At 44.5% G+C, this 57,671-nt stretch carries 51 protein-coding genes and 11 pseudogenes; 36 read left to right on the top strand and 26 right to left on the bottom strand.

Annotation, left to right across the window (positions count from 1 at the left end; all coding sequences use genetic code 11):
- Nucleotides 1-54: 54 nt before the first annotated feature.
- Both UA76_RS15260 and UA76_RS15255 read right to left on the bottom strand, forming a co-directional pair.
- Nucleotides 55-536, bottom strand: a pseudogene (locus UA76_RS15260) (DUF1097 domain-containing protein).
- Between the two features lie 166 nt (nucleotides 537-702).
- A pseudogene (locus tag UA76_RS15255) lies at nucleotides 703-1,598 on the bottom strand (LysR substrate-binding domain-containing protein).
- 206 nt (nucleotides 1,599-1,804) lie between these two features.
- On the opposite strand from UA76_RS15255, the pseudogene focA reads away from it, so the two are divergent.
- Nucleotides 1,805-3,245 (top strand): annotated as a pseudogene (focA, locus tag UA76_RS15250) (formate transporter FocA).
- A 47-nt stretch (nucleotides 3,246-3,292) separates the two neighbouring features.
- Here focA and UA76_RS15245 read toward each other — a convergent pair.
- The 3 genes from UA76_RS15245 to UA76_RS15235 form a co-directional block, all read right to left on the bottom strand.
- Nucleotides 3,293-3,862, bottom strand: a complete 570-nt coding sequence (locus UA76_RS15245; RefSeq protein ID WP_047047864.1) for a YceI family protein — start codon at nucleotides 3,860-3,862, stop codon at nucleotides 3,293-3,295.
- Nucleotides 3,859-4,398 (bottom strand): cytochrome b, encoded by a 540-nt coding sequence (locus UA76_RS15240; protein WP_047047861.1) that lies wholly within the window; start codon nucleotides 4,396-4,398, stop codon nucleotides 3,859-3,861. Before UA76_RS15240 ends, UA76_RS15245 begins: the two co-directional genes overlap by 4 nt.
- A gap of 156 nt (nucleotides 4,399-4,554) precedes the next feature.
- Nucleotides 4,555-4,803 (bottom strand): DUF2164 domain-containing protein, encoded by a 249-nt coding sequence (locus tag UA76_RS15235; protein WP_047047859.1) that lies wholly within the window; start codon nucleotides 4,801-4,803, stop codon nucleotides 4,555-4,557.
- Between the two features lie 177 nt (nucleotides 4,804-4,980).
- On the opposite strand from UA76_RS15235, the gene UA76_RS15230 reads away from it, so the two are divergent.
- Together UA76_RS15230 and UA76_RS15225 are read left to right on the top strand one after the other, a co-directional pair.
- On the top strand, nucleotides 4,981-5,616 hold the full coding sequence (locus tag UA76_RS15230; RefSeq protein WP_047047857.1) for a hypothetical protein: 636 nt from the start codon (nucleotides 4,981-4,983) through the stop codon (nucleotides 5,614-5,616).
- A gap of 287 nt (nucleotides 5,617-5,903) precedes the next feature.
- Entirely contained in the window at nucleotides 5,904-6,695 is a 792-nt protein-coding gene (locus tag UA76_RS15225) for an EAL domain-containing protein (RefSeq protein WP_047047853.1), read from the top strand.
- A 102-nt stretch (nucleotides 6,696-6,797) separates the two neighbouring features.
- Here the strand turns inward: UA76_RS15225 and UA76_RS15220 are convergent, their stop codons facing one another.
- Together UA76_RS15220 and narQ are read right to left on the bottom strand one after the other, a co-directional pair.
- Nucleotides 6,798-7,430, bottom strand: coding sequence for a response regulator (locus UA76_RS15220; RefSeq protein WP_047047850.1), 633 nt, complete (start codon nucleotides 7,428-7,430; stop codon nucleotides 6,798-6,800).
- Nucleotide 7,431: 1 nt separating this feature from the next.
- The gene (gene narQ / locus UA76_RS15215) at nucleotides 7,432-9,138 is read right to left on the bottom strand and encodes a nitrate/nitrite two-component system sensor histidine kinase NarQ (RefSeq protein ID WP_075202587.1); all 1,707 of its coding nucleotides are present in this window, start codon (nucleotides 9,136-9,138) and stop codon (nucleotides 7,432-7,434) included.
- 242 nt (nucleotides 9,139-9,380) lie between these two features.
- Here narQ and napF point away from each other — a divergent pair, with 242 nt between their 5' ends.
- The 6 genes and pseudogenes from napF (at nucleotide 9,381) to UA76_RS23120 (ending at nucleotide 13,961) form a co-directional block, all read left to right on the top strand.
- The gene (napF, locus tag UA76_RS15210; protein ID WP_047047844.1) at nucleotides 9,381-9,860 is read left to right on the top strand and encodes a ferredoxin-type protein NapF; all 480 of its coding nucleotides are present in this window, start codon (nucleotides 9,381-9,383) and stop codon (nucleotides 9,858-9,860) included.
- Nucleotides 9,861-9,879: 19 nt separating this feature from the next.
- Nucleotides 9,880-10,184, top strand: a pseudogene (locus UA76_RS15205) (chaperone NapD).
- Nucleotides 10,181-12,670, top strand: coding sequence for a periplasmic nitrate reductase subunit alpha (gene napA / locus UA76_RS15200; RefSeq protein WP_047047841.1), 2,490 nt, complete (start codon nucleotides 10,181-10,183; stop codon nucleotides 12,668-12,670). The pseudogene UA76_RS15205 and the gene napA overlap by 4 nt, the downstream one beginning before the upstream one ends.
- Before the next feature lie 78 nt (nucleotides 12,671-12,748).
- Entirely contained in the window at nucleotides 12,749-13,204 is a 456-nt protein-coding gene (locus tag UA76_RS15195; RefSeq protein WP_047047838.1) for a nitrate reductase cytochrome c-type subunit, read from the top strand.
- Nucleotides 13,205-13,234: 30 nt separating this feature from the next.
- Nucleotides 13,235-13,807: a NapC/NirT family cytochrome c gene (locus tag UA76_RS15190; RefSeq protein WP_047047834.1), complete on the top strand. Its 573-nt coding sequence runs from the start codon at nucleotides 13,235-13,237 to the stop codon at nucleotides 13,805-13,807.
- Between the two features lie 13 nt (nucleotides 13,808-13,820).
- Nucleotides 13,821-13,961: a TIGR02808 family protein gene (locus tag UA76_RS23120; protein ID WP_075202586.1), complete on the top strand. Its 141-nt coding sequence runs from the start codon at nucleotides 13,821-13,823 to the stop codon at nucleotides 13,959-13,961.
- A gap of 224 nt (nucleotides 13,962-14,185) precedes the next feature.
- Here UA76_RS23120 and UA76_RS25690 read toward each other — a convergent pair.
- From UA76_RS25690 to UA76_RS23475, 5 genes and pseudogenes are all read right to left on the bottom strand, one after another.
- Nucleotides 14,186-14,343 (bottom strand): annotated as a pseudogene (locus tag UA76_RS25690) (NAD-dependent epimerase/dehydratase family protein); the annotation flags it as partial.
- Nucleotides 14,344-14,392: 49 nt separating this feature from the next.
- The gene (locus UA76_RS15185) at nucleotides 14,393-16,384 is read right to left on the bottom strand and encodes a diguanylate cyclase domain-containing protein (RefSeq protein WP_047047832.1); all 1,992 of its coding nucleotides are present in this window, start codon (nucleotides 16,382-16,384) and stop codon (nucleotides 14,393-14,395) included.
- On the bottom strand, nucleotides 16,381-16,824 hold the full coding sequence (locus tag UA76_RS25685) for a YfiR family protein (RefSeq protein WP_162198955.1): 444 nt from the start codon (nucleotides 16,822-16,824) through the stop codon (nucleotides 16,381-16,383). The genes UA76_RS15185 and UA76_RS25685 overlap by 4 nt, the downstream gene beginning before the upstream one ends.
- A 46-nt stretch (nucleotides 16,825-16,870) precedes the next feature.
- The gene (locus UA76_RS23480; protein WP_052772065.1) at nucleotides 16,871-17,989 is read right to left on the bottom strand and encodes a TonB-dependent receptor plug domain-containing protein; all 1,119 of its coding nucleotides are present in this window, start codon (nucleotides 17,987-17,989) and stop codon (nucleotides 16,871-16,873) included.
- A gap of 71 nt (nucleotides 17,990-18,060) precedes the next feature.
- The gene (locus UA76_RS23475; RefSeq protein WP_052772064.1) at nucleotides 18,061-18,897 is read right to left on the bottom strand and encodes a TonB-dependent receptor plug domain-containing protein; all 837 of its coding nucleotides are present in this window, start codon (nucleotides 18,895-18,897) and stop codon (nucleotides 18,061-18,063) included.
- A 169-nt stretch (nucleotides 18,898-19,066) separates the two neighbouring features.
- Between UA76_RS23475 and UA76_RS15170 the strand changes: the two are divergent.
- The 3 genes and pseudogenes from UA76_RS15170 (at nucleotide 19,067) to UA76_RS15160 (ending at nucleotide 21,452) form a co-directional block, all read left to right on the top strand.
- A pseudogene (locus UA76_RS15170) lies at nucleotides 19,067-19,808 on the top strand (5-oxoprolinase subunit PxpA).
- Complete coding sequence (locus UA76_RS15165) at nucleotides 19,805-20,512, top strand: 5-oxoprolinase subunit B family protein (protein ID WP_047047826.1); 708 nt, start codon at nucleotides 19,805-19,807, stop codon at nucleotides 20,510-20,512. Before UA76_RS15170 ends, UA76_RS15165 begins: the two are co-directional and overlap by 4 nt.
- Nucleotides 20,505-21,452 (top strand): 5-oxoprolinase subunit C family protein, encoded by a 948-nt coding sequence (locus UA76_RS15160; protein ID WP_047047821.1) that lies wholly within the window; start codon nucleotides 20,505-20,507, stop codon nucleotides 21,450-21,452. Before UA76_RS15165 ends, UA76_RS15160 begins: the two co-directional genes overlap by 8 nt.
- Nucleotides 21,453-21,531: 79 nt before the next feature.
- On the opposite strand, the gene UA76_RS15155 is transcribed toward UA76_RS15160, so the two are convergent.
- From UA76_RS15155 to UA76_RS15145, 3 genes and pseudogenes are all read right to left on the bottom strand, one after another.
- Nucleotides 21,532-22,977, bottom strand: a complete 1,446-nt coding sequence (locus UA76_RS15155) for an FAD-dependent oxidoreductase (protein ID WP_047047819.1) — start codon at nucleotides 22,975-22,977, stop codon at nucleotides 21,532-21,534.
- Nucleotides 22,978-23,274: 297 nt separating this feature from the next.
- Nucleotides 23,275-25,703 (bottom strand): annotated as a pseudogene (locus tag UA76_RS15150) (ABC transporter permease).
- Nucleotides 25,700-26,389: an ABC transporter ATP-binding protein gene (locus tag UA76_RS15145; protein WP_047047816.1), complete on the bottom strand. Its 690-nt coding sequence runs from the start codon at nucleotides 26,387-26,389 to the stop codon at nucleotides 25,700-25,702. The pseudogene UA76_RS15150 and the gene UA76_RS15145 overlap by 4 nt, the downstream one beginning before the upstream one ends.
- On the opposite strand from UA76_RS15145, the pseudogene tesA reads away from it, so the two are divergent.
- The 5 genes and pseudogenes from tesA (at nucleotide 26,388) to UA76_RS15125 (ending at nucleotide 32,153) form a co-directional block, all read left to right on the top strand.
- A pseudogene (gene tesA / locus UA76_RS15140) lies at nucleotides 26,388-26,988 on the top strand (multifunctional acyl-CoA thioesterase I/protease I/lysophospholipase L1). The gene UA76_RS15145 and the pseudogene tesA overlap by 2 nt on opposite strands.
- Before the next feature lie 125 nt (nucleotides 26,989-27,113).
- Nucleotides 27,114-28,006 (top strand): annotated as a pseudogene (fabV, locus tag UA76_RS15135) (enoyl-[acyl-carrier-protein] reductase FabV); the annotation flags it as partial.
- On the top strand, nucleotides 27,980-28,318 hold the full coding sequence (locus tag UA76_RS25680; protein WP_420340923.1) for a hypothetical protein: 339 nt from the start codon (nucleotides 27,980-27,982) through the stop codon (nucleotides 28,316-28,318). The pseudogene fabV and the gene UA76_RS25680, both read left to right, overlap by 27 nt.
- Before the next feature lie 174 nt (nucleotides 28,319-28,492).
- Nucleotides 28,493-30,409 carry a sensor domain-containing phosphodiesterase gene (locus UA76_RS15130; protein WP_047047814.1) on the top strand — a complete coding sequence of 639 codons (1,917 nt, stop codon included), beginning with the start codon at nucleotides 28,493-28,495 and terminating at the stop codon, nucleotides 30,407-30,409.
- Nucleotides 30,410-30,497: 88 nt separating this feature from the next.
- Nucleotides 30,498-32,153, top strand: a complete 1,656-nt coding sequence (locus UA76_RS15125) for an ABC-ATPase domain-containing protein (RefSeq protein ID WP_047047811.1) — start codon at nucleotides 30,498-30,500, stop codon at nucleotides 32,151-32,153.
- A 99-nt stretch (nucleotides 32,154-32,252) separates the two neighbouring features.
- Here the strand turns inward: UA76_RS15125 and UA76_RS15120 are convergent, their stop codons facing one another.
- From UA76_RS15120 to UA76_RS15105, 5 genes are all read right to left on the bottom strand, one after another.
- On the bottom strand, nucleotides 32,253-32,876 hold the full coding sequence (locus tag UA76_RS15120) for a DNA-J related domain-containing protein (protein WP_047047809.1): 624 nt from the start codon (nucleotides 32,874-32,876) through the stop codon (nucleotides 32,253-32,255).
- Between the two features lie 158 nt (nucleotides 32,877-33,034).
- The gene (gene cutA, locus UA76_RS15115) at nucleotides 33,035-33,352 is read right to left on the bottom strand and encodes a divalent-cation tolerance protein CutA (RefSeq protein WP_047047806.1); all 318 of its coding nucleotides are present in this window, start codon (nucleotides 33,350-33,352) and stop codon (nucleotides 33,035-33,037) included.
- A gap of 434 nt (nucleotides 33,353-33,786) precedes the next feature.
- Nucleotides 33,787-34,236, bottom strand: a complete 450-nt coding sequence (locus UA76_RS15110) for an HAD-IA family hydrolase (protein WP_337588545.1) — start codon at nucleotides 34,234-34,236, stop codon at nucleotides 33,787-33,789.
- Nucleotides 34,218-34,460, bottom strand: a complete 243-nt coding sequence (locus UA76_RS25460; protein ID WP_337588544.1) for an HAD hydrolase-like protein — start codon at nucleotides 34,458-34,460, stop codon at nucleotides 34,218-34,220. The genes UA76_RS15110 and UA76_RS25460 overlap by 19 nt, the downstream gene beginning before the upstream one ends.
- Nucleotides 34,461-34,642: 182 nt before the next feature.
- Nucleotides 34,643-35,140: a hypothetical protein gene (locus tag UA76_RS15105; protein ID WP_047047803.1), complete on the bottom strand. Its 498-nt coding sequence runs from the start codon at nucleotides 35,138-35,140 to the stop codon at nucleotides 34,643-34,645.
- A 135-nt stretch (nucleotides 35,141-35,275) separates the two neighbouring features.
- On the opposite strand from UA76_RS15105, the gene UA76_RS15100 reads away from it, so the two are divergent.
- From UA76_RS15100 to UA76_RS15020, 17 genes and pseudogenes are all read left to right on the top strand, one after another.
- Nucleotides 35,276-35,746 carry a CreA family protein gene (locus UA76_RS15100; protein WP_047047800.1) on the top strand — a complete coding sequence of 157 codons (471 nt, stop codon included), beginning with the start codon at nucleotides 35,276-35,278 and terminating at the stop codon, nucleotides 35,744-35,746.
- A 143-nt stretch (nucleotides 35,747-35,889) separates the two neighbouring features.
- On the top strand, nucleotides 35,890-36,498 hold the full coding sequence (locus tag UA76_RS15095) for an LON peptidase substrate-binding domain-containing protein (RefSeq protein ID WP_047047798.1): 609 nt from the start codon (nucleotides 35,890-35,892) through the stop codon (nucleotides 36,496-36,498).
- 63 nt (nucleotides 36,499-36,561) lie between these two features.
- Nucleotides 36,562-37,190: pseudogene (locus tag UA76_RS15090) on the top strand (sigma-70 family RNA polymerase sigma factor).
- Nucleotides 37,183-37,881 carry a ChrR family anti-sigma-E factor gene (locus tag UA76_RS15085; protein WP_047047795.1) on the top strand — a complete coding sequence of 233 codons (699 nt, stop codon included), beginning with the start codon at nucleotides 37,183-37,185 and terminating at the stop codon, nucleotides 37,879-37,881. The pseudogene UA76_RS15090 and the gene UA76_RS15085 overlap by 8 nt, the downstream one beginning before the upstream one ends.
- A 54-nt stretch (nucleotides 37,882-37,935) precedes the next feature.
- Nucleotides 37,936-38,883 carry a YbgA family protein gene (locus UA76_RS15080; protein WP_047047792.1) on the top strand — a complete coding sequence of 316 codons (948 nt, stop codon included), beginning with the start codon at nucleotides 37,936-37,938 and terminating at the stop codon, nucleotides 38,881-38,883.
- On the top strand, nucleotides 38,880-40,283 hold the full coding sequence (phrB, locus tag UA76_RS15075) for a deoxyribodipyrimidine photo-lyase (protein WP_047047790.1): 1,404 nt from the start codon (nucleotides 38,880-38,882) through the stop codon (nucleotides 40,281-40,283). The genes UA76_RS15080 and phrB overlap by 4 nt, the downstream gene beginning before the upstream one ends.
- Before the next feature lie 24 nt (nucleotides 40,284-40,307).
- Nucleotides 40,308-40,742 (top strand): nuclear transport factor 2 family protein, encoded by a 435-nt coding sequence (locus UA76_RS15070; protein ID WP_047047787.1) that lies wholly within the window; start codon nucleotides 40,308-40,310, stop codon nucleotides 40,740-40,742.
- Nucleotides 40,739-41,452 carry an SDR family NAD(P)-dependent oxidoreductase gene (locus UA76_RS15065; protein ID WP_047047784.1) on the top strand — a complete coding sequence of 238 codons (714 nt, stop codon included), beginning with the start codon at nucleotides 40,739-40,741 and terminating at the stop codon, nucleotides 41,450-41,452. The genes UA76_RS15070 and UA76_RS15065 overlap by 4 nt, the downstream gene beginning before the upstream one ends.
- Nucleotides 41,453-41,454: 2 nt before the next feature.
- On the top strand, nucleotides 41,455-42,708 hold the full coding sequence (locus UA76_RS15060; RefSeq protein WP_047047781.1) for an NAD(P)/FAD-dependent oxidoreductase: 1,254 nt from the start codon (nucleotides 41,455-41,457) through the stop codon (nucleotides 42,706-42,708).
- Nucleotides 42,705-43,453: pseudogene (locus UA76_RS15055) on the top strand (DUF1365 domain-containing protein). The gene UA76_RS15060 and the pseudogene UA76_RS15055 overlap by 4 nt, the downstream one beginning before the upstream one ends.
- 34 nt (nucleotides 43,454-43,487) lie before the next feature.
- Nucleotides 43,488-44,768, top strand: coding sequence for an SAM-dependent methyltransferase (locus UA76_RS15050; protein ID WP_047047777.1), 1,281 nt, complete (start codon nucleotides 43,488-43,490; stop codon nucleotides 44,766-44,768).
- On the top strand, nucleotides 44,746-45,252 hold the full coding sequence (locus UA76_RS15045) for a DUF2878 domain-containing protein (protein WP_047047776.1): 507 nt from the start codon (nucleotides 44,746-44,748) through the stop codon (nucleotides 45,250-45,252). Before UA76_RS15050 ends, UA76_RS15045 begins: the two co-directional genes overlap by 23 nt.
- 94 nt (nucleotides 45,253-45,346) lie before the next feature.
- The gene (locus tag UA76_RS15040; RefSeq protein ID WP_047047772.1) at nucleotides 45,347-45,850 is read left to right on the top strand and encodes a chalcone isomerase family protein; all 504 of its coding nucleotides are present in this window, start codon (nucleotides 45,347-45,349) and stop codon (nucleotides 45,848-45,850) included.
- The gene (locus UA76_RS15035) at nucleotides 45,847-46,407 is read left to right on the top strand and encodes a DUF3833 domain-containing protein (RefSeq protein WP_047047769.1); all 561 of its coding nucleotides are present in this window, start codon (nucleotides 45,847-45,849) and stop codon (nucleotides 46,405-46,407) included. The genes UA76_RS15040 and UA76_RS15035 overlap by 4 nt, the downstream gene beginning before the upstream one ends.
- A 154-nt stretch (nucleotides 46,408-46,561) precedes the next feature.
- Complete coding sequence (locus UA76_RS15030) at nucleotides 46,562-47,962, top strand: MATE family efflux transporter (protein WP_047047765.1); 1,401 nt, start codon at nucleotides 46,562-46,564, stop codon at nucleotides 47,960-47,962.
- A gap of 182 nt (nucleotides 47,963-48,144) precedes the next feature.
- Entirely contained in the window at nucleotides 48,145-48,954 is an 810-nt protein-coding gene (locus tag UA76_RS15025; protein WP_047047763.1) for a Cof-type HAD-IIB family hydrolase, read from the top strand.
- A gap of 248 nt (nucleotides 48,955-49,202) precedes the next feature.
- Entirely contained in the window at nucleotides 49,203-49,817 is a 615-nt protein-coding gene (locus UA76_RS15020; RefSeq protein ID WP_052772063.1) for an OmpA family protein, read from the top strand.
- Between the two features lie 53 nt (nucleotides 49,818-49,870).
- On the opposite strand, the gene UA76_RS15015 is transcribed toward UA76_RS15020, so the two are convergent.
- The 5 genes from UA76_RS15015 to UA76_RS15000 form a co-directional block, all read right to left on the bottom strand.
- Nucleotides 49,871-51,226 (bottom strand): Na+/H+ antiporter NhaC family protein, encoded by a 1,356-nt coding sequence (locus UA76_RS15015; protein WP_047047760.1) that lies wholly within the window; start codon nucleotides 51,224-51,226, stop codon nucleotides 49,871-49,873.
- Nucleotides 51,227-51,525: 299 nt separating this feature from the next.
- Entirely contained in the window at nucleotides 51,526-52,734 is a 1,209-nt protein-coding gene (locus tag UA76_RS15010; RefSeq protein WP_047047756.1) for a putative manganese transporter, read from the bottom strand.
- Between the two features lie 177 nt (nucleotides 52,735-52,911).
- Nucleotides 52,912-53,067, bottom strand: coding sequence for a FeoB-associated Cys-rich membrane protein (locus UA76_RS23105; RefSeq protein ID WP_084705520.1), 156 nt, complete (start codon nucleotides 53,065-53,067; stop codon nucleotides 52,912-52,914).
- 13 nt (nucleotides 53,068-53,080) lie between these two features.
- Entirely contained in the window at nucleotides 53,081-55,579 is a 2,499-nt protein-coding gene (gene feoB / locus UA76_RS15005) for a ferrous iron transport protein B (protein WP_047047753.1), read from the bottom strand.
- Nucleotides 55,580-55,598: 19 nt separating this feature from the next.
- Nucleotides 55,599-55,832 carry a FeoA family protein gene (locus UA76_RS15000; protein WP_047047751.1) on the bottom strand — a complete coding sequence of 78 codons (234 nt, stop codon included), beginning with the start codon at nucleotides 55,830-55,832 and terminating at the stop codon, nucleotides 55,599-55,601.
- A 256-nt stretch (nucleotides 55,833-56,088) separates the two neighbouring features.
- Here UA76_RS15000 and UA76_RS14995 point away from each other — a divergent pair, with 256 nt between their 5' ends.
- On the top strand, nucleotides 56,089-56,400 hold the full coding sequence (locus tag UA76_RS14995; protein ID WP_047047748.1) for a hypothetical protein: 312 nt from the start codon (nucleotides 56,089-56,091) through the stop codon (nucleotides 56,398-56,400).
- A 55-nt stretch (nucleotides 56,401-56,455) separates the two neighbouring features.
- Entirely contained in the window at nucleotides 56,456-57,241 is a 786-nt protein-coding gene (locus UA76_RS14990) for a DUF4198 domain-containing protein (RefSeq protein WP_047047745.1), read from the top strand.
- 68 nt (nucleotides 57,242-57,309) lie between these two features.
- Here UA76_RS14990 and UA76_RS14985 read toward each other — a convergent pair whose 3' ends face one another.
- Nucleotides 57,310-57,642: a YnfA family protein gene (locus tag UA76_RS14985; protein WP_047047879.1), complete on the bottom strand. Its 333-nt coding sequence runs from the start codon at nucleotides 57,640-57,642 to the stop codon at nucleotides 57,310-57,312.
- Nucleotides 57,643-57,671 lie beyond the last annotated feature (29 nt).

Genomic DNA, 57,671 nt, shown 5'->3' with positions numbered 1-57,671 from the left:
ATTGAACAAACTTTGGAAGTTGATACTGCTTCTTTTTATATTCGCGTCTTATGTTTAGTTAGACTCCGCTAATTCAACACGCTTACTGCCCTTTGATCGGTTGTGTAACCATAGACCGCTAGATTTCATAAGATAACCAAACACACCACCAAGAATCAGCGAAGGGACAACTATCGCCCAATCCCCATTCGCTGCAAAAGTCGCACAAGAGCCAATAAACGTTCCGGGAATATAACCTAGCCAAGATTGTTTTGCTTGGATACACATGAAGAAGGCGATAACAGCCGTTAGCAAATAGCCCACGATATCAATACCAACCCAAGTTGAACCTTGAATAATGACCATCGCCCAGAAGACGCCTGTCATATTAGTAATAAGGCTTTGTGCTAGGCCAGTAAGGCCATCTTTTGGAGAGGCAAAGTAGCTTGTGCAACCGAGGAATCCAGCCCAAGATAAAAGCCCAAGTGATATGGCCAACCAGCCCAAATTCCAGAAAGAAGACCAGTAGTTAGTGAGATTGCTAATAATGTGCTCATTGTGACTATCGCGAGTGCGCCTCTCTACTCAAAAAGAGAGTCTATGTTCTGCATCACTAAAGATCAGTGTTTTTGATCACATATTCAAAGCAATATAAACGGTGAATTACATTGAATTTTTTAAGCAATCGTTTTACCAACATAATTTGTTATTAATTAGGTGAGTTTAATTGTAGCGCCTCATCATTCTTTGGCCTTCTCGCATGATTCGTTGGGATAACGGATTTTCAGACATATCCCTACGCCAAATAAATGAAATTGTTCGCTTCATGCAAAGATCGGGAACATTTAATGCGACTAATTTACCACTTTCGATATCTTGTTTTACGTCTAGATAAGGTAAGCAGGTTAAGTACTGGCCATTAGCACGATACTTTGTAACACTGGGACATGATCATATTCGCGCCAAACATCGAGGTCTGGAATGAGTTTACTGATCGCATGGTCAAAAATCTGCCTTGTTCCAGAACCTGATTCTCTCAACACCCATTTAGCTTGTTCTAATTGAGCGAGACTCACTTCATCATGAAGTGCATAGGGATGATGAGATGACGCTACTACAGACAAATGATCTTCGCATAACACAGCAATATCAGTTCGATTGTCGTCACAGCGCCCCTCAATGATGCCCAAGTCGTATTTGTAATTGAGAACACCTTTAATCACGCTGTGGGTACTTCGCACATTCAGCTCAATCTCTATCTCAGGGAAATCTCTATCTAACTGGCTTATCAGGTTAGGTACAATATGTTCACCCGGTGTTTGACTTGCGGCAAGTTTGATCTTTCCACTTAATAAATGCTGATTATAAAACCCTTTGTCGATGTGCTGTGCGTTTTGCAATAGACGCTTAACCTTCGGGCGCAACAACATTCCCCAATAGGTAAGCGTCATTTGTTTACCTTGACGTTCAAAAAGTGGTTTCCCTACCGACTTTTCTAACTGTATCAATGATGAGCTCGCTGCCGACTGTGTTAGCTCGAGCTGCTTAGCCGCCTGGCTAATACTCGCTAAGTCTGCTGCTGCATCAAAAACGGATAGTTGTTTAAGTGAATAGTGCACTTATCGCCCTTCAAACGTGGTCAAAGAATTAACAAGCCAAACTGGCAATCGGTTGCATTGTAACTTCTAGAATATATTAATCAATATTTTTGATATACTTTTTAAAGACAATCAAATTAACTTGTAGTAATTTGTTTCACACTTCCTTGTGTCGAAAGTTTGAACGGATATAAACCACGAGTAACTCATTGAGCTAAGAGGTAAGCATGAGCAGCAGTGACACTATACATAGACAGCAACTACTCCCTCCCGAAATGATGATCGAAGCGGAGCGTTTTGCTCTAAGCAAGGCTTCTAAAAGCAGTAGCATGACGGTCAGCTTGGCCGTCATGGCTGGTGCTTTTATTGGACTCGCTTTCTTGTTTTACATAACGGTAACGACAGGTAGCGCATCTGCAGGTTGGGGGTTAAGCCGATTTGCTGGTGGCTTGGCATTCAGCTTGGTCTTATTTTAATCGTACTTTGCGGAGGCGAACTGTTTACAAGTTCAGTGCTATCTAGCATTAGCTGGGCAAACAAACAGATCAGCTTTCGAAAGATGATGTCGATTTGGGCAAAAGTCTACGTAGGCAATTTTATCGGCGCGATGTTGCTCCTTGCCCTAGTCTTTGCCGCAGGCTGTATCAGCTTGATCACGGCCAGTGGGGCCTGAATGCGCTAAACATCGCCCTTCACAAGGTTCACCACACCCCAGTACAAGCTGTTGCGCTTGGCGTTCTATGTAATCTATTGGTTTGTTTAGCGATTTGGCTAACTTTTTGTACTTCTAATCCGTTAACTAAGGCGATACTAACCATACTTCCTGTTGCCATGTTTGTGTCGACAGGTTTTGAGCACTGTGTAGCCAACATGTTCATGATTCCTTTGGCCATTGCGATTCAATCATTTGCGCCAGAGTCCTTCTGGCTAGGCATCAATGCCTCGCCTAACGCGTATGCCGATCTCAATATTGTTCAGTTTGTCACAGCTAACTTAATCCCTGTCACGATCGGCAACATCATCGGAGGCTCGGTACTGGTTGGGCTAGCAAACTGGGGGATCTATCGTAGGCCAGAACTCAAAGCGGCCAAAGTTATAACAATGAATCAATCAGTCGAGCTTCCATCTGTCTCTTGCTCAAGGCCCGTAGAAAACCTCACGGCCAAGGACATCATGCAGACACAACCATTCTGCCTAAACACGAAAATGACGATGTTGGAAGCCGTCGAAGAGTTAAACAGACACAAGCTAAGCTGTGCGCCAGTCGTGAACCTGAATGGCGAGCTAGCGGGCGTTTTCTCGCATCATGACGTCATGACTCAAGCTTGGTGCAAAGATTATCAAATAGATAAAAACGTGAAAGTTTCAGAGTTGATGACAACTGAAATAGTATCCATCGATTCAAAAGAAACGATTAAAGCTATTATCGAGTTCATGTGCATCGATAAAGAACAGCTCTACCCTAACAATGGATACGGTATTGCCAGCCAATGGAATGATCTTTCATTGGAACAGAGAGCAAAGGGAGCAATTGTGGCTAGACCACAAATGTTACCGGTTTTGGATCACGGCCACTTTGTTGGCGTAATCACACGTAGTCAGGTCGTGTCTCAACTAACGTCTCAAAGCGAAACCAAACCCTATTTAGTGGTCGGAAAGAAAGCGTAACGAAAAAGCCCCGCAAGTGCGGGGCTTTGTTAATATTGGCGAGGTGATTACTTTTGAATACCTTCTACGTGTAATTCCATATCAACGTAGCTTGAATCACCCATTACTTTGATATTGAAGTCTGCCAACTCTAGACGAGTTGTACCAATGAAACCAGCACGTTGACCGCCCCAAGGGTCTTGACCCGCACCGATAAACTCAGCAGCGATAGTGATAGGCTTAGTCACACCGTGTAGGTTCAGATCGCCATTGATGTCTAGCATACCGTTACCTTTGTCTACCACATCCGTACTTGTAAACGTAGCGGTAGAGAACTTTCCTGCATCAATGAAATCAGAACTACGGATATGCTTGTCACGCTCTGCATGATTTGAGTCAAGGCTTGTAGTATCGATTGTCACTGAAACAGATGAAGCCGCTACATCTTTTTCATCGTAAGAGAATTCGCCAGAGAACGTGTTGAAACGACCTTTGATGAAGCTGTAGCCCAAGTGGCTTACTTTGAAGTTAACAGAAGCGTGTGCGCCTTTAGTATCAATTACATAGTCTGCAGCATTAGCAGTTAAAGGAAGGCCCGCTAGTAGTGCTAATCCTGTAGCTAGAACTGTGTTTTTCATTTTGAAACTCCTATCATTTTGCGTAGCGTGTCGTCTTTATCAATAAAGTGATGTTTGATTGCTGCAAGTGCATGGACACCTGCAAGTAAGATCAAGCTCCAAGCCGCGTAGAAGTGAACTTCTCCGGCGATGTCAGCTTGGGAATTAAATAGTGCTCCGAGGCCAGGGACGCTAAACCAGTTAAATACGTCAATACCTCGGCCATCTTCAGTAGAAATGAGATAACCAGAAACCGCGATCACTAAGATTAGACCATACATAGCAAGATGCGCTAACTTCGCAGCGATCTGTTCAAACGGTTTGCCTTCTACACTCGGCGCTGGTGTCGCCAATTTCCACACTAGGCGAAAGAGTGTTAAACCAGCTAGAAGAATACCGACGGATTTATGCCAGTGTGGAGCGGTACGATACCACTCGCTATAGTAAGACAAGTCAACCATCCACAGTCCAACTCCGAACATCCCTATGATGACTACCGCTGAAACCCAGTGAAAGGCTCGAGCTACAACGTTGTAATTTTTAACCTGCGAAGTCATGGACAATCCTTTTATTTTCCGTCGCCGTGTGATTTGGCGATAACCTCAAAACTTGATTTAAGTATTTACCATTATTTATTCACTAAAAAGCACTCATGTTTGACGAAGTTATTCAAATAATTCGAACAGCCTACAAAATGTGTGGTAGAGGTCTCGCTATCGGGGAATAACTTGTTCAATTTCATAGAGTTCATCAGCGATGTCAGCCATCTTTCGCTCAATAATTTTCTGCGAATCATTCACGCCTTGATTGTAAAAAAGCGGACCAAACCGCTGCAATATGAAATCAAATAAGAACTCTCCATCAAACTGTTCTAACTCAAAATCTAACTCGTTACTCATGTACTTACGCAATGCTTCACAAGCATCTCTTCTTTGATCCTTACTAATCTCTATCTTGCTCATTGTTTAACCCAACTTCTCTATAACGAACTTATACCCAAGTAACCATATCGCAATGGGTCACACTATGCATAAAAAAAACATGAGGTTTAATAAAATAAGAGCATAATGCACAAAGGCTTAGACGCACTGAGCTCAAAGGAAAATGAATGCTAGGTCCATTTTAAACGGAGGTTGTCGTTGTTACTCGATGTCTTAATACAGAGTGTTAATGAATTTCAGGCTGACTGCATGAAGCTGTGTGAAAAGCATTATCCAACGATTCATAATCAAGGTATGAGCGAACACCATCTTGGCGCAGCGTTCTCACGACGCCTTGCTCGTACTCTCAACGAGTTTGGACACAGTTGTGACTTTGGGCCTTTGGAGTCAACTAAGTCAAGTGATCTGCCGCATCACTACCGAGTTAGCTCAGACGTAGGCACGGTGTGGATTCTCACCTCTCATATGGTGAGTGCGGGGAAAGTTTGTCGTCAAAAGCTTTTTAAGCAAGTCGAAGCTTGGCGCAGAGAGTATGGTTACGCGATTCAACCCAATGATCTTCTGTTACTTCTGTCGGATCACTGGATTAGCCGCAGTAAGCAAAGTCGCGAGCTACTGCACTGGTGGACCGGTCAACTTCCAGATGAAATCGATGAGTATAGTGCCCAAGGTATCAGCCTTTATGAAAGTGACTCACAACTTAGTCAATCACTTGAGAGCCTTTTTAACCTAGCACCCTACTACATTAAATTTTCGCACCCACTAAAACGCTCTAACAACCAACAATTAGTCCGAAAATATATCCAGCTCTATGCAGTTGTTCAGTGGGATTAATGACCGGATATACAAAAGTTTGTGTATTCGGTATGTTTGGCTCTAATTCATTGAAACTATGATAATAAACTCACTAATTACTAATTCTTGATTGAACCTACAAATCCTTAGTAAACGTCTTCTTTTGCCGCAAAAATTTGTGGCTTAACATCACTAATGTGTTTCATTAATTTGTACCCGCAGCTACAATTCTTTATGTTGATTACACTATTGATATATTGCGCAGAGTTGTTACTTGTTGTCATTTGGCGAGTAGATACGTCTCTAGAAGGAATTGCTGTCGTATTATGAATCTCACCACTAAAAAACAGTTTGAAGCTTGTTTGTCGTTAAGTAGTGAAAATCATTATCTAGCCTCATATAACGGATTACACTTTAACAGTGTTTTTCAGCCCATTTTTGGCACTTCTCTTGAAATCGTAGGTGTTGAAGCTCTAGTCAGGATTAAAGATAGATGGGGCAACCCGATCCGACCTGACCTCTATTTCAATTCAGATGAAATAGATATCGACGAGAAAATCGATGTAGAGCGACTGACACGCGTTATCCACATCCGTAATTTTTCAGTGTCGCAATACAGAAAGAAAAATCTTTTTCTAAACGTGTTACCTGCCGCTGGCGAATTTTTTGCAGATGACAGCGAAACCTCTCGATTGCTCGCACGGCGTTTACAAGAATTAAGAATAGATCCTGAGCAGATCGTCATGGAACTGGTCGAGATTGAATCTCAAAACACCAAGTTACTCAGCCACGGCTTGACGAAACTTAAAGACGACGGATTTAAAGTCGCCATTGACGACTTTGGCGCGCGAGCTTCCACTGAGGAGAGAGTGAGGTTAATAAATCCATCTATCCTAAAACTCGATCGAGGATTACTTCTTGATTACATGAATGGCAACAAAGCCGCCCTGTCGCACGGTATCTCGTTAGCGAAAGAAGTTGGGGCTCAAACAGTGGTAGAAGGGATTGAAACCAAAGAGCAACTCGATGCAATGCTCGAATTGCCTATAGACATGTTTCAAGGCTACTTCCTTGCAATGCCTGAAGCCATGACGCCAGAGCTCAAAGCAGCAATATGAAGCCGCAATACGAACCACAAAAAAAAGCAGCCTAATTGGCTGCTTTTTTAACCGCACTTTGTTAACGCTGTTTCGTTAACAGTAGGTGCCGCCCAAATATAGCTATTTTACTTCGCCATAGCGTTCGTAATACAAGACGGTAGCCGCAGTTCGTGAGGGTACCTGAAGCTTCTTAAGCAAGCTTTTCATATGTACTTTTACTGTCGATTCAGAGATAAATAGATTATCGGCGATCTGTTTGTTCCGGTAACCTTTCGCGACTTCTTTAAGAATCTGGCTTTCTCTTTCGGTCAGCAAATCAAATACATCATCTTTACCACCACGTTCGCTGAGATAGTGCGCGACTTCCTTGCTGTAGGCTGCCTCACCAACCAAAGCGCCTTTGAGCAGCTCAATGAGCTCATCGGGCTCCGTATCTTTTAACAGGTAACCATCTGCGCCCGCTTTGACAATCGCATCTATATCCAATGCACTGTCTGAAACTGTAAGAATCACTATCGTAGCGCTCGAACCGTCAGCTCTAAGCGCTTTGAGAGTATCGAGGCCAGACATACCCTTCATATTTAAATCGAGTAGGATTAGGTCTGGTTCAAGCTCATGAGCTTTAGCAATCGCATCAGCCCCGTTGCTCACATCCCCGATTACTTTAAATTCTGGCTCAAAATCTAACAATTGCGCAATGCCTCTGCGCATCAGTGGGTGGTCATCGACCAACAGTACGTTACACTGTGACAAATCAATTATCCTTAGAACGTTTATATTGTAACTTTACTAGGCATCCGCCATTTGGCTTGGATTGAATATCGAGTTCGCCGTTTAATCGCGCTGCTCGCTCCTGCATTATTGACATGCCGTAGTGATTAATTTGTTCGTTTACCGCATCGAATCCAATTCCATCATCAGAGATCGTCACTGTGGTTATCTCTTCATCAACAACACAATCAATGGTGATGTTCTCTGCATTCGCGTGTTTGATTGCGTTGATTGTTGCTTCTCGAATTAATTGTAGTAAATGAACTTGTTGATGGGCATTGAGCTCAAGTGAAGATAGCTCACTATTAAGCTCTATCTTCGCATCTGACTGTTCAGCCAATTGCCTAATCATTTGCGTCAGCGCTTGACCAAAACTGCCCTCTTTTATTGTTAATCTAAAGGTTGTAAGCAGCTCTCTAAGTTGGGTATAAGCGCTAGACAACCCGGTTTCTAGCTCGACCATTACACGCTTTGACTTTGCCATTTCGTCGTCATCTGGCACGTCTTTTAACGTACGCTTAAGCAATGATACCTGAATCTTAAGATAAGACAGTGACTGCGCTAAAGAATCATGAAGTTCACGCGCAATTGTTGCACGCTCTTCCATAATCAACAGCTGTTCAGCTTGTCTTTGGGCGTGATTGTAATAGATTGCTCTGGATAAGATCTGAACGAAGTTTCCAATCAAAGCGTCATCTGGACATGGTAATCCATATTCGAAATAGAGATAACCTAACTTGTGGTCATCTAGCACTAACTCTCGAACCTGATTCGTTTCCCCACTAAAGTCACCTTCGTATAAGATAGTGCTCTTCTCTCCTGCTTCATCGATTTGCAACTTGGCAGCGGTGACACCTTCAATGCTCACTATGTGTTTTAAGATCGCTTGGAAATTGTCTGTCGTAATTCTTGAAGCCGTTAACTCTTGAGATGACTGATACAATACACTCAACGACTGATTGGCGTGCTGTAGACGATGTGTTTTCTCGTTAACAGCCAGCTCTAACCCCCTATAGAGCTTGCCCAGATCAAACGCCATGTTATTAAACGTCTCCGTTAATATTCCCATTTCATTATCGCTTTGAACTGGGAGAGCAACGTTAAACGAGTGAGATTGTATTTGTTCACTCGCCAAAACCAACCGTCGTAACGGTGCGACAATTTGTTTGCGAATGTAGTGTACAACGAAGATACTGATGAAAAGTATTCCACCTAATCCGATCCCACCAACCCAAGCCAGTTTGATCAGTTTTTGCTCTGAAAAGGTCTGTAGCTTAAACACAAAGCCATCTATCTGCTCAACAAAGTCTTCCACGAGCGGTAAGTATTGCTCCCTCTGCTCGCTGTACAAGATGGATTTAAGTTCATGCCAACGAGCAATCAACCGATAGTAGTCTTGAGTAATATCGTCAGGTACCAACCAATGCTGAAGCGCTTTCATCGAAGGAGAATATATGGAGTCTTCAAACTGCTCGATATGTTCAGTGTAATCGACCGATTCTGAATGAATATCGTAAGCCAATCGGTAACTTTGCATACGCATTGAACCAGAAACATTAACAGCCTCGGCGTCATTAAGACTCGATGCCAATGTCATGAGCGCATAGTTGGTTGTAACAACAGACAACAGCAGAATAAAAATCATCGCTTTCGCGATAGTACTAGTGACCGAACGTGTTTTTGTATTCAAGGAGTTACCCTAATGTTGAAGCGCATGATGTACAACAAATGAACATTCTATTATCAGATGTATCAATATGTGATCACTCGCCTCTAAATATCTTGATCTAGAACAAGTTTAACACTCAATTAACCCCTTAGGGGTATTTAATAGAATGTGTCAAAAACTAAAATTTATATATCAATAAATAACAGAATATTACAAATTTTGAGCTAACCTTTGATAAGGATTCTCATCAGTTAGGTGCGTGTGTGGTTGACCTGTCAAGAAGACGACTGTTTAGAAGAAATACCGGTAATAGCGATAACCTTTCGCTCCCTTGGATAAAAAACGCTGAATCGTTTACTGACAACTGCACTCGATGCGGTCTTTGTGTTGATAAGTGCCAAACAAAAATCATCGTAAATGGAGATGGTGGCTTCCCATCTATCGACTTCACTAAAGATGAGTGCACTTTCTGTTATCAATGTGCTGAAGCCTGTCCAGAAGGCCTGTTTCTTTCAAAGGAAGAGCCGCCATGGCAAGCAAAGGCAAAAATAGAGGCTAATTGCCTCGCGATTAACAATGTCGAATGCCGTAGCTGTTCCGATATGTGTGACGCTATGGCTATAGGTTTTTCATTTCAAGTTGGCAAAGTCGCCCAACCTGAAATAAACCTTGATGAATGTACAGGTTGCGGTGCGTGTGTTGCAAGTTGCCCAACTTCATCCATCAATGTGAGCAATTTATAAATAATAACGAGAGACAGTTATGGCACTAAACGAAGTGCATATTTCTAGCTTAGTAGTTCATGTAGCTCCAGAGCATTTAGACGCGATAAAAAACCAAATCACTCAATATGAGAATGCGGAAATTTATGCTATAGCCCTGAAGGAAAAATCGTGGTTGTACTAGAAACACAAAACCAAGGTTTTATTACAGAAACTATTGATGCAATTAACAATTTACCGAATGTACTGAGCACAGTTTTGGTCTATCACCAGATCGAAACAGAATTAGACGACGCGGACATGGACACTGGAATTAAACATTCCCAAATTGAGGGTGAAGTATGAAAATGACACGACGTGCGTTTGTGAAAGCAAACGCGGCTGCATCAGCGGCAGCAGTTGCAGGGGTAACACTCCCGGCTACAGCAACCAACCTGATTGCTAGCTCTGATCAAACTAAAATCACGTGGGATAAAGCGCCTTGTCGTTTTTGTGGTACGGGCTGTTCTGTTCTAGTTGGAACGCAGAATGGTAAAGTGGTTGCTACACAAGGTGACCCAGAGTCACCAGTAAACAAAGGCCTTAACTGTATCAAAGGCTACTTCCTCTCAAAAATCATGTACGGTACTGACCGCCTAGAAACGCCTATGCTGCGTATGACTGACGGCAAGTACGACAAAAATGGCGACTTCGCTCCAATAAGCTGGGATCAAGCATTTGATATCATGGCTGAAAAGTGGAAAGACGCACTTAAGAAGCAAGGCCCTTCCGGTGTCGGTATGTTTGGTTCTGGTCAATGGACCGTAATGGAAGGCTACGCCGCAGCTAAGATGATGAAAGCAGGGCTTCGCTCGAACAACATCGACCCTAACGCGCGTCACTGTATGGCATCTGCTGTAGTGGGCTTTATGCGTACGTTTGGTATTGATGAGCCGATGGGTTGTTACGACGACTTTGAACACGCAGATTCTTTCGTTCTGTGGGGTTCGAACATGGCTGAGATGCACCCTGTTTTATGGACTCGTATCACTGACCGCCGTTTAAGCCATCCGCACGTTAAAGTGAACGTGATGTCAACGTACTACCACCGCTCTTTTGAACTCGCTGATCATGGTTATATCTTTGAACCACAGACTGATCTCGCGATTGCTAACTTTATTGCTAACTACATCATTCAAAACGATGCGGTTAACTGGGACTTCGTGAACAAGCACACAACGTTCAAGCAAGCTGCGACTGACATTGGTTACGGCCTACGTGACGAGCACCCTCTTCAAAAAGCGGCTGCCAATCCGAACTCCGGTGACATGTCTTCTATTTCTTTTGAAGAGTACAAAGCATCTGTTGCTGAATACACTGCAGAAAAAACAGCGCAGCTATCTGGCGTTTCTGAAGACAAGCTTGTTGAACTTGCGAAGCAATATGCCGATCCAAATACCAAAGTAATGTCACTTTGGACAATGGGTACGAACCAGCATACTCGTGGTGTTTGGGTTAACAGCTTGATTTACAACCTACACCTTCTTACCGGTAAGATCTCAACCCCAGGCAACAGCCCATTCTCACTAACGGGTCAACCATCAGCATGTGGTACAGCGCGTGAGGTAGGTACTTTCGCTCACCGTCTACCAGCGGATATGGTTGTCGCAAACCCTAAACACCGTAAAGTTGCAGAGAAGATTTGGAACATTCCAGATGGTGTTATCCCACCGAAGCCAGGCTACCACGCGGTATTGCAAGACCGTATGCTTAAAGATGGGAAACTTAACGCTTACTGGGTGATGTGTAACAACAACATGCAGGCAGGCCCAAACATTAACGACGAACGTCTTCCAGGTTACCGTAACCCAGAAAACTTTATCGTGTGTTCTGACCCATACCCTACTGCAACCGCTCAGGCTGCCGACCTAGTACTTCCAACAGCGATGTGGATTGAAAAAGAAGGCGCTTACGGTAACGCAGAACGCCGTACTCAAGCTTGGTACCAGCAAGTCGACACTGTCGGTGAAGCCAAGTCTGACCTTTGGCAAATCATGGAGTTCTCTAAGCGCTTCAAGATGGAAGAAGTGTGGACAGAAGAGATGCTAGCTGCAGCTCCTCAATACCGCGGTAAAACCATGTACGACATGTTGTTTGCCAATGGCCAGATCGATAAATTCCCAATCGAAGAAGCTCGCGAGTTAAATGACGACGCTCATCACTTCGGCTACTACGTACAAAAAGGTATCTTTGAAGAGTACGCACAATTTGGTCGCGGCAAAGCACACGACTTGGCTCCGTATGATGTTTACCACGAAGTGCGTGGCCTTCGCTGGCCAGTTGTCGAAGGCAAAGAAACCCTTTGGCGTTACAAAGAAGGCTCAGATCCATATGCGAAAGAAGGGTCTGGCTGGGACTTCTACGGTAAGCCAGACGGCAAAGCCTTTATTATCTCTGCTCCTTATGAAGCGCCACCAGAGTCGCCAGACGAAGAATTCGATCTATGGCTATGTACAGGTCGTGTTCTTGAGCACTGGCATACAGGCACAATGACTCGTCGTGTCCCAGAGCTGTATAAAGCAGTACCAGACGCAGTGTGTTACATGCACCCTGCTGACGCTCAAGCTCGTAACCTTCGTCGTGGTGATGAAGTTCTTATCGAGAACAAGCGTGGGGAAGTTAGAGTTCGTGTTGAGACCCGTGGCCGTAACCGACCACCTCAAGGACTTGTCTTCGTACCATTCTTTGATGCTCGCATTTTAATCAACAAGCTGATTCTTGACGCAACAGACCCACTTTCGAAGCAAACTGACTTCAAGAAGTGTCCTGTCAAGATCACTAAAGTTGCTTAATCAATATCGGGACAATGGCAGCTCAGCGGACACTGCGCTGCCCCATCAAAGAATTAGCCTTAAGGCGGAGAAAATACAATGAAAAAACTGATGACAGCACTAATTTCAGTTGGAGTTTTGTTGACGGGCGTTGCACAAGCAGAACTTGATAACCCAGGCGGCATTGGCGGTATGGAGTCACTACGTGGCGCTAGCGAACTTGAAGCCACTCGCCCAGCCGATGACTTCAAAAAGTATCCACGTGATCAAGTTTTAGAGAGTGAATACGTTTATCAGCCACCTCTTATTCCACACACAGTACGTGGTTATGAAGTATCTCTAAATGCGAACAAATGTCTTGCATGCCACAGTTGGAAAAATGCGAATGAAATGGGCGCGACTAAAGTAAGTGTGACTCACTATGTAAACCGAGAAGACGCAGTACTCGCAGACATGTCACCTCGTCGTTACTTCTGTCTGCAATGTCACGTCCCTCAAGCTTCTGCTAAGCCGTTGGTTGAGAACGAATTTAAACCTGTCGATTCGTTACGTTAATTGTAGCCAGATAGAAAGCGAGGCTATTATATGAAATTACTAAAAGCGTTTTGGAAGAGACTAGCAAGCCCAAGTAAGGCCGCGGTAGGCGTGGTACTGTTTATGGGTTTCGCTGGTGGTCTTCTATTCTGGGGCGCGTTCAACACTGGCATGGAGGCAACCAACACAGAAGAATTCTGTTCAGGTTGTCACGCTCCAATCGTAGCGGAAATTCAAGAGACAATTCACTACTCTAACCGCTCGGGTGTTCGTGCCATCTGTTCAGATTGTCACGTTCCTCATGAGTGGACAGATAAAATTGTTCGCAAGGTTCAAGCATCTAAAGAGTTGGTGGCACACTTTATGGGGACCATCAACACTCAAGAGAAGTTCGAAGCCAAACGTGGTTACCTAGCAAACCGTGAGTGGCAGCGTCTGAAGGCTAATGATTCTCTAGAATGTCGTAACTGTCACCAGTTTGATTACATGGACTTCTCTGAACAAAGTCCACGTAGCGTAAAACAACACTCAACTGCCCTAGCGTCTGGCGATAAAACATGTGTAGATTGTCACAAAGGTATCGCGCACAAACTTCCAGATATGCATGGCGTAGAAGGTTGGTAGAAGGAATCGAATCATGAGTACATTAGAATCTGTAATTTGGCACATTCTCGGATATGGAGCGATGCCCTTCATCATTCTTTCTGGTTTTGCCGTCGTCGCAGCAATATCGATTTGGATTCTTTCTTTAGGCAAAGACAAAGATATTGAGTCCTAACTGGCATCAACCAAGTAGAACTAAAAAGCCACGCAAATGCGTGGCTTTTCCTTATTCAGCAAAACTAATCTTCAGGGTAACCGTTCGGATTATTTGATTGCCAACGCCAACTGTCTGCAGCCATTTCTGCCAGCGTACGTTTGGTAAACCACTCGAGCTCATGACGTGCCTTTGATGCGTCGGCCCAATACTCAGCAATATCTCCAGCACGGCGAGGTCAAAGCAGGAATAATCCCAGTAACTTTCTCTACTCTTGTTAAGACAGAACGTTTACTGTTACTTAAGTTATCAAATATTACCGGCTTAAATCCCGCTTCGATAAGCCTGATACAAGTGTGACTTCCTATATACCAGCGCCACCTGTCACTAAAATGTTCTTCATCGGAATACTTGTTCCATTAAGTCATGGTAAAGCATCCACTAGAACAGCGTTAGCTATTCAAACGATGCAAACCATTACTCACTTCAACAACAAAGCGTCCCTTACCTTCCGTTTTGGCCTGATACATTGCTGTATCAGCCGTTTTCATGATCGTGTCGATGGAGTAACCCGAATGGGCGACGTGGAACACGCCAATACTCACGCCGACTTTCATTTCACGACCGCGATAAACAATTGGATTGGAGAGAACGCTCACCATTTCTTCTGCAAGAATGGTAACCGTATCAACATCAGATGAATGAACGATGACAACAAATTCGTCCCCTGATAGACGTGCTACCGTGTCGCCGGCCAGCGTTTTCGATAACAGGCGGTCTGCTACCTGCTTTAACACTTCATCACCCGCATCGTGGCCATAGTTATCATTGACCTGTTTAAAGCCGTCTAAATCTAAATATAACAGTGCAAATGGATGGAAATGGTTCGCCTGGCGTCCTATTAATTTTTCCAGTTCTCGGTTTAAATGAGAACGATTGGCCAATCCTGTCAAAGAGTCATGATGAGCTAAGTACTCGAGTCGCTCCATCTCTTTCAAATTCGACAAGTCAGATAAGATAAATACCCAGTCGTAAGAGCCTTCCTTTTCAATATTTAATAGCCGGCTTACACGAGCAAAAATCGGGACTGAGTGGCCATCTTTATGGTGTTCCCAAACTTCTCCTTGCCAGTGACCAAAATTGGAAACAGCCTCTTGAATATCCGCCATCATCGCGCCAAATTGTTTCCATTGAAAAATGTCTTCCGGGCGCTTTTCAATTAGCAGCTCTTGTTCATAACCTAACAAGCGAGTGACTGCAGGATTTGCGATGCTGATTTCGCCGTCGCAGTTAATAACGAGCAACCCATCTTGGCTACTTTCAAACACGCTAGCTGCAAGTCTTTGTCTATTCCGAGCCTGCTCAGCTTCCGTTACATCTAAAACCGCAAACAGATATAAGTTCTGTTTTGTTAACTTACGGCAGCTCACTCGAATCAGCTGATTTTTGCCAAAAACATCGTTAACACGAAGTAGCTTATCGTCGAATTCTCGTCCTAATGTTATGGCTGAAGATAAAAATGCATTTTCTTCTGACTTTATTAAATCAAGTAGTCGTATCCCTTGTAGGTATTGATGAGTGCATTTAAACACTTGTGTCGTTGACGCGTTAAAGTGTTCCACAATGCCTCGTTCATTCACCACTAAGAGCGCGTGTTGAACGGCCTCGATAACCTCATTGGCAAAAAACTTTTCCTGCTCTAACTTATCAAGTGTAAAAGCCACTTGTGTATCCCGTTGAGCGATTCTCTCAAGCATAATGTTGAACGCCGAAACAAGGTCGCCAATTTCGTCCTTCGCCTCTAGAGGTATCTTGGTTTGCTGACCTTTACGTTCAATGACATTTTGAGTCGCGCGATTCAAAGCGTAGACAGGTTTGATAATGAAGCGTTGTACCGCCATATATAAAACCGTCGACGACAAAGTCAGTAGCACTAAATACAAAATGGCGTTATCGACCGAGTCTAGATAGATGTCATCGAAACTCCCCTTGCCTACCGTGAGGTTGAGGTGGGCAATGGTTTCACCTTCAATGGTTACTGGGACTTTAAGAAAAATGTAAGCATCACCAAAAATGAATGATTTCTCTTCGAGTTCATTTTGTTGACTAGCCGATAGATTCGGTAGCCGAGTTAAACTCGCTCTGTACTGAGAGAACTCTGCACCATCTGCGGTGACCAAGTTCGCACGTACAATCTCATCATCAGCAGAAAACGCATCCATCACTTGTGAGGCAGCATAGGCATCGTGGAACAGAATCGCGCCTTGTAAGTTAAACGCGACACCGCTTGCAAGAGCAGTGACTCGTTCAATGACATGGGCTTTCTGTGCTTCGTAAGCTCGACTGAAGCTATACACCTGCGAGACAACAAAAATCAGGCCCGTAAAAAATATGATTGGAAGGATCAATTTCGTCCTCAAAGAGGCACGCTTGAACAAACTCATTGCGGCTCCTCCTCAATGATTGAAACTCGCATCAAGTTGGCAGAAAGCCGATAACTTCCGATATTTGAGGTCCTAACTTTTGGTTTGATCTGTTTTTTTATTGTAACGAGTTCGATAGCACCACCGTATCGAGTGAAATTGGGTACATCACCCACGGTTACGAGCTCCCTAGGGACGTTTTGCAATCTTTTTAGGCTGTTAGGCGTTGAGATATAGACGATATCGCATTCGAAAGAGGACTTTTCCGCGAGTACTAGGGGTAACTGTCGGATCGTTTTGTTCTCTATAATCTCTTTTAACGTCTGCCTAACTCTTCCATCGTCTGGGACACAAAATCGGATCTGCTGCATCAAATGTTCATCTTCCCAATGGACGAAATTTGCAATGCGAAAAAGATAGACCGCTTTAATCTGCTCTGACGTGTAAGTTTGTGCACTCATAGCAGTGATAGGAAAGAGAAATGATATTGCAGTCAGGACAATCAACCTAAAAGTCATGAGAGACCCTCAGGTACGCAATTTGATCATTACTCTGACCTGTTCGAGTTTGCCGCCAATCGGCTGAATAGTCTTCATCAAAGAGGTTTTGGACAACCGCTTCAAACATAGGCGCATGAGGATGCTTTTGCCAAGCTAAGCGTGTGTCGAAGGTTACGAAATTCGGAATTTTCCCATATAGACCTCCGTACTCCGTTATTTGGCCTTTAGCAATAACATCTAACTGCCATTGAGCATTTATTTGCCATAGGCTTTGAATCGTCGCGAGATGCTGGTGGTCAATTGAGTACCAGTTGCTTTCATCTATTGAAGTGTTACTGACCCCATCCCAACTGTGTTCAGCCGAAAGATAGGTGTAATTTGCGAAAACTTGATAGTTTGACGACAAAACATACTGAGTCGCAAGTTCCAATCCATAGGTATCGACTTTATAGGTATCAATATAATTGACTCCTACAACATGAGGATATCGACTATCAAACCAGTTAGGACCCAAGCCTTTAACATTATCGTGCTTAGTCATAAATACAGTGGTATCAACATCAAAGTTACTCCCTTGATAACGATAGCCAATCTCCGTTGTTATCGCACTTTCTACATCAAGATCCTCCACTGAGCGGCTTGCAACCGCCATAGCACTATTCGGGCTTGTCAGATAATTTTGAATATAGATGGTTGAGGAATCGGCATACGAGGGAGAAGTCACTGCCCGACCTATACCTGCCCATATTGAATGGTGTGTATCTAACGAGTACAAGCCTCTCAATTGAGGTTGTAATTCAAAAGTATTTTTATGTTCAAAGTACTCCGCCTTAATGCCGAATACAGTATGGAATTGTTCTGTCCAATAGTAGTCCGATTGCCCAAAGAGGTTGATCAAAGAGTCAACTTCCCTATCTGTCGTCGCTGCCCGCACGTAGAAAGGTAAATTAAAGAAGTCGATGTCATCGATATGCTGAGAGTATGAAACTTCGATCAATCGATAACCCATGCCGTAATTCAACCTATGATTGTCACTGAGCTGAGTAACGTAAGTGGCATCGAGATCTATCGTTTTGTAGTCGCCTGGAGAGTCTAAGGCGTCTTCATTGTTGGAGGCAGCCCACACGCCATAGCTGCTTGTTGTGCGCTCGCTTATTGATTGTTCGACTAAAAATTGGACATAAGAAGCGTGACTTTCTATTTTATACTGCTGAGGAGAAAGACTAGAGAGCTCTCCGAAATCATCATAATGGACCATAAGCCCCGGTTGGTTAAACTCACTCGTCTCCCCCCAAGCCTAAACACCCAATTACGATCACTTTGTTGGTTTTCAAATACTAAGCCAGCTGAACGCTTCGTTATCATGACATCCGAGTTATTGGAGTAGACGTCATTCTTAACCTGTTTGTAATAAGCCCGAGCCGCAATGTCTTGATTAAACTGCAAACCATGTCTAAAGCTCGCATTGTAATTACCCGATCCTGCGAATGTTCCTTGTGCGTAAGTGCCCAAAGTGTCATACGCAGACTTTGTGATGATGTTGATAACACCGTTAACGGCATTGCCACCCCAGACGGAACCACCCGGCCCTCTCAATACTTCTATGCGGTCTATGTCTTGCAAAATGTAATCAATATCCGACCAATACACGCCGCCATAAACCGGGCTGAACAAGCTTCGTCCATCCATCAAGACCAGCATTTTGTTGTAAAGACCGTCATGAAATCCACGAGCCGAGACTATTGATTCGTGTTCACTAAATTTTGTGACATTCAAGCCCGGAACCAGCGCCAAGGCTTCGGCAATAGTTCTGGCACCGCTACGATTGATGCGGTCAGAATCTAGAACATATACGGCAGCAGGAATATCCGTTAGTTTCTGTGAGGCTTTTGATGCGGTTTTCATTTCGACACTAAGCAATGACAACTCTTCGATGCTCAGATCCATCAATTCATCGAGGGAGTCGTTTGCTAGCAAACAAGTACCGTAAGATACGGCGATTAGTGGGAAAGCGCTTTTAACTAACTTATTCATTCAATGTTACGTGTGTCGAATATGTGACTAGTATTCCATGATTAATCTATCAAGAGTATATAGCACAACGTATTTTTAACTCGATTAGTTACTAAACTTGAATTTGATCACTGTTTATAGACACAATTTATAACATCGTTTATTAAGACAAAATTAAGCTAAGACAACAATGAATAAACGATCAATCCGCTTGAACTGCGACATGGGCGAGAGCTTTGGAACCTGGGTTATGGGCCAAGATGATAAGGTCATGCCCCACATTGACATGGCCAATATTGCCTGTGGATTTCATGCTTCCGATCCTAGTGTCATGAGCCGGACTATTGAATTGGCTAACGCTCATAACGTTGCGATCGGTGCTCATCCCAGCTATCCCGATCTCCAAGGGTTTGGTCGGCGCTCAATGACTATTGACCCCTGTCAGCTAACAGATTTAATCATCTATCAAATTGGGCACTTGAAGCTTATGCCGAAGCAGAGGCACACAGGTTCAATACGTTAAGCCTCATGGCGCTCTTTACAATGACATGCTTAAAGATGAGCAGATTTTTGAAGCTGTCGTGGATGCGGTCTCTTGCTTTAACATTCCACTGATGTTGCTCGCGAAGAAAGACAACCAAGCATTATTGGAAATTGCCGATAACTACGATGTCCCACTCTTGTTTGAGGCATTTGCAGACCGAGCGTATATGGATGACGGCTCTCTCGCGCCACGAACGATGAAAGGCGCCGTGTTGACGGATGAAGAAGCGATTTTGGAGCAAGTGCGGCTGATACACATCCACAAAGAAGTGATATCCATAAATGGTAACCGAGTTGAACTAGAGGCCGATACACTGTGTGTACATGGCGATAATGATGAATCCATTAAGCTCATCGAATCAATCGCAGAAATTTTGGAGGAAGAATGACTCCGAACTTTTCGCTAGAGCCGATTGCAGAATGCAGTTTGATCATTCGCTTTGAACCTCAACCTCACATTCAGATGCCGCAACATATAAGCCGTGTGGCTGAACTGCTTCAAGTTGAACTTGGGACGTATATCATGAATATTACGCCGTCGTTCTCTACGATTCTAATTGACTACTTACCACATCGCGTAACCATATTTGAGTTTTTCCAACGCATTGAAAATATTGTGTTGGAATGTCACGTTGAAAATAACACGCAAGCGGCCGTCATCAACCTACCTGTTTTTTACCATGACAGTGTCGGGCTCGACCTTAAGCGGTACTACGAAAAAGGCCTGACACTTGAGGATGTGATTGAACAACATACACGACCGACCTATCAAACGGCCGCAATTGGATTTGCCCCTGGTTTTGCTTTTCAAGAAGGCGTACTTGAAACCTTATTTCTACCTCGGCTACCAACCCCAAGGTTAGAGGTGGCGAAAGGGAGTGTCGCCATAGCAGGAACACAAACAGCCATCTATCCTAATCGCTCTCCCGGAGGCTGGAATATTATTGGCAACTGCCCGATTGATCTCTATTGTCCAAACTCTATGCCGATGACCCCATTTTGCGTTGGCGGGCAAGTCAAATTCTATCCGATCGAAGAGGCTCGTTATCAAGAGTTAAAGGGCTGCAGCTTTAGGGAGTTCATTAGTGGCTAATACTAAGACTAAGACTCATTCGCTAACGGTACTTAAGCCGGGGGCTTTAAGCCTGATTCAAGACTTTGGACGCTTTGGTGTCGCTCAGTTTGGTATAACCCAAGGCGGGCCTGTGGATGACTACGCCTACAGTTGGGCTAATTATCTACTTGGCAATCCGGTGAATTGCCCAACCATTGAAATTACTTTAGGACAAGCCGCCTTTCGTATAAACGATAGATGCAAGCTCGCTATCGCTGGAGGTGATCTCCATGCCAAGCTCGATGGTGAACCAATTACCAACTGGTCAAGCTTTACCGCACAACCCGGGCAAGTGTTGTCTTTCTCACTTGCTAGAAACGGGTTAAGAAGCTACCTAGCAGTAAAAGGCGGTTTTTTTCTCACACCACAACTTGGGAGTGTGAGCACAGTACAAAGGGACCTTTTAGGAGGGCTCCACAAAGACGGACGCCCTCTAGCGAGCGATGACACACTACTTTTCCATCATCATGAGGCCCCGCAGCTCAACTCTGAAATGACCTTTCGTTTTCGCCCCGACTACAATCGTCCAATAGAGCTCCGAGTGATTGAAAGCTATCAAAGTGAACACTTTTCGGAATCAAGTTTGAATCGTTTTTATTCCAACACTTTCCGAGTTGGCCAAAATAGCAACCGTATGGGCTATCGTCTCGAAGGAGAATCGATCCAAGGTCCTGACTTACATTTAAAGAGTGAAGGAATTGCACTTGGCAGTATTCAAATTCCACCAGACGGTCAGCCAATTATTTTGCTCAATGATAGACAGACCATTGGTGGCTATCCAAAAGTTGGATGCGTAGCTCGAATCGATTTACCGCGTTTGGCCCAAGCAAAGCCGGGACAACAAGTCACATTCGTCAAAGGGGACTTACTCGGACTACAAGAAGTTTGGAGTCAATGGGCGCGCTTCTTCGGTTACTGAAATCACATCTATAAAATGGCCCACTTTTTACTCAAAAGCGGGCCTGTGTAAACTCACTCTAGCCTAGACTAACTAACAGTTAGTCTTCACCTACAGTCATCGCCAGCTCTATCGGATAGTGACGCTGTTTCGCCAATTCAATCGCTTTTTGCTCGACCTGCTCGTGTGTGAGCGACATAGATATTGGATGATCTTGTTCGATCTCACCAATATTCGTCTCACTGCTTACAAGTTTCCACCTTTCTGAAATCTTATAAGCAGCAGGCAATGCTGATGAACCTTTCACAATTTCAAGCCGTGCATAACGATTACCTTCGAAACTGACATCCGCTGCGCGCAAAGTCTCATCGTCGCCCGGAATTTGCTGAGCACCAAACAAGGGCTTACCGCAACGCACTGCATTTTTATACGGCGGGATAAACTGGCTCACGTGGTCAATGGCCTTTTGGCTTCTAAACTCCATTGTCTGAGGCTGCCAGCCACTTTGGATTTTGTTTTGAAGGCGATGTGGTAACTGTGGCTGAGATGTTTCGTTATTTGAAGCTACAAGGCCATCTTTAAACAACGTAATATCTTCCGTCATACCATGAAGCTGGAAGATATTTCCCGCGTATGGTGTTAACTGGGCCATACCTGTTGGCGTGCCGCGCGGTCCGTGGAAGATGACTTCTGGCCACTGTTGTTGACACGATTCCCACTGAGTCACATAAGCGGCTTTGAACTCTACTAAGCGTTTTCTTGGGCGTTTCGCTAAATCATCGACCGTTCCGGTCTCAAACCCGCATGCATTGACCAAGTAGTCCGCATGTTCCACCTCTGTCTCACCGTTTTTATCAGTAGTGAAGAGCTTCCAACCGCTTTCTGTTTCTTCTACTTTGTCTAGCGTTGTGCTCGTTCTCACTTTGCAGTTTGGTAGATGCTCGAGAGCCAGAGACACACTCGCAGCTAAACGGAACACACTCCAGCCATACTCCTGCACGACAGCAACTGGGTACTTTAACGTTTCTAGATCGACGTTTTGTGCAAAGGGAATCACCCAATCATCTAAGCCAGTTGGGTTGCTTGGTTGCTCCGAATGAGATAACTCAACCAGCTGCTCATAGCTGTATAATTTAAAGTAAGTTTCTGGGTCGCCAATGACACGATTTCTTGGGTCTTGAACAACAAGAGATTGATACGCTTTTTTGATGGTTTCAAGACGCGGCACTATATCAAGGGGCTCTCCACCATCACTGTAGGGAGTGGCAATAACAGTAGGCCTTTTGTTTAACGTAAAGGGATAGAGGCGAACAGTATTAATTGACTGCTCAAGCAGTTCGAGACACTGCTGAAGGTCGATTTCGCGGTAAAGATTCCCCCCAGCATGCAAATGGCAAATAGGCGGACCACTGACTAAACCATCACCCTTTTCAATCAAAATGACTTCATTGCCAAGTTCAGCAAAGTGCAAAGCTGCCGTCGCTCCGGCTACACCGCCACCGACAACAGCAACGACCGGTTGTTTTTGTTTTTTTTGAGATAACATTTCAATTATTAGTGAACAATTTACGGGGCAATTCTAAAACGAATACCCCAATCATAACACCCTCTTTTTTGTTACAGAGTCACTGAATTTCAATGACAAAAACAAGAAGAAAAAGTGAAAAAAAAACTTGACGCATAAAGTTCGCAATCATGATATTTCACAATTGTGAATAACATATTTCGCCAATACTTGATGGATACAGGGCTGCAGACAGAGCAAGAGTTATCTACAGCCAAAGTTATCCAAAACTTTATCCACCGATTTTGTGGATAACTGAATAATTTCCTCAATAAAAAGTCAGCTAAACGCTTTATTTACAGGGGTTAACAGCCTATTTAACAAACTACTCACCACTAGGAAAAGTGTGCAAAACGTTGCAATTGGCAATGCAAACCATATGAAAATATGGATCCTTGGCTCTAGTTCAAATCCAATTTGAACTAGAGCTGCAACGGCAACTTCCGCGCCCAATGCAGCGACACTACCCGCCACAAGCGCCATTGTGCCATACTCAGCCCATACGGTATTCACCACCCGCTTACGACTCGCACCCAGAGTCCTGTATAACTGTATCTCTTGTTGACGCTGGCTCAAGCTCAAACGGAGCAATGTGAATATCAGCAAGACACCAGCGACAACACCCAACGACGCCAATACTGAAATCGCCCAAGCAACTTGACGAAGAAGTTCTTGGATCTTTGATCCCATTTCTCGAATGTCCATTAAGCTAACGGTTGGGTAGCTTCGCGATAACTGATCAATCATTGGATTGTGAGAGTCTTCGAGCCTAAAGCTAACTAGCCAAGTGGCCGCGACACCTGCTAACGCGTCTTCACTGAAGATGAAGTAGAAATTTGGCTTCATTTCCCGCCACTCTACACGACGAATCGAATCAACAGTCGCGACGACTGTTTGACTGTTAATCACAAACGTTAAGCTATCCCCTACTTTTAAACCCAGATCATTGGCTACATCTTCCTCTACCGAAACACTCTTTGAGCCACTCCACTGCCCTGCAACGAGTTCGTTGTGATCAGGAATACCAGTTCCCCATGTGAAGTTGAGCTCTCGACGCAGGGCATCACTACTATCCTCGCCTTGGGCATAGGTTTTAGCATCAACACTGTTAATTTCTGAAAGTCTGCCTCTCACAATAGGATAAGCTTCTGACCGCTCAATTTCGGCGTTATCCAATGTCTCAAGATACGACTCACGTTCAAACGGAGAGATGTTCACAGCAAATGCATTAGGTGCATTGTCAGGAAGCGTACGTTGCCAATCCGACAATAGATCAGTTCTCACTAGCCAAATTGTCGCTAAGAGCATTAATGAGAGCGCTAAAGCACCAAATTGTACCCCTGACGCCGTAGTCGAGCGATTCAGTCGCTTATCGCCAATGCGAATGCGGTACCCAGAGGCAAACGGCGGCACCAACGAATAATGAGTACACTAACGGCCGACAAAACGATAAACAGAACGGCAATACTGACAAGGACAATCCACACCATAATATTGCTAGCAAAGGCCGCTAAGAACGGCACCACCGGGATCAATACAAGCCACCAGCGTTTCGCACTGACCTTTTGATCGATGCTTGATTGCATTACAGCGGCAGCGTTGATGTTCAATAACCGAGTTAAAGGGATGCCGAGTGAAGGAATAGCGATTAGGCCACAGCTTACAATTGCCATCACAAACGGAGTCACACCGTAAGAAGGTAATGGCGATGGAAGCAAGTCTGTGAGTGGTACACGCAGTAGGAACTCCAACCCCATACCGATGAGCACGCCGGCAATCGAGCCAATCACAAAGAGTAAACTCACCTGCGTCCAAAGCCAACGGCGTATCCATACTTTACTGGCTCCTAAACTCTTTAACATGGCGACGATTTTTGAGCGGCTATTCACGTAATGCTGACAAGTAAGAACCAGTGTTGTCGCCGCCATCAGGACCACAATCACGACACTCAGTGACAGATATTGCTGCGTACGTTTAAACACCTCATTAGTTCTACTCTGGCTGTTCTCATCGCGCCATCGATCACTTGGTGTCAGCTCAATCCCTTCCTTTAGTTTTTCGATAACAGCGTCTGTACCATTTATGTAAAGAGAATAACGAACGCGGCTCCCCGTTTGGACGGCGCCAGTTCGCTCTAAATCTGAGGAATGGATGAAAGCGCTTGGCATCTGTTGGAATGGGTTAAAGCTTAATCCTGGCTCTTCGGTGATCAAACCAGAAACAACTAAGTCTGCGTCTCCAACGGATACTTCATCTCCAATTTCAACACCAAGTTGGTAGAGGATACGTTCATCTATCCACAGTTCACCTGGCTGGACATGATTGGCTACACCTTCACCTCCAGTCAGGATAAGCTCACCTTGTAATGGATAAGCACTCTCCACCGCTCTTACGGTAATAAGTTGCATCTCACTATCACTAAAAGCCATCGTCGCAAATCGAGTTTCTTGCGCAGTTGATAGATCGTTATCATTAGCCAAAGACAGTAACTGTTCAGGGAGAGGGTTCGACGTGACAAAGACGGTATCTGCGGTTAACGCTTGTTTACCCTGCTTAACAACAACTTGCTCAATTCGTTCCGCCAGCGCCGTCAGCGCAAATATAGTGGCAATAATCAGTGTTAAAGCCACAGAGACCGGCCACAACTGGCCAAAGCGTATCTCCTTTGCACTCCATTGAGCGAGACGCTTTTGAAGCTCGACATTCATGCGTCGCCTCCTTCACTGGCAACAATCTCACCCGCCTTCATAAACAGAGTGCGGTCACATCGCTGTGCCAGTTTAGGATCATGGGTAACCAACACTAACGTCGTACCGTGTTGCTTGTTAAGCTCAAACAACATTTCAATGACGTTTTCAGCGGTGTGTTGATCAAGGTTCCCAGTTGGCTCATCCGCAAAGAGGATTTTGGGTTGAATCATAAATGCACGTGCGATTGCGACACGCTGTTGTTCCCCGCCGGAGAGCTGAGCTGGCGTATGAGTTATGCGTTTTTCTAGTCCAACGGCCTTCAACAAAGACTCTGCACGCGCTATATCTTCTTTTTTACCCTGCAGTAAGCAAGGAAGCGTAACGTTCTCAATCGCTGTTAAGCTCGGAATAAGTAGGAAACTTTGGAAGACGAAGCCAACCGACTCACTTCTAATGGCGGCTCTCGCTTCATCATCAAGCGTTGACAAAGGTTTCTCCAATAACTCAACATCTCCTGATGTCGGTATATCAAGCCCCGCCAGTAGCGTCATTAAGGTAGACTTCCCCGCTCCAGAAGCCCCAATAATCGCAACGCTTTCCCCTTCTTTGATATCAACGTTTACGTCATTTAGGATTGTTAATTGTTCTTGATTGGTAGACACTACCTTGGTTAATGACTGTGCTTTTACGATGGATGTTTGCATGATTCGACTACTTTCCTTTGCTTTTGTTATTTTTCTTTTCAAGCCCTGTTTTCAGTGCTTCAATTTTAGTTTTAGGTGACAGTTTAAGCGCTGGCTACCAAATGCCAATTGAAAAAGCTTGGCCTAGCATATTACCGAGCGAGCTGGAAGAGAAAGGAAAAAATGCAACAGTCATTAACGGTAGTATCTCTGGCGATACAACGGGTAACGGACTGGCAAGGCTTCCTGCACTGCTAGAACAACACTCTCCTGACATCGTCTTGATCGAGCTGGGTGCCAACGACGGCTTAAGAGGATTCGCCCCTAACCTCATTCAACAGAACCTCATCACTATCATTGAGCAAACTCGTAAAGCGGGAGCAGACCCAATCTTAATGCAGATTCATGTACTGCCTAACTACGGTAAACGTTACACGCAAGCATTTAGTAACGTTTACCCGACCGTTGCTGAAGAAACACAAGTGCCTCTTATGCCCTTCTTTCTCGAGCAAATTATTATCAAACCTGAGTGGATGATGGACGATGGCCTTCATCCTAAACCAGATGCACAACCTTGGATCGCTGAATTTGTCGCAGGCCACCTCGTAGATCTGATGTGAGAACTTGACTTCAATCAAGCACACTCCAAGGACAGCGAACGATTGCTAATATCTTGGTCTAGCTCAATAAATAAATTAGATGTCTGAGTTACTGTAACTAAAATCAGTTGATTTGGTAATGCATTATGATAATTGAGCCTCAAATAAAAGGTGTTGTAGCAAAAGCTGCACATCCCTACGGCTGTGAACAAGCTGTCTTATCACAAATTCAGTACGTTAAGAGCCAAGAACCGATCACCCATGCCCCAAAAAGAGTCCTGATTCTAGGCGCATCTTCGGGTTTCGGTTTAGCTGCGCGCATTGCACTCGCTTTTGGAGGCGCTAAAGCCGATACCATTGGCGTCTCATTTGAAAGGCCACCAGCCGAAGGCAAGACAGCTAGCGCAGGTTGGTACAACGATCACTACTTCAAAAATCACGCTCAAGCTCAAGGCAATATCGCAGTAAACATTCACGGCGATGCCTTCTCTAAAGACGTACGCAATCAAGTCATTGAAGCTATCGAGACCTATTTTGAGGGCGAAGTTGATCTCATCATCTACAGTCTCGCGACGGGTGTGAGACCTAACCCTGAAACGGGTGAAATGTGGCGCTCGGCTATCAAGCTATTGGTGAAGATATCAAAGGCAGTTCGGTCATGTTGGAAAACGATGAGTGGATTAACGCAACGTTGCTTGCAGCGACAGAACAAGAAATCGACGACACAATCAAAGTCATGGGCGGTGATGACTGGGAAAGCTGGATCGATACACTTATTAACTCAGAATCGATTGCTCAAGGCTGTCAGACTATCGCTTTCTCGTATGTTGGCCCAGAAGTCACTCACCCCATCTATCTTGATGGAACGCTAGGACGCGCCAAGATCGATCTTCATCAAACCAGCCATTCACTCAATTTGAAATTGGCTAATTTTGATGGTGGTGCTTACGCAACAGTATGTAAAGCGTTAGTCACCAAAGCTAGCGTGTTTATCCCAGGACTAACGCCATACATGCTCGCGCTCTATCGCGTTATGAAAGAGCACGGTACTCATGAAGGCTGTATCGAACAGATGTATCGATTATTCAGTCAAAAACTCTGCGCTGGACACAAAGTAGTTCCTGTTGATGCAGAGCGTTTGATTCGAATCGATGATTTAGAGTTAGATCCAAAGACACAAGATCAAGTGAGTGAAGTGTTAGCACAGCTTAACGAACACAATTTTAAAGAGCTGGGAGACTACGCCGGATTTAAGCAAGAGTTCTTACAACTCAACGGGTTTGGCTTCGAAAATGTCAATTACAGCGCCGATGTGGATGTGGTTTCTATTTACCAGTCAAGCGAAGACTAAGGTTCTCGTTTACAAGAATTACCCAAATACAAGAAAGCCTCAGTATTAACTGAGGCTTTTTTCTTGGTAGATTCGCAACAGGCTTCTTATACTTTATAAAGTCACATCGTTTGGGAACAATGCCGTGAGCAAGGAAAGCTCTCGTTCTCCTGCGCAAAACAAAGGGAATTAACGATGAGCAAAATAAATACACATGATCTCGCCATTCCATCACAAATGTTGGAAGGTTGGCAGCACATTGTTGACCTACTTGCCGAGATAATCAACGTCCCCTCAGCGCTCATCATGCGCATTCATCCCAAAGACATCGAAGTTGTCTCCAGTAGCCTTGTCATGCCCAACCCTTACACTCCCGGAGACAAAGAGTCTCTCGGTCAAGGGCTTTACTGTGAAACCGTTATTGATACCCAATCGCCACTTCTGATACCAAACGCCGTAAAAGATACGTACTGGTGCAATAACCCAGATATTAAACTGGGGATGATTTCCTATTGCGGCGTTGCCATTAATTGGCCTAATGGTGATGCCTTTGGCACTATTTGTGTTCTCGACTCAAAAGAAAATCATTACACCGACACTTATCAAAGGCTGATTACCAGTTTCAGAGATTCCATTGAGTCTCAGCTTACAAGCTTGTACCAACAGGCTGAACTTAATAACCTAAATCGAGAGCTCAAGAACCGTGTCACGACAAGAACACAAGACTTGGTGGAGCTTAATTACTCACTGAATCAAGAAATTGATAGAAGAAGAGCGGCCGAAGAAAAAATCCACTATCAAAAATTTCACGATGTGGGCACTGGATTTCTTAATCGTAGAGCTTTAGAAGACAAGCTCGATGAGCTAATTGAAAACATCCCAATCACTGGGCAGTCCATTGGTGTGATTAATGTCGGGTTTACCAACGGCCGACGGATTCAGTCGAAGCACAGTTACCGAGTGTGGGATAAGATCCTCATTGATTTTCGCGATCGATTATCGTGTAAGGTCAATTACAATATTGTCACAGCTCGCCCAAGCTCAACAGAGCTAGCGTTAGTCGTGAGTAATATTGCGATTTTGGATATCCTCTCCGAGTTATGTCACTACTTGGTCGATATTGCGCAATCCGAATTTGATGTTGAAGGAGAAAAGCTCCACTTACATACCTATATTGGGGTTGCAACGAGTAACGATAGTCGAGAAAGTAGTAAGCTATTAAAATGCGCAGCGGAAGCTATGCTGGCGTGTAAAGATTCTGGTCACAAATACAGCTTCTATTCTAAAGACATTTCTGACTCTCAAACCCATATCAACCAGTTAGAAAGTTATCTGTTACAAGCGGTCAGAAATGATGACTTGCTACTCTATTTCCAGCCCAAAGTCTCTCCTGTAACTCACAAATGGACTGGCGCAGAAGCTTTACTCCGCTGGCGACATCCAGTACTTGGCGATATCTCGAACGAAACACTCATCCACATGGCTGAGCAAAATGGCTTGATCTTTGAAGTTGGTAACTTCGTATTACGCGCAGCCATTGAAAAAGCGGCGCAATGGCAAAATGTCGTCGATGACTTCAAAGTGGCGATCAACATCTCTGCAATTCAACTTAAAAACATTCACCTTGCTGAACAAGTCGAAGACTTACTCAATACCTATCAACTGCCGGCTCATTACCTTGAACTTGAAGTAACGGAAAGTGGCTTGATTGAAGATGAAGTCGTCGCCAAGGGTACGCTTTCGTCCTTACACAATCTGGGTATTACTCTGTCGCTTGACGACTTCGGCACTGGCTATTCGTCGTTCAACTATCTGAAAAAGTTTCCTTTTGATTCAATTAAAGTGGACAAAAGTTTCGTCCAGCAGCTTGAAAAGAGTCACGAGGACCGAGAGATCGTCCGGTCTATTATTAGTGTGGCGAAAAAGCTAAACCTTTCCGTTACGATCGAAGGCATTGAAAATGCTAAGCATGAAGCCTTCATTTTGGAACAAGGCTGTGAGTTTGGACAAGGCTATTTTTATGGCAAACCTATGCCTTGCGATGAGTTTGAGCTGTTCTTGGTAAACCAAAATTACGAAAGTGGCGGCAACCTTCGAATGCAAGCCCAATAAATACTGGGTAATCTTGAGCATAGCTAAATACATGACGACGTTTACACGCTATAATCGCCGCCCTTCGAATTTATGAATGAATACCCGTATGGATCAGCTAATAGCAAAACTAAAAAAACTCGAAAAGCAGAACTATCGCGCTTATCAACAAATTAAAGGGCAATATGACTTTGGTGACTTCACGCTCTTTATCGACCACACTCAAGCTGATCCTTATGCCTCCTCATCTCGCCTCCGCGCAACACGCGACTGGTCTTTAACTGGCCTATCTTGGCTGAAAGAGACATCAAAAGAATATCAAATCGCCGCACGAGATTTCATCGCTCGCAGCTTTGCCGAGTTTGCTAAGCAAGATAATGCCGTGAATATAGCCCTCAATGGTCAAACTGTGTTGGATTCGACTTCTGTATTGTTCAACGAAGACAACATTGAACTTCGTTTTCGCGTCGATTTACCTGCAGAGGGACGAAACATTCTGGCGAAGAAAGCAGTCAATCTACTAACGTTCCATCTTCCAAAGTTTATTCGTAAAGCGACTCTGGAACGTGAAATCGACAAAGGTGCTTTAGTGCAGCACTGTAAAACCGTTGAAGACCAACAAGCTTTACGAAAAGCGCTGAGCGACTTCAACCTAGCAGCATTTGTCGCCAATGGTAGTGTCTTACCACGTATCGCGGGTAATTGTGATTTGCCAATGAAATCAGCGGTACCTTTTGAATCGCCAGAATCATTGCTAGTCGAGATAGACACTCCAAATAGCGGCAAAATCAAAGGCATGGGAATTCCGAAAGGGATTACTGTGATTGTCGGTGGAGGTTTTCACGGTAAGTCGACATTACTCAATGCAATTGAACGCTCTATATACGATCATGTCCCAGGCGATGGCCGTGAATACGTAGTGTGCGACAACAGCGCGATGAAAATAAAAGCCGAAGATGGCCGATGTGTTCATAATCTGAACTTATCTAACTACATCAACCACCTACCACAAGGCAAAGAGACCGAGAGCTTCTCAACTCAAGATGCGTCAGGTTCAACATCTCAAGCAGCATGGCTTCAAGAATCGATTGAAGCGGGTTGCCAAACTCTATTGATTGATGAAGATACGTCTGCGACAAACTTTATGATTCGAGACGAGCGCATGCAAGCACTGGTCAATAAAGGTTCTGAGCCTATCACGCCACTTGTGGATCGCATCGGTCAGCTGAGAGATGATTTGGACATTTCAACCTTGGTTGTCATGGGTGGTTCCGGTGATTATCTAGACGTTGCAGACACCGTGATTCAAATGCACGATTACCAAGTACAAGATGTCACTGAGCTCGCCAAGCAAGTCGTGGCCGAGCACCCTACTCGACGCCAAAACGAGAGTGAAAGCCCGTTAGCTACGTTTAAACCGCGTTCACTGAACCGCGCTACGCTTCAATCCATACTAGCTGACGGAAAATTTCGAGTATCGGCGAAAGGCATTGATTCTCTGCGCTTTGGTAAAGAATTTACCGATTTATCTGCTCTAGAACAGTTAGAGTCGAGTTCTGAAGTTAATTCCATCGGATGGTGCTGGTTCCAATTTTCCCAGTTACTAGGTTGGTCAAACAACCCCGCGAAAGAGTTTGAGTCGATGTTAAATGACGACTGGTATAAAGCCATGCCCGTTCAAGGCGACTTAGCCAAACCACGAGTAGTTGATGTTATGGCCGCGCTTAACCGAATGAGAAAAGCTGACTTTAGTCAGGGTAAATAAGAGTCGGAGTAAGTCGGCGAGTTCGTCGAACCTAGCCAAGTTATATGACTTGAAAACTCAAAAAGGCGCTGAATGCGCCTTTTTGTATTTTAGAGCTAGTTATTGACCATGGCGCAAAATATTCCACGCTTCGCACAAGATTCGAAAACGTTCGCTGTCTCCGTTGTCTCTGTCCGGATGCCATTTCAATGCTAACTTACGCCAAGTCCGTCTAATTTCAGATGCAGATGCATCTTGAGGGAGTTCGAACAGCTTTAACGCGTAGGCTCTGTCCATATCACCCGTAGTTTCTCCACCCACGAACTTCCTGTAACGTGTCCAGAACTCATTGAGCAGCCTTTTTACTTCACCTTCCGCGGCTTCATAGTTCTGCCATTGAACGTAGTAGTCTCTTAGAGGATCCTCATGGTCAACTTCAAAATGACTCGTCGCGTGATTGGCTAACAAGACAATGTTCATCGCTTCTACTTGCAACCATTTTTCCGGATAAAGCATCTCTTGAAGCTGATACAAAGCGTTCATGATTAAGAAATTACGCTTAAACAGATCTTTTTCAGGAGAAACGTCGAGTTGCGGGATCAATTCAAGTTCACTGAGATGTGAGGCAAGAGTATGAACTTTCCACCCAGACGGCTTATGTTTTAAGACTTCTAGAATCGGCCAGAGCAGAGGGTTTTCCATATAGCTCTGAAACGTTGCCGCAAGATCATGCTGTTCAGACATAATTAAGTTTGTTGGTCACTGATACTCTAATTGAAAAGCACAGATGCCCTTTTGTCGAGAAAAGTTAGTAGATAAAAAAGCGCGACATGATCTCTGCTACAAAATCGTATTAATCGGAACTAAACACAACAAAATAGATAACCGTTCAAAGAATCAAGTTAAGATTTGGTCACGTCATTTATCCACGTTAAAAAAGGGTTCAATCCATCAATGAAAGGAACCATCACAATCTGTGGCACATCGTAATCATGATGATTGACAATTAACGCCTCAATCTCCGCGTAATTCGACTGCTTGGTTTTGATGATTAAAAGCGTTTCTTGGTCGTGACATACCTTCCCTTCCCATATGTAATGGCTAGAAATAGGCATTGTTTGAATACAGGCAGCTAACTGTTCTTCAAGTAACAGTTGTATTAGTTTGTCGGCTAATTGCGGGTTTCCAACTGTGGTGAGCACCATTGAATAATGTATCATTATTTTTCCTTATAGATAGCTAAGGCGTAGCTGAAATAATCTAAGCCACAAGTTTAACTACTCGGTGAAAAGGATGATTTCTCTGCGAACATGAAATGCATCTCAAAGTTTACTGACTATATTGAAGATATGAAGTATCTCACACACAAGTCATCTATCATGATCATGACAGTCTAAAACATTTGTAACGCCCTTGAGGCACATAATAATTACAATTCAACCTGTCGCTTTTTTTGCTGCTGCGAGACAAACTATGAAAACATCAAAGACCAACTCAAAATCTACGTTGTGCTGTCCTTTGTGTGACGGTGAAGAGTTTTTAATTTCTGAAAACAGCCACAACATGCTTTGCGCACATTGTGGTTCCTTCCTAGAGAACATAAACAGTATACAGCGTGTCGTTGCGACGCCGGCCACAAGGCCAAATGGCTCGTTTATCCATACAACCGCAGGCTCTCAACATTGATCAGTGACTTTAGCTCGGTTAAGTAGCGTATGCTCGCTACTTTTCTCGAGTAAAGTGTGGAATGTTCGTTTACAAGCTGGATACTTCGCACCCCTGCTCTTACCCCGGCTTCGATCCCTTTCGGCGTATCATCAACATACAAACAATCTTCAAGTTTAAAGCCCATCATCATGGCGCTATAGCGCACAAGATCTGGTTCGGGTTTCCAACTGTTGGTGTCAAAAGCAGAGAAAACTTTGCCTTCAAAATGCTCATAAAGGCCAGCTTTCTTTAGTGATTGGGTAATCTGTGAGATGGGCGCATTGCCTGCCACGCAATATTCAATTCGTAAATCTTCAAGATGGTCAAGAACGCTTGCTACACCGGGCATTGCCGCTAACTCGCGATTGAACAGAAATTCTAACTGCTGGCGATACATACCTTCAAGCGATCGATAGAGGCCGATACATTCAAGTAGTCCCTGACACTGGACAAGATATCCGCGGTTTTACCGCCTTGATAGTGACTGAGCGCTTGGCTTAACGAATATTCAGCACCGAGCTGAGTAAAAATGTTCACCAAGGCTTGGCAACGCAATTTCTCACTGTCGATCAAGGTTCCATCACAATCAAAAATGACGCATTTAGTGTTGTATCCGCTCATCGCTAGCCCTCATTAGTCCACAAATTTAATATATACACTAATGATTTCATCAGAAGCGATTAATGTGGAATTTTGATGACTGCAGCATATCTTTATATCAAAACTACTACTTAGTTCGCGCATTTACCCCACAACTGTATAGAAAACACTCAACAGTCCAAAGATAGAAGTTCCACTTCAGCTTAACTTAATGGTTTCTCTAAATAGACTATATCGTGCCCGTCTTTCAGGCGAGCAAAGAGAGAGGAAATGAATTCGCTTTCTACTTTTTCAGAGTCACAAGCCAAATCTGAGATAAGCAGTTCGCCATCCACTGAGGTAACGATTGCAGCCGCAATTGCTTGCCCATCAGCAAAGCCCAAGTAGAGATCGCAAGGCGGTGAAAAAATGATCTGCGTGAAAAACTCGACGATAGCCTCTTGTTCACTTTGCTCTTCCCAGCGCTTTGCCTGCAGCAAGGAGAACATCACAGTCGCACGATGAAAATCCACTTTGTACAAATCACTATCGATGAAGCTACCCGCTATTTCAGGGACGTCCATAACTTGATATTCCGCATCTTTTGCCCGCGCTTTGTAACAACGCCTACCTTGAATGCTCTCTTTAGTGGGAAACTTGATATCGATATGGGAATAAAGCCATTGGTTTTTTACTTCGACTATGGAGGGAATCTCTGACATTACATGGTTCGCTGTTGAACTAACTAATAAGAATAATAACATCTTTGGGCATATTGATTCGGCTTATTTTTCCCAGTTTTAATGTCACAGCAACCTGCTATGATAGTTAAAACAATCTATTACGGATGGACAAACATGAAAAAACTGTTGGTTGGGACCCTAGCCGCTTTGGCTCTAGCAGGCTGTTCGGGTGATGAGGTTGGTGATGTTTCACTTGGAATGTTTACACTAAAGGACATTAAAATTTCGTCTTTACAAGATGAAGTGGTTACCGGCGTCACATGCCATATCGCCTCGATTGAAGCTAACTTAAGTCTATCAGACCCAAGCGATAGCTCGATTTCCTGTCGTCAGACTGGGGATATCACGCCTGAGATGATCGCTCAAATCGATAAGTCTAGCTCTGGTGAAGTAGTATTCAAGAAGTCTAAAAGTATTTTCTTTAAAACGATGAAAGTAAGACGAATATACGATGCAGAAAATCAAACCCTGCTTTACTTGTCTTACACGACCAAAGAGACCGATGGCAGTTTCAAGCATAGTCTCTCAACGGTACCGCTCTGGGGAACCAAAGCATTTCTAGAAAAACCAACCGTCTCACAGTAGGCGGTTATCCCATTGATGTTACCCCTACCTCCTTGGGGGTAACCTTTTGATAATCCATCCACCACAACGTTTTTTGTACATTCTCCTTCTGATCTAAAGCTCTACGTATTTCGTACTATTTGGAAACATTGGAAGGAACGAACGTGCAAAATCAAATCACCCAAGATAATGGTCTAAACAAGCAAGCAGAAGAACTTGCCGTGTTTCCATTGAAACTGTTTATTTTGCCTCAAGGCAGGCAAAGACTTCGGATTTTTGAAGCCAAATATGTATCCATGGTTGGAAACATACGTAGCGACGAAGGCTTCGTGATAGCCTACTCAGATGCAAGTCAACCCTTTGGAATTTCAAACTGGGGAACTCTAGTCAAGATCGTCGATTTTCACATTGGAGATGATGGACTCTTACTCATCGATGTCGAAGGACAGCAGATCGTTTCGTTACACGGTCATCACTATCAATCCGACGGACTATTAGTCGCGACGCCGACGGCGATAAAACATTGGGACAACCCAGTTGATTTGGAGCCGAACAGTACACTCGCCGAAACTCTAGAGCGTGTTTTCAAAAACTACGAGTACATTGCAGATCTATATACAGACACACATTTCGAGAAAGCTGAATGGGTGTGCTCAAGGCTCATCGAAGTAATGCCAGTAGCCCTTGATGTTAAAGAAAAATTTATAGAACCGGACAGTTTCCCCCAGCTTGTCACTTTTCTTTTAGATTTGATTGATGAAAGTCGAAATTAACTGATCCAAAACTATTAGCGAATCGTAAGAGTACTAAAATGATGTGTATGGTTGGTAATAAAAATGCAGACACGGATGCAAGAAGACAAACAGAAGAAAGAACACATTGTCACCACGGACAACCAAGTGCCTACAGAGTTATCTCACTGGCTTGAATGTGTTGCAATTAAGCGCGACCAAAAAGCGTTCACAGAGTTGTTTAAGTTTTTTGCGCCAAAAATCAAACGCTTTGGCATCAATAAGCTAAACAACGAAGCTTCGGCTAACGAACTCATTCAAGAAACTATGACGTCCGTCTGGCGAAAGGCACACTTGTTCGACAGCAGCAAAGGCGCGGCCACAACTTGGGTGTATACGGTAATGAGAAACGCGTGTTTTGACATGTTGCGCAAAATCAAAGCCAAGCCCGAACAAAATCTGTCGGACGACTTGTGGCCATTAGATAGCATCGCTGACGAGCATTCCTCAGAAGAAGATAACTTCAAAGATCATCTTCTTTCCAAGCAGATGATTAAGTACGTAGATACGCTTCCTCCGGCACAACAAACCGTCGTCAAGGGCGTCTACTACCAAGAACTTTCACAAGACCAATTGGCAAAGCAGCTCGGCGTGCCTCTTGGGACAATTAAATCTCACTACGTCTGGCTTTAGCACGGCTTAAACAGCAAATGGGAGAGCAATACCATGATTAAATTCCATCCTGACACGGCTGTTCTAAAGCAATTTGCAGCTGGAGAACTACCTGATTCAATATCAGTCATCGTGGCTAGTCACGTTGAGATGTGTCCACACTGTCAAAAAGTTGTGGAGCTTGAAAATGAGCTTCTAGCTAAGCAGGCTTTCGATAACGGTGTAAATACTGAAAGCGAAACCTATGCAGACATCGATACAGTAGAAACATTGCTCGTCGATGACGAATTTGCTTCGATGATTGCTTCAATTACTTCAGACACTGCTGTAACTCACTCTACACCAGCGAAGCATTCAGACAACGAGATAACAGTGAACGGTCAAACTGTTTCTCTTCCGCGGGCATTAAATTCTATTCGCCTCAAGGAATGGAGCGGTATTGGCAAATTATCCCGGTCACGACTTGAACTTGACGACGATAATTTACGCGCCAGCCTGTTGCACATCGACAAAGGCGGTCAAGTTCCAACTCACACTCACAAAGGGTTTGAGATTACCCTCCTACTCCAGGGTAGTTTTAAAGATGAGATGGGTACGTATAAAGAAGGCGATTTTGTCTGGTTAAACGGCGAACACACCCATAATCCAGTTAGTGAAGAAGGTTGTGTTTGTCTCACTGTTTCAAGTGATGCGCTACACTTTACCGAGGGTATGAGTAAGTTGTTCAATCCAATCGGTAAATTAATCTACTAATTACAAAAGCAATAATTATAAACACACCAAATCTACACGGCGGGAGCAGTTATCATGGACGTTAGATTAAAAATTGGCATAAGCGCATGTGTACTAGGGCAAAAAGTTCGCTTTGATAAAGGCCATAAAGCGTTACACTTTTGCACCAAAGAGCTTTCTGAGTTTGCAGACTTTACACCAGTCTGCCCAGAAGTTGGGGTTGGGCTACCTATACCTCGCCCGACCATCAGACAGATTAATCAGGGCGATGTAATTACCGTTTCTCGAGCAGATGGTACCGGCGATGTAACGGAGGCACTAACTCAATTCGGCCAAGATTTCGCTGCCAATCACCACGAAGAGCTTAGCGGATTTATTTTCTGCGCCAAAAGCCCTTCCTGTGGAATGGAGCGTGTAAAGGTATATCACAAAAGTGGCAAAGGTTCGGAGTCTAACGGCGTCGGACTGTTTGCCAAGCAGGTGATGGAAGCCAACCCTGATTTACCTTGTGAGGAAAATGGCCGCCTTAACGATCCTATCTTGCGTGAAAACTTCATGACGCGGGCTTACACGTACCAAAAATGGCTTAATCTCAAAAAGACAGGGCTAACCAAACACAAGCTCATTGCGTTTCACAGTGAACACAAATATTTGGTGATGAGCCATCATGTTGAAAGTTACAAAAACCTTGGTCAATTGCTAGCGCAACCAGACGTTGAAGTAGAAGAACTAGCGAAAGAGTACATATCCGGTTTGATGAAGGCTTTATCGCATCATGCGACACGCAAGAGCCATACAAATACCCTACAGCATCTGCAGGGTTACTTTAAAAAGCACTTGGATACAGCCAAAAAGCAAGAGCTCGCGGACGAGATTCACTCATTCCGAGAAGGCGTGACGCCACTATTGGTTCCTATTGCATTGATTAACCACTATCTGCAAGAATTTCCGAATGAGTACTTGGCTTCGCAAACTTATTTGAACCCACATCCAAAACAATTACGACTGAGGTATGGATATTGACAGCGCTTCTTTGGTTTAGACGTGATTTAAGGATTCAAGACAACCCCGCTTTGTTACACGCTCTTTCCCTTGGCGTTAACAAGGCGGTTTTCCTTTCAGCGCCAGCACAATGGGAACTACACAACCTAGCTCCGATACAAGCACACTTGATCACACGCCAACTCAATGAACTTAAAGTTCAACTAGGAGATATGGGTGTGGAGCTTGTTCACTTGCGTTGTACCGACTACGACTCCCAAGTTCAGTCCCTCATCGATTATTGTCGTGACGGTGGCTACGACACAGTGGTGGTCAATCGCGAACTGGAGCTCAACGAGCTACAACGCGACGAAAAAGTAGCGAGTGAGTTGGATTTGATCTCCTTTCAAAGCGACACAATCGCCCCGCTAGGGTCTGTAGTTAATAAGCAAGGTGAGATGTACAAAGTCTTCACACCTTTCAAACGAGCTTGGCTTAAATACATCTCTGAGTACGGCATCAAAGTGAATCATGCTGAACAAAATCAACACTACCCTTCAGCAATCGAGGCTGAAGCAGAAGACAATAGTGATTTCGTCTTCGATTACCCAATGAAGGACTCGACACTCTGGCCATCAGCCAGTCGTGTGATCAATGAAGTTATACCCCACTTTATGTCTGAGAAAATCTTTCACTACTCTAGGCTAAGGGATATTCCTTCAGTTAAAGGCACGTCTGGTTTGTCACCTTATTTGGCGATTGGCGCAATTAGCAGCCGACATCTGGCTCATACGTTGATCTCTCATGATCCTGAGTTACTTCACAATGAAAGCAAACCAGAGTTTTCATGGCTAAACGAGCTTATTTGGCGTGATTTCTACAAGCACCTATTGTTCCATTACCCGAATCTAGTCAAAGGTGAGTGCTTTAACCCAAAATATGCGAATCTTAACTGGCCGCATCGCGAAGACCTGTTCCATGCTTGGTGTGAAGGTCGCACAGGCTACCCTATCGTTGATGCGGCGATGAGGCAGCTCGTCAAAACAGGCTGGATGCACAACAGACTTCGAATGATCACAGCGAGTTTTTTAACCAAGCACTTGTTGATTGATTGGCGTCATGGGGAGAAGTTTTTCATGCAGCACCTGATCGATGGCGATTTCAGCGCCAACAACGGCGGCTGGCAATGGGCGTCGAGTGTTGGCTGTGATTCACAGCCATATTTTCGTATCTTCAATCCTATCACTCAGAGCAAAAAGTTTGATCCTAAAGGAATTTTTCTGCGTAAGTATTTACCAGAGTTAGCAAACATCCCTGATAAAGAGATACATTTTCCACATAGCTACCTCGAGAAGATCAACGCTCAAAATCAATATTGGGCCGCGATAGTTGACCATAAGGAAGCAAGGGCAAGAGCACTCTACTTCTTCAAACAACCTTGATTTCTTAAAACAAAAGGATGAGTTATGTCAGAATCAATCTGGTTACAACGATTCGTTGATGTGTACAGTGAGCTTGGTACCGACAACCTCGACCTTCTTAGCACTGTTTATCATAACGACGTCGTATTTATTGACCCAATGCACCAGTTGGAAGGCAAGGAGCAGTTACTTGGCTACTTCCATCAACTGTACGGAAATGTAATCAGCTGCGAATTTGTTATTGAGCATGTCATGGAGTCGGATCACGAAGCTGCAATCTACTGGAGTATGACCTTCTCTCATTTTCAATTGAACAAACGCAATCCTGTAACTGTACAAGGCCACTCGCACATCAAAGCTAAAGACGATCTCGTCGTATACCACCGAGATTTCTTAGATGTAGGTGCCATGCTTTATGAACATATCCCTCTACTGGGGACTGTCATTAAGACCATCAAGAAAAGAGCGAGCACCGTATGAACATTATGATCACAGGGGCGACCTCTGGTATTGGCAAGGCGCTCGCTTGCCAATACTCGGCTTCAGGCCATAAAGTCATTGCATGTGGGCGCAACTTAGACAAGCTCGACGCTCTGCAATCTGAGAATGACAACATTCATCCTCTCTGTTTCGATCTCACAGAGTTCGATACATACCCAGAGCTAAACGATGATAACCAACTCGATTTACTTATTTTAAACGCAGGAGACTGCGAATACGTCGATAACCCGCTCCACTTCGATGCAAAGATGTTCGAGCGTGTCATCAACATAAACCTGATCTCGATTGGCTATGCGCTAGAAAAATGGCTTAGGCATATCAAACCAGGCGGTCGCCTTGTTGTCGTTAGCTCAAGCGCAGGCTTGCTTCCGCTTCCAAGAGCAGAAGCCTACGGAGCGTCAAAAGCTGCATTAACCTACTTAACCCAAACATTGGCCGCGACGCTTAAGCAAAATCATGTCAACGTTACAGTTGTTCTACCCGGATTTGTAGATACTCCCCTTACAGAACGGAATACGTTTTCGATGCCCATGATCGTTACTGTAGAGGAAGCCACAAAACAGATAATTACTGGTATAGAAAACGGTAAATCTGAAATAAGTTTCCCTAAAGTGTTTATATTTATAATGAAATGCCTAAGGCTGCTTCCTTCAGGGCTTTGGCAGCGTCTCGCGACAAGGATGAAATAATAATGAAAAAAATCGCAGTCATTGGCTCTGGAATTTCAGGCCTTACATGCGCACATCTACTCGACAAGCAGTATGACGTTACCGTTTTTGAAAAAAACCACTACGTCGGTGGTCACACCGCTACCGTTGACATCGAACACAACGGACGTCCATACGCCATCGATACTGGTTTTATCGTATTCAACAATCGCACTTATCCAAATTTCTTAAAGTTATTAGCCCAACTGGGGATCGACCGTCAGCCAACGGAGATGAGCTTTAGCGTACATAACCGACAAACCCAGTTCGAATACAATGGCCACGGCATTAACTCTCTGTTTGCTCAACGAAGAAACATCTTTAGGCCTCAATTTTGGCGTTTGATTTCTGATATTTTACGCTTTAACAAGTTGTGCAAATCCATCTATCACAGCAACGTTTATGACGACGGCGCGAGACTCGGCGATTTCTTGAAAGAAAATGGGTTTAGTGATTTCTTTAGTGAGCACTACATTTTACCCATGGGTGCCGCGATTTGGTCTACTAGCCTTGAAGAAATGGAACGTTTTGAACTGAAGTTTTTCATTCAATTCTTCTTTAATCACGGTTTGTTAAATATAACGGATAGGCCGCAATGGTACGTCGTTCCCGGCGGTTCTCGCGAGTACGTTAAGGTTATAACTTCTCAGTTATCAAAACCAGTTCAAACCAACTCGACGATTCGCACGGTTACACGTTCATCCGAAGGCGTTACTATTGAGATGCAAGATGGTGAACTATTCAAGTTTGATGAAGTTATTTTTGCTTGTCATTCTGATCAAGCACTGAGCTTACTCAGCGATCCGACGCAAGACGAAAAAGCCGTACTTGGCAACATTCCGTATAGCCGTAACGAAGTTGTTCTTCATACCGACATCGACATGCTGCCCAAGCGTCGCCTCGCATGGGCCAGCTGGAACTACCGATTAGACGGGGAATCCAGTCGCCCAGCTTGTGTCACTTACAACATGAACATCCTACAAGGTATTCAAAGTGACGATACCTTCTGCGTGACTCTTAACCAAACCGACGCCATTGACCCCGACAAGATCATCAAAAAGTTTGTTTACCATCACCCGGTGTTAAACACCACCAGCGTAGCCGCGCAAAAACAGCGAGACTTGATTAATGGTAAAAATAACACACACTTTGTAGGTGCATATTGGTACAACGGATTCCATGAAGATGGCGTACGAAGCGCATTGGATGTCACTTCTAGTTTCGGAGCGACTCTATGAGTGGCTCCTCAAACAGCGGCATTTATTGGGGCAACGTTAGACACCGCCGTTTTAGACCTGTTTCTCATGAGTTTCAGTACCGTCTTTATATGCTAGGGATAGACTTGGATGAGCTAGACGATATCACTCGTTTATCCAAAGTGTTTGGTACCAAGTGGTTTAACCCCTTGCGTTTCAACGAAAAAGATTACGTCAAAAGTGAACCCGGTACTTTGAAGCAGCGTATCTTAAGTAAAGTTAAACAGTTAGGTGGAGATTGGAGCGAAGACAATAAGGTCATCATGTTGCTCAGTGCCGATGTTTTGGACTCTACTTTAGCCCAATCAATTGTTACTTCTGTTATGACGAGAACAACGAGTGCCAATATTTGCTCGGAGAAGTGAGCAATACACCATGGAGAGAGAGGCATTACTACCTCATCGAGATGTCAGGCACTATGCGAATAGAAAAGAGCTTCCATGTCTCGCCCTTTATGGAAATGAATATGGATTATGTTTGGAAAATATCACCGCCAACCAGCTCGACACTCGTTCATATCGAAAACCACCAAAACGAAAAGCTATTTGATGCCACGCTAAACCTGAAAAAGCATGAGTTTAGCCGCAAGGAGCTAAGAAGCACCATAAGGTCACTGCCAGCAATGACGCTTAAAATTGTTTCAGGTATCTATTATCAGGCGCTTAAGCTTTTCGCAAAACGAGTTCCGTTTGTCGACCATCCTAATAGGTCAGCAGACGCCAAATAAGAAGATCAATAATAAGGATAACAAAGAGGTTTCCATGGAACAGACAGTATCAAACACTGATAGGCTTCAAGCGACATCGTCACCGCTGCTGTCAGCCCAAGAGAGTAAGTTTAGAAGCTTGATTTTTAGCGTCCTAAAGCCTTTAGAAGACGCGCATGTAGAGCTTATCGAGGGCGATAAAGTATGGAATTTTGGTGACGAGTCTTCTGATTTGTCAGCTTGCTTTGTTGTTTACGACACCAGTTGCTATAAAGATATCGCCTTAGGAGGCAGTATCGGCGCGGCAGAAGCGTATATCGATGGTAAATGGTCCAGCCCAGATCTAACAAAAGTTATTCAAATCATGGCAAGAAACCAGCGCCAACTTGACGCTCTAGACAGTAAAGTTCAGTGGCTAACCCGAGCTAAACACTGGTTCTTGCGCAAACAAAATGCCAACACTGAAGCCGGCTCAAAACGCAACATATTGGCACACTACGATATTGGTAACGAGTTATACACACGCTTCTTAGACCCATCCATGCAGTACTCTTCCGCCATTTACAGTGACGACGCCTTAGACCTTTCCGCAGCACAGCAAAACAAGATGGAAACCATCTGCCAACGCTTGAGTCTTAAAGAAACGGATCATGTGGTTGAAATCGGAACTGGTTGGGGAGGACTCGCGACTTACATGGCCAAGAACTATGGCTGCCGTGTGACCACAACGACAATCTCTGACGCACAACACGAATATGCAGAAAAAGAAGTAAAGCGTTTAGGGCTCGAATCCAAAGTAACGCTACTCAAGAAGGACTATCGTGCGTTAACAGGGCAATACGATAAACTCGTATCCATTGAAATGATTGAAGCAGTAGGTCATGAGTTTCTAGAGAATTTCTTTGCTAAATGTTCATCTCTTCTAAAGCCTTCAGGTAAGATGCTTATTCAATCGATCACCATCGCAGATGGCCGCTACGATAAGTATCGAAAAGGGGTAGATTTCATTCAAAAATACATCTTTCCAGGTGGATGCCTTCCGTCTATTGCCGTGATGAGTGGACACATCGCTAAGCAAACTGACATGGTGATTCACCAAATTGACGATATTGGCCTCCACTACGCTCGCACCCTCAATGATTGGAAAGTGAACTTCCTTTCGCGTTGGACTGAAATCAATCGCCTAGGCTACAGCGAAGAGTTCAAACACCTGTGGCTATTCTACTTCTGTTACTGTGAAGGTGCGTTTCTAGAGCGTGTGATCAGTACCCACCACATCGTTGCGCGCAAACCTCAATATCGAGGACAAGAAGATGAAATGGTTTTGGATTACTAACTTCGTACTCTTTCAGTCTGCGTGGTTCATCTGCGCATTCTTTACCGAGTATGCGCCAATAGCGCTAACGGTCTTGTTGGCGCTTCACTTCGCACTCTCCCCAACCAAGCGCAAAGACTTGCAAATTTTACCGTTAGCGCTTGTGGGAATTGTCGCAGATAAACTCCACTTAATGGCAGGAACGTTTGCTATACAAGCCGACTTCTTCCCTTTATGGCTAGCGCTACTGTGGGCAATGTTTGTGCTCTGCCTCAACCATAGCCTGAGCTGGTTAGCACACAAACCAACGTGGCTTGTGGCAGGTTTCGGCGCGATCGGTGGCCCATTAAGCTACTTTGCAGGTATTAAGGCGGGGGCAATGGCGAGCTTGACACCGATGCCCATTCTCATCACTTCTCTAGCCTGTTCTTGGGCATTGTTAATCGTTGTGCTCATTTACGCTACTAAACAAATCGACAACCGATTTCTGATCCGGACCGCCTAACTACCCGTATCCCTATGTTGAGGTTAGTAAAATTTAATTTGCTAACGCGTTTATTAAAACGCCTCACAAAGGCGCCTTAACGTAGGGTTACGACATGAAGTTACTCATCAACACAATTATTATCAGCACCTCTCTGTTTGCAGCTTCCGTTTTTAGCTCCCCCCTCAAGGAATTGAACAAAGTGGGCGAAGGCGAAATGCAGTATCTGTTTTGGACGCTTTATACCGCCGAGCTCTATCGAGACGCAAACTTTCAAGATGAGAACCAGTCCCAGGCGCTGCGCATCGTATACGAGAAATCAATTTCAAAAGATGCGCTCATAGAAGCAACCGCGCAGCAATGGGAACACCTTAACTACTCCCAAGAGGACATTGATCGTTGGATAGAGCCACTGGAGTCGCTATGGCCTAATGTCGAGCCCGGTGATGCTTTGACTCTTAAAACAGATGAAACCGGCGTCAGTCAGTTTTATTTCGGCGACCAATCTTTAGGGAAAATTCAAGATCCCGAATTTGGGGATGCCTTCTTATCAATCTGGCTGTCTCAAAACACAACTGAACCTGAGCTTAGAAAACAACTATTAGGATTAGCAAAATGAGATGGATTTACGCAGCACTACTCTCCGTTACATTACTAGGATGTGGCACGCACAGTATTGAGCAGTATGAGGGGACAACGCCAGCACTTACACTCGAACAGTTTTTTGATGGTGAACTAAAAGCGTACGGTTTAGTGCTTGATCGAAACGGCGGCCTAATGCGTCGATTTGAAGTGGACCTTGTTGCCGACTGGGACGGAAACAAAGGCCTTATTAAAGAGTGGTTCATCTTCGACGACGGAGAGAAAACCACAAGAGTTTGGGAGTTAACCAAAACCAGCGACAACACCTATGAAGGAACCGCCGGCGATGTTGTAGGAACGGCAGAAGGAACGATAAATGGCTCAGCTCTGTATTGGAAATATGAACTACAAGTCCCTGTCGGTGATACGATTTACGACTTAACGCTAGACGACTGGATGTTCCTATTCGATGAACAACGTCTTTTTAACAAAACCGACATGACTAAATACGGCTTCAAGGTGGGCGAAATCATCTTATTTATAGAAAAGGTCAATCCAAAATCCTCTCGCATTGCCTCAACAAATACCCAATAAATCATGAGCCCTCTAATACCGAATTAGTTCGGTTTAGGGGGTTGAATACCTCAAACAAGCTGTATATATTACCGCCGCTCCCACGAGCACACCCTACAATACATATTCGCTATCTCGCCATCATTGATGTATTGATATTGGTGTTTTTACACACATGAAAAACCTCATCACTTCGTTCATGCGCTTTGTACAAGAGTCCAAGGCACTCCTACACCTAACGATCCCGATCATTTTTACGCAACTCGCTACGCAGGCGATGGGCTTTGTTGATACAACAATGGCAGGGCAAGTCAGCCCCGCAGACCTTGCGGCAATTGCATTAGGCGCAAGTTTATGGGTACCGGTGTCGCTGCTATTACGAGGCATCATCATGGCGCTCACACCTGTGGTGGCTTATCACAGAGGCGCTAACGATCCCGACAAAATACGCATTGAGTTTATTCAAATGCTGTGGATTGCAGCCTTCTGTAGCGCTATTTTAATGGCCTATCTAATCGCCGGTGAATGGATTCTGACTAAAATAGGTGTCGCTGAAGAGATCATTCCAATTGCCAGTCGATACGTCATCGCCCTCGCCTATGGCGTTCCGGGTATCGCGCTGTTCTATACGCTCAATGGCTTCTGCGAGGGTATGAACAACACTCGAGCTCCAATGTTCATCTCAGTCGTCGGGCTTTTACTTAACATACCGACAAACTACGTTTTGATCTACGGAAAGCTCGGCTTTCCCGCTATGGGCGCTGTTGGTAGTGGTTGGGCAACGAGTTTAGTCTATTGGGTCATGTCAGGCCTGCTGTGGAGCTACATTCGTTATCATCATCACTACAAGCGCATTCTAAACTTCAATGACATTAGACCTCGGTTTGGCGACATCAAACAACTGCTATCTCTCGGTGTGCCTATCGGTATGAACATTGCGGTATGTGGAAGCATTTTTGCTGTTATTGCCCTCTTGATTGGCCGTATTGGGGCAGAGAACGTGGCAGCCGCTCAGATTGCATTGAATATATCGAGCATGACGTACATGATTCCAATGAGTATCTCTTTTGGAATTACGATTCGTGTTGGCCATTCACTTGGGGCGCAGAAAAACACTCAAGCGAAAGAGCAGAGCCTTTTTGGCATTATCACAGCTGGTCTCATTTCCCTTTTGTCGGTGGCAATATTTTTGCTCTTTCCTGAGCAGATCATTCGCCTATACACGCAAGACCCCGTAGTGAGTGCGACCGCAGCCACGTTACTCGTGTTTACCGCCATGTATCAATTCAGTGACGCATTGCAAACCTCTGCCAATGGCGCACTTCGCGGATATAAAGATACAAAAGTTCCAATGCTCCTTGCCATCCTTGCTTATTGGGGTCTCGCATTACCTCTGGGCATCGTTTTGGGAATGACAGATATGCTTACCACTGCGATGGGAGAAAAAGGATTCTGGATTGGTATTGTGACCGGATTAAGCGTCGCGGCGATCGCTATGTTGCTAAGGCTTTGGTACATCATTGCCAAACGAAGCCGGCTTTTAGACAGTGAAGTCAACTTACCTGCGATTCACTAAAAAGCGCATTACGTCTGTTTTCGATTAGGGCAGAGTGAAACCTCTGCCCTTGTGATTTACATCTCATCAATTTGTATATCGCTTATTTCTTTTCATTGAAACAAAGAATCAGTAGACTGACTTCTTTGCTTGCAGCTACACCTTGTGCTCGCTTTTAACTTTGAACGTTTAGGTAAGTAACTATGTATAAACTGATTGCCCTCGATCTGGATGGGACATTGCTCAACAGTGATAAAGTCATCTCCGCGGAAAACCAACACGCTATCTCACTTGCTAAGCAAGCTGGAAAGACCGTAGTTCTCGCCTCTGGCCGACCAATCGAAGGTATGCTCGATAAGCTTAATCTGCTTGGCATCAATGGCGATAACGATTTTGTTCTTTGCTACAACGGGTCCATGGTTAAAAACGTCGCAACTGGCGAAGTGATTCATCAACAAATCATCAATGGTGCGGCGGCGAAAAAAATCGCTCGCAAAGCTAAACAGCTTGGTGTTTTTGTACACGCCTTTAGTACCCAATATGGTCTGATTACAACAGAGCACAATCCGTACACCGACATAGAAGCAAACATAAACGGCCTTGAGATCACTGAAATGAATTTCGAGGCACTGGAAGACGATCATCCAATCATCAAAGTGATGATGGTAGCAGAGCCAACCGCTCTTGACCAAGCCATCGCCAATCTACCAGTAGAACTTAAAAAAGAGTTTACCGTCGTACAAAGCGCACCTTTCTTCTTAGAGTTCCTTAATCCTCTCGCTAACAAAGGCATCGGTGTTGCCGCGATTGCAGAGCACCTAGGAATAGATGCATCAGAAGTGATTGCTATGGGTGACGCTGAGAACGATCACCACATGCTCAAGTACGCAGGGCTTGGCATCGCAATGGAAAACGCGATGGAAGAAACCAAACAAATTGCAGACCATATTACGGTTAGTAACAACGACCACGGCGTGGCTGTCTGTATAAAGCAGTTTATGCTCGAAGACTAAAGATACTTGCAGCTGACCTAAAGCAGCTGAATCAAACTGTAAATCTGACTAATAAGTCAATAGTTCAGTTTACGGAAAATTGTCATTCCTATAACGTTGAACGCCACTACAATACTTACAATGCCTTTGCATTCATGCAGAGGCATTTTTTATACATAGATATATGCATCACTGTTTGCATAGCTTCTGCCCTTCATTTTATTGAGTCTGCATTCTCATTAGGCTCACACTGACAAGCGATACGGTTTATGAAGAGCACACTAATACTACTGAGCGCCCTATCCTTTGCCCTTGCTTCAACAGGCTGTGCAACATCGGCCTTCGGTGACTCTGACCAAAATACCCAATGCTCATCAGACGCAACGTGTCATGCAACTTCTGAAGAGAACGATACGAATGAGGTCGATCAGACGTTAGATCCTGAACTGCTCTCCGGTTCAACCGTCGATAAGCAGGAAACTGAACTCAGACATCAATTGCAAGATACTGAATTTGAGGTTAATCGACATGGCGAAAAGATCACCTTAATCCTAGCCAGTGACCTCGTTTTCAAGTCAAATGGCTACAAGCTCAAATCAGCTATTAAACCGACCATCGACAGCATTGCTAAGGTAATGACCCGCTACCCAGAGGCAAAACTCATCGTTGAAGGTCACACAGATTCCAATGGGGATCTTCGCGAGAATGAACGCTTGTCTGTCTCTCGGGCACACAGCGTCAGAACAGAGTTAACTTTGGCGGGGCTGGAAAGGGCTCGAACCCAAATGCGTGGTTTTGGACCACATCAACCCGTTTGTGACAACGAAACGGAAGAAGGTCGCGCTTGTAACCGACGAGTAGAAATGACCATCATCCAAGGCTAAGAAAGCAAAAAGGCGTCAATACGACGCCTTTTTTCAACACGAAATCGTGACAATTAATAAGCCACTTTTCTCTTCGGATGTTTAACAAACACTGCAATAATCGCCATCGCTGCCAAAGCAAAACAGTAGTATGAATTGGCAACAATCGCTAACGGCGATAAGCCAAACACTGAGCCTAATAACAGCACTTGCGCACCATATGGCAACACGCCTTGAACCACACACGAGAATATATCCAGTAAACTTGCAGAGCGGCGCGCTGATACTCGGTTTTCTTCAGCGAGCTCCCTCGCAATCCCGCCTGATACAATGATCGCGACCGTGTTATTCGCGGTACATGCGTTCACCATTGAAACCAATGCTGCGATACCAAGTTCACTAGCACGGCCTGTCGTTTTCTGTGGGTTGTTCGAGCTAACAGAACGAATGAGTTTACTGATCATCTGCGTTAGAAAAGCGAGACCACCCTGTCGACGCATCAGCTCACTAAGACCACCAATCAACATCGAAAGTAGAAAGATCTCCTGCATACCACTAAAACCAGCGTATATATCTTTCGAGAACGTCGACATTGAGTAGCCTGCAACGAAGCTTAAACTGATAGAGCCAGCCATCAAGATGCCGACAGTAAGCACGACAAACACGTTCAAGCCCGAGACAGCAAGAATCAAAATTACGATGTAAGGCAATACCTTCACCCACTCCACCGCTTCAGTCGCTGGCACTTGGGTTGCCGTACTATTGAATGCGAAAATAACAATGGCAATGATCGCAGCGGGAATCGCTATGCGCACATTCTCGCGGAACTTGTCCTTCATTTCACACCCTTGAGAACGCGTTGCGGCAATGGTGGTGTCTGAAATAATTGATAGGTTATCACCGAACATAGCGCCGCTCAGAACAACACCCGCAGTCAAAGCAAGGCTCATGTCTGCCGATTCAGCGATGCCTAACGCTACCGGAGCTACTGCTGCTATTGTCCCCATCGACGTACCCATCGCCGTTGCAATGAATGCTGAGATCAAAAAGATACTCGGCAGGATCATACTGGTTGGAATGGCTGATAAGCCTAAATTAACCGTGGCATCCACACCGCCAGATGCTTTTGCTACCGTCGCGAATGCGCCGGCTAACAAGTAGATCATACACATCGCGATGATGTCTGGGTGTCCGACCCCTTTCATGAACTGCTCAAGCGCTTTATTCAGCGTTTCTTTACTTAACACCAGTGCCAGAACAATAGCTGGCAGCACTGCGATTGGCGCAGGTAATTGGTAGAAAGCAAAATCAACACCTTGCAGAGAAAGGTAGGAACCTACTCCAATGAACAAAGCAAGAAAGACTACGAGTGGTAACAAAGCGATCGCAGATGGACTCGCGTGACGCTCTGTTTTTTTTGGATTGGACATGATTAAAACTACGTACTTTAAAACAGGGAGTGCAGACTAGTTGGAGGTAAAAGACATGTCAACTTCTAGACGTCTAAATGGCCGTAAAATTTATATCATTTACCTTTCATTCTCTTATTCATTTCAGTGGCACAACACCTACGTACAACTTTGTAACCTTTCTAGGACTATGCATTCAAGAGTACGAACAGACGTGACCAGCTAGGCTCCAAACAGTGAAAAGGCCATACGCAATAAAGCGATATGGCCTGTTCAAGGGGGTTTAATTTAAAGGTGACTCTATTCGGAAGTCAGGTGTTTCATTCAAACAAGAAGAAGAAACCATAGCCTACAATTAACGCTGGAACTGCCGAATATAGTGTGGCGACAAGCGCTGCTTTTGGTGCAATAGCCAACACTGGAAACAAGGCATCACCATCATTAGACAGCGCGTTACTGATTTGAGCTGATAATGGGACAGCACCTGACAAGTACAAACTTGTAATTAGAATTTGTGGGCCACACCCTGGCAACAACCCAAACAACACGCCTAGAAGAGGCAACGCCATTACCCATTGATTTGACCAAGTTCCAAGCTCAAACGGGAACACTACGTTCGTAAGTTCGAAGGCCAAAAATGCAATGACAACCCAAGCGGTGATGAAGTTCGTGTCCTGTGCGGTCTTCTGGATTGGGTGCAAGCTCTTTTGTTTCTTATCTTCAGAAACGGTGGCTTCGTAGCTGTTGATCTCTCTAGTCAAAGACCAAAGAAGCAGATTAGCAATCACTAAACACGCGCCGATCACTTCTATAGTGTTTTCCGGTAAGCGGAATGCAGCATTCACATCAATCTGGAATGACAAGGCTAAAGCTATAAACGCTCCGGGCACTAAAAGAACTTTCCACAAAAGACCTTGAAGGTTTATCGCCGTGTCGTTTTGCGCATTGCTATCCCCTTCTCTAAAACATGCTTGGGTCAGTGCGTGATGAAGCTTTGCTTTCGGTCTTAAAAATCCGTCATCATGAATCGCATTGACAACCCATCCTGTGACCACACCGACCACAACGCCGACACTTACAACAAGAAACCCTGTCTTTGGTTCGCTAGCCAACAGCAGAAAAGCAGCATCGCCCATGGTCGCCGTCAAAACAGCGACAAGGGAACCGAATCCAACTCTGCCTTGAATAAACTGGGTAGCCACAACAATCGCACCACCACAACCCGGCAGCGCACCAAGCAACGCGGCAAACAACACTTGGTGATCTCTAGAGCGATGATAAAGGCGTGCAATAACATTTTGGCTAGTTAAAACTGATGAAAAATAGTGATAGACAGACAGTGTCGCCGCGACATAACAAGCGACAGCCCAAAAGCTGTCCGACAAGGTTGCAATCACCACTTCTCTCGTTGCGGGAGTTGCAATCAAGGCAAGAAGTGCGGCAGGTAAGAACAATCGCTTATACCTGATTTTAAACTGAGACGAATCGAATACAATGCCTGTAAAATACAAGAATTTCTGATAGCTCATCGAAAAACCTTAAGAGAAAACTAATTTAACTCTCACAAAGTTAATGCAAATCATTATCATTTACAATTAATTTAAAAGAAAAAAAAGTGCGGATGTCTAAACTGAGACTTAGATTGTATTCAACAATAAAAACAGCGCCTATTGAGGCGCTGTTTCCTATAGATCTAGCTGTTAGCTCTATGTGTTTTTCTTTGGCGCACTTGAGCACGAATCACAACCGCTGCCACAAGCCCATTTCTTCTTAAAGATTTTGCGATACATATAGTAACCTGCACCACCGACGGCGATGGCAACTATCGCTAAGTCCCAAATCTGGAAAGATTGCTCGTACATGTCTGCTTCCTCTTTATACGTTCTTTATTGGGATTTCATTAGGCATGGCTTTGCGTTTAATGGTGTCTTTGAATCCAAACAACAACAGACTCAACAGCGCGACAAAATACGTCACTGACATCAGTTGGATACCTGTTAGAGACAACGCGTTACCAATGGTATAAACCGCCGTAGCAACACCGAAGCCGATCGCGGTTGGCAAAACAATTGACAAGACCATCCAGCGGTATTGTCCTGTTTGTACTTTGATCATCATGACCGTAGCTAAGCACGGCGGGTAAAGAATGAAGAATAGAATTAATGCGACTGCGGCTAAGTCACCGTGCCCCGTGAGTTCGCTAGATTCTCCCATACGCTCTTCAAGCTTTTGGTTACTCTCTTCATCTTGTTGAAACAACACGCCAAGGGTTGCCACACTACTTTCTCGAGCCGCAAATGACGAGAATAGCGCTACGTTTATCTTCCAATCAAAGCCCGCATATTGGGTAACTGGCTCTAACGAGCGACCAAACATACCTAACAGTGAGCTTTCTAAGCGCAGCTCCTTCATTTCACGGCGAATTTTGTTTCGATCCGATGTTAGCTTGCGTAAGGCACGGTTTGCTTTTCTCGCACCTTTGTCTCCTTTTACCGGTGCCACTACTGAATAGAATTCACCATTAATCGCTTCAAACTTATTGTTTACCGCTTTAGACGCTTCCGCACCTTTCGCGTTAAGTTTGGCACGCTTGAAATCAGTGTAATAGTTCACCAATACAGGTAGTGACTCTTGATCAAACTGCCCTTCGAAATCAGTATTTTTCACCGACTTTTCAAACTTGGCGACAGCGTTTTGAGCTTGTAACTGAAAATCTTCGTGGCTACCTGCTGGAATACCCGGAAACTGAAGAAGAACAAAAATAACGGTTGAAACCGCCAACACAATCGTCCCAACTTTGCGCACGTACATCCAAGTACGCTCAAGTGACCGCGTAACAACACTTCTAACCGTAGGCAGGTTGTAACGAGGCAGCTCCATTACAAATGGCGCTGTTTCGGTTTTACGCAGAACAGTCTTTGTCAGTAATTTCGCCACCAATAGCGCTGCGATAATCGAAATAGTTGAAATGTAGAACGTCATCAAGGATTTATCTTCTACAAAGAATATACCCAACAGCAATGTATAGAGTGGGATCTTCGCCAAACAGTTCATGTACGGCACGGTAAGAATGGTCGCCAATCTGGCTCGATTGTCTGGAATACCTTTAGTCGCCATGACGCCCGGTACGGCGCAACCACCGGCGAATACGCCCGCCAAGATCATTGGTAATGTGCTTTGTCCATGAAGGCCGAATCGGTGCAAGATCTTGTCAGAGATAAAGGCAATTCTCGCCATGTAACCCGAATCTTCCAGAATCGCGATTAGCGCAAAAAGAATCAGGAAAATAGGAATGTAGTTTAGGAGTGTATTGGCAGAATCCACCACCCATAAGCCGAGCGAGCGGACATAAGGGTCATAAAGGAATCCGGCATCAGGCAGTATTGAGGCGACGATTTCACGAAAAGCCGCCAGATACGGCCACCAATAGTTAGTGAGCTCATAACCGTAAACAATCGAACTCTGATAGATCACAAACACTGTCGCAATCAGAAAGATAGGCGCACCAAACTTATTGAGTACTAAACTATCGAAGCGTTGGGTAAAGGATGGTTTATCCGCCGCTCGCTCCTCAAAGGTCACACAAGTATCGATTAAACGAGACACCACTAACTGTCGTTGGGCAACAATGTAGTCGTTTATTTCAGTTCTAAGCTCTGCTTTAACCGCGCTCTGTTGTTGATCACTGAGATCGAGTAACGCTTGCCAAGTTTGAGCATCCAACACAGATTCAAGCCAACTCATAGCTTCTTTATCATTTTCAAGCAGACGTAACGCCAACCAACGCGCTGCGGGTTTGTTCTGGCACTTTAGTCCATCAATGCGTTGGGACAATATAGAAATAGCATCTTCTAACTTTGGATATGGAATCGTAAACTGACTCGGCTGAGCTTGATTGATCGCGCTGGTGATACCCTCCACACCTTTACCGAGTCGGCCAATACACTCTACAACCGGAACATTTAGCTCGGTAGAGAGCTTTTGGCTATCGATCTCAATGCCTTCTTTCTTGGCCACATCCATCATGTTTAGTGCAATGGCGGCTGGCAACTCAAGTTCCATCAGCTGCAAAGACAAATGCAGAGAACGGTTGATATTGGCAGCGTCCATGACATTAAGCACGACATCGGCATTTTCTTCACGAAGAGCTTTTCTGGCTACGCGCTCTTCTAATGAAAAGCTCGTTAAGCTGTAAGTCCCCGGTAAATCGATCAACTGATAAGAGCCAAACTCATTAGAGAAGTAGCCGGTTTTCTTATCGACAGTCACACCTGGGTAATTAGCAACGTGCTGACGAGCCCCTGTTAGCATGTTGAATACTGTCGATTTACCCGCGTTCTGTTGACCAGCAAGCAGTATTTTCTTTCTTTGCATCTTTATCCTACCCTGCTGCTCAATTGTTTAGTTCGACAAGAACTGTCGCGGCTTCTTGCTTGCGAATGACGACGTTCGTTCGACCCACACGAACTTCAAGTGGATCGCCCATTGGAGCGTATCGAACAAACTCTAAGGTCATTTCCGGAATCAGACCTAAATCTAATAAACGTTGACGAATGGCGCCTTGAGATTGGTGAGAAACTATTAGCCCTTTGTCTCCGGGCTTTAACTTGCTGAGTTCTATTTTCATAACGGCATACTGAACAAATTGCGCACAATAGACCCATTGTAACTGGATGTAACAGCGATAAAAATTCCCGAAACCCACTAACTGACTTATACATGATCTAAATCAATAGAAAAGCAAATGACAATTATTATCACTTTCAATGATGATTCGGCATGATTATTCTACAAACCAAATGAGTACTTAGTTAATACTCAATTCCAAAGAATAACTTTACCAAATTGTTATTAGTTACAATTGGTTATGAAGGATGACATCCATGAAAAAAGTAACACTATCACTGCTTATCAGCGCCCTACTACCAACTGCCGCGTTAGCTCATACCCCTCTCTTCTCTTGCTACGACTTCGGCGACAACATCATTTTATGTGAAGGCGGATTCTCTGATGGTTCTTCCGCTTCCGGTGTTGAAGTACTGGTTTTAGACGCGAATGGTGCCGAGCTAATTAATAGTGCCATCAACGAAGATGGCGAGATTGAGTTTGAAAAACCTGCAGGCGAATACAAAGTTCAGTTTAACGCGGGTCCAGGTCACTCAATCGAAGTTGACGGTAAAGACATCGTTGAATAAATCGCGAATAAGCATCGAATAAATTCTGTTAGTTAAAATCTTTTAGGGAAAAATTATGAAAAAACTCGCTCTTGCAGCAAGTGTGGCCGCTCTTGCGTTTTCTGCTGCGTCTAACGCACACTTCCAGCTGATGTACACCCCAACTTCGCAGCTAGAAAAACCGGAAACATTAGACATGAAGTTGGTGTTCGGCCATCCAATGGATAATGGGCACGTGATGGATATGGGCGAGCCAGAAGAGCTTTTCGTTCTATTCAAAGACAAAAAAACAGATCTTAAGAAAGACTTAGAAGCCATTAAGTGGAAAGGCCACGACAACGAAGCCGATGCTTATCAAGTTGAATACAAAGTGCGCCGCAATGGCGACTACATCTTTGGTATCGTTCCTGCACCTTACTACGAAGGTGGTGAAGACATCTACATTCAGCAAATTACCAAGCGTGTAATCAACAAAGGCGGTCTACCAACAGGTTGGAACGAACCTGTGGGCCTTAAGACAGAGATTGTTCCACTAAACAAGCCTTACCAAGTTTTCGCGGGTAGCACATTTACTGGCCAACTTCTTTCTGAAGGTAAACCTGCCGCAGGTGTTGAGTGCGAAATCGAATTCTTGAACACAGACATCGATACAAAAGCGAACTCATTTAGCCAAGATACTCATCGCGAGCCACCAGCTTCTGCCATTGTTGCGATTACAGATGCTCAAGGTATGTTTACATTTGGTATTCCAACTGCAGGCAAATGGGGCTTTGCATGTCTAGGCTCTGGGCCAGATACGGAATACAAAGGCAAAGAGTTGTCGCAAGATGCAGTGCTATGGATTGAAGCTCAATCTTTGTAACTACCTGATTCATCTTGTAAACCTAAAGCTGGCCAAGTGCCAGCTTTTTCGTCATACAAAAACGCTATTCAACCTGCCCGCGGGGCAAACATGATGATTGCCATACCACATATGGCGACGAGCGTTCCCACCACATCCCAACTTGTCGGACGAATACCGTCCACCAACCACAGCCAAACGATGGCAACGAAAATATAGACTCCACCATAAGCAGCATAAACCCTTCCGGCGGCAGTCGGATGTAATGATAACAACCAAGCGAACAGCGCTAGAAAGAACGCAGCTGGAACAAGTAACCATATCGTTTTGCCCTCTTTAAGCCAAAGGTAAGGCAAGTAGCATCCTAGAATTTCAGCGACAGCGGTGATGAAAAATAAACCAACAGTTTTAAGTTCTGGCAAGGCAAGCTCCGGAAACTTTAGTAAAAAAT

The sequence above is a fragment of the Vibrio mexicanus genome (assembly GCF_001012815.1).
Taxonomy (GTDB): domain Bacteria; phylum Pseudomonadota; class Gammaproteobacteria; order Enterobacterales; family Vibrionaceae; genus Vibrio; species Vibrio mexicanus.
The sequence above is the reverse complement of the archived record's forward strand: the minus strand, read 5'-3'. Positions and strand labels throughout refer to the sequence as shown.

What these genes read in the sequence shown, in the direction of transcription:
- UA76_RS15195 (WP_047047838.1), top strand. Translation starts at nt 12,749, where the DNA reads ATGAAAAAACTGATGACAGCACTAATTTCAGTTGGAGTTTTGTTGACG.
- UA76_RS15240 (WP_047047861.1), bottom strand. Translation starts at nt 4,398, where the DNA reads ATGACTTCGCAGGTTAAAAATTACAACGTTGTAGCTCGAGCCTTTCAC.
- UA76_RS15030 (WP_047047765.1), top strand. Translation starts at nt 46,562, where the DNA reads ATGAAAAACCTCATCACTTCGTTCATGCGCTTTGTACAAGAGTCCAAG.
- UA76_RS15125 (WP_047047811.1), top strand. Translation starts at nt 30,498, where the DNA reads ATGGATCAGCTAATAGCAAAACTAAAAAAACTCGAAAAGCAGAACTAT.
- UA76_RS15065 (WP_047047784.1), top strand. Translation starts at nt 40,739, where the DNA reads ATGAACATTATGATCACAGGGGCGACCTCTGGTATTGGCAAGGCGCTC.
- UA76_RS15105 (WP_047047803.1), bottom strand. Translation starts at nt 35,140, where the DNA reads ATGTCAGAGATTCCCTCCATAGTCGAAGTAAAAAACCAATGGCTTTAT.
- UA76_RS15085 (WP_047047795.1), top strand. Translation starts at nt 37,183, where the DNA reads ATGATTAAATTCCATCCTGACACGGCTGTTCTAAAGCAATTTGCAGCT.
- UA76_RS15020 (WP_052772063.1), top strand. Translation starts at nt 49,203, where the DNA reads ATGAAGAGCACACTAATACTACTGAGCGCCCTATCCTTTGCCCTTGCT.
- cutA (WP_047047806.1), bottom strand. Translation starts at nt 33,352, where the DNA reads ATGATACATTATTCAATGGTGCTCACCACAGTTGGAAACCCGCAATTA.
- UA76_RS15040 (WP_047047772.1), top strand. Translation starts at nt 45,347, where the DNA reads ATGAAGTTACTCATCAACACAATTATTATCAGCACCTCTCTGTTTGCA.
- UA76_RS15000 (WP_047047751.1), bottom strand. Translation starts at nt 55,832, where the DNA reads ATGAAAATAGAACTCAGCAAGTTAAAGCCCGGAGACAAAGGGCTAATA.
- UA76_RS15190 (WP_047047834.1), top strand. Translation starts at nt 13,235, where the DNA reads ATGAAATTACTAAAAGCGTTTTGGAAGAGACTAGCAAGCCCAAGTAAG.
- UA76_RS15145 (WP_047047816.1), bottom strand. Translation starts at nt 26,389, where the DNA reads ATGCAAACATCCATCGTAAAAGCACAGTCATTAACCAAGGTAGTGTCT.
- UA76_RS15010 (WP_047047756.1), bottom strand. Translation starts at nt 52,734, where the DNA reads ATGAGCTATCAGAAATTCTTGTATTTTACAGGCATTGTATTCGATTCG.
- UA76_RS15120 (WP_047047809.1), bottom strand. Translation starts at nt 32,876, where the DNA reads ATGTCTGAACAGCATGATCTTGCGGCAACGTTTCAGAGCTATATGGAA.
- UA76_RS15110 (WP_337588545.1), bottom strand. Translation starts at nt 34,236, where the DNA reads ATGTATCGCCAGCAGTTAGAATTTCTGTTCAATCGCGAGTTAGCGGCA.
- UA76_RS15185 (WP_047047832.1), bottom strand. Translation starts at nt 16,384, where the DNA reads ATGAGTTTGTTCAAGCGTGCCTCTTTGAGGACGAAATTGATCCTTCCA.
- UA76_RS15045 (WP_047047776.1), top strand. Translation starts at nt 44,746, where the DNA reads ATGAAATGGTTTTGGATTACTAACTTCGTACTCTTTCAGTCTGCGTGG.
- UA76_RS23120 (WP_075202586.1), top strand. Translation starts at nt 13,821, where the DNA reads ATGAGTACATTAGAATCTGTAATTTGGCACATTCTCGGATATGGAGCG.
- UA76_RS25680 (WP_420340923.1), top strand. Translation starts at nt 27,980, where the DNA reads ATGCTCGCGCTCTATCGCGTTATGAAAGAGCACGGTACTCATGAAGGC.
- UA76_RS15100 (WP_047047800.1), top strand. Translation starts at nt 35,276, where the DNA reads ATGAAAAAACTGTTGGTTGGGACCCTAGCCGCTTTGGCTCTAGCAGGC.
- UA76_RS15225 (WP_047047853.1), top strand. Translation starts at nt 5,904, where the DNA reads ATGAATCTCACCACTAAAAAACAGTTTGAAGCTTGTTTGTCGTTAAGT.
- UA76_RS23105 (WP_084705520.1), bottom strand. Translation starts at nt 53,067, where the DNA reads ATGTACGAGCAATCTTTCCAGATTTGGGACTTAGCGATAGTTGCCATC.
- UA76_RS15015 (WP_047047760.1), bottom strand. Translation starts at nt 51,226, where the DNA reads ATGTCCAATCCAAAAAAAACAGAGCGTCACGCGAGTCCATCTGCGATC.
- UA76_RS15050 (WP_047047777.1), top strand. Translation starts at nt 43,488, where the DNA reads ATGGAACAGACAGTATCAAACACTGATAGGCTTCAAGCGACATCGTCA.
- UA76_RS15035 (WP_047047769.1), top strand. Translation starts at nt 45,847, where the DNA reads ATGAGATGGATTTACGCAGCACTACTCTCCGTTACATTACTAGGATGT.
- UA76_RS15070 (WP_047047787.1), top strand. Translation starts at nt 40,308, where the DNA reads ATGTCAGAATCAATCTGGTTACAACGATTCGTTGATGTGTACAGTGAG.
- UA76_RS14990 (WP_047047745.1), top strand. Translation starts at nt 56,456, where the DNA reads ATGAAAAAACTCGCTCTTGCAGCAAGTGTGGCCGCTCTTGCGTTTTCT.
- UA76_RS15025 (WP_047047763.1), top strand. Translation starts at nt 48,145, where the DNA reads ATGTATAAACTGATTGCCCTCGATCTGGATGGGACATTGCTCAACAGT.
- UA76_RS15245 (WP_047047864.1), bottom strand. Translation starts at nt 3,862, where the DNA reads ATGAAAAACACAGTTCTAGCTACAGGATTAGCACTACTAGCGGGCCTT.
- UA76_RS15235 (WP_047047859.1), bottom strand. Translation starts at nt 4,803, where the DNA reads ATGAGCAAGATAGAGATTAGTAAGGATCAAAGAAGAGATGCTTGTGAA.
- UA76_RS25685 (WP_162198955.1), bottom strand. Translation starts at nt 16,824, where the DNA reads ATGAGTGCACAAACTTACACGTCAGAGCAGATTAAAGCGGTCTATCTT.
- UA76_RS15165 (WP_047047826.1), top strand. Translation starts at nt 19,805, where the DNA reads ATGACTCCGAACTTTTCGCTAGAGCCGATTGCAGAATGCAGTTTGATC.
- UA76_RS15080 (WP_047047792.1), top strand. Translation starts at nt 37,936, where the DNA reads ATGGACGTTAGATTAAAAATTGGCATAAGCGCATGTGTACTAGGGCAA.
- UA76_RS15060 (WP_047047781.1), top strand. Translation starts at nt 41,455, where the DNA reads ATGAAAAAAATCGCAGTCATTGGCTCTGGAATTTCAGGCCTTACATGC.
- UA76_RS15130 (WP_047047814.1), top strand. Translation starts at nt 28,493, where the DNA reads ATGAGCAAAATAAATACACATGATCTCGCCATTCCATCACAAATGTTG.
- UA76_RS25460 (WP_337588544.1), bottom strand. Translation starts at nt 34,460, where the DNA reads ATGAGCGGATACAACACTAAATGCGTCATTTTTGATTGTGATGGAACC.
- UA76_RS15155 (WP_047047819.1), bottom strand. Translation starts at nt 22,977, where the DNA reads ATGTTATCTCAAAAAAAACAAAAACAACCGGTCGTTGCTGTTGTCGGT.
- UA76_RS23475 (WP_052772064.1), bottom strand. Translation starts at nt 18,897, where the DNA reads ATGAATAAGTTAGTTAAAAGCGCTTTCCCACTAATCGCCGTATCTTAC.
- UA76_RS14995 (WP_047047748.1), top strand. Translation starts at nt 56,089, where the DNA reads ATGAAAAAAGTAACACTATCACTGCTTATCAGCGCCCTACTACCAACT.
- feoB (WP_047047753.1), bottom strand. Translation starts at nt 55,579, where the DNA reads ATGCAAAGAAAGAAAATACTGCTTGCTGGTCAACAGAACGCGGGTAAA.
- napA (WP_047047841.1), top strand. Translation starts at nt 10,181, where the DNA reads ATGAAAATGACACGACGTGCGTTTGTGAAAGCAAACGCGGCTGCATCA.